The organism is Streptosporangium sp. NPDC049248, assembly GCF_040678965.1.
Taxonomy (GTDB): domain Bacteria; phylum Actinomycetota; class Actinomycetes; order Streptosporangiales; family Streptosporangiaceae; genus Streptosporangium; species Streptosporangium fukuiense.
The window spans coordinates 107,693-165,363 of record NZ_JBFAQY010000018.1 but is presented as its reverse complement, the minus strand read 5'-3'; the positions used below and the strand labels follow the sequence as shown (position 1 = coordinate 165,363).

The 57,671-nt window shown below is 68.8% G+C and carries 54 protein-coding genes and 1 tRNA gene (2 of these 55 running past the window's edge); 31 read left to right on the top strand and 24 right to left on the bottom strand.

What is annotated here, in order from left to right:
- Window positions 1–1,005, top strand: the 3' portion of a protein-coding gene (locus AB0K21_RS28910) for an MATE family efflux transporter (RefSeq protein ID WP_343970292.1). Its footprint begins 324 nt before the window's first position; the window shows 1,005 of its 1,329 coding nt (coding positions 325–1,329); its start codon lies beyond the left edge, outside the window; it ends in the stop codon at window positions 1,003–1,005.
- 172 nt (window positions 1,006–1,177) lie between these two features.
- A complete protein-coding gene (locus AB0K21_RS28905; protein ID WP_364154860.1) occupies window positions 1,178–2,725 on the top strand; it encodes an amino acid permease in 1,548 nt (515 codons plus the stop codon).
- A 69-nt stretch (window positions 2,726–2,794) separates the two neighbouring features.
- Here the strand turns inward: AB0K21_RS28905 and AB0K21_RS28900 are convergent, their stop codons facing one another.
- From AB0K21_RS28900 to rpsF, 7 genes are all read right to left on the bottom strand, one after another.
- On the bottom strand, window positions 2,795–3,538 hold the full coding sequence (locus tag AB0K21_RS28900) for an amino acid ABC transporter ATP-binding protein (RefSeq protein ID WP_343970298.1): 744 nt from the start codon (window positions 3,536–3,538) through the stop codon (window positions 2,795–2,797).
- A gap of 34 nt (window positions 3,539–3,572) precedes the next feature.
- A complete protein-coding gene (locus AB0K21_RS28895; RefSeq protein ID WP_343970301.1) occupies window positions 3,573–4,439 on the bottom strand; it encodes an amino acid ABC transporter permease in 867 nt (288 codons plus the stop codon).
- A gap of 61 nt (window positions 4,440–4,500) precedes the next feature.
- Window positions 4,501–5,382: an ABC transporter substrate-binding protein gene (locus tag AB0K21_RS28890; RefSeq protein WP_343970304.1), complete on the bottom strand. Its 882-nt coding sequence runs from the start codon at window positions 5,380–5,382 to the stop codon at window positions 4,501–4,503.
- A 228-nt stretch (window positions 5,383–5,610) separates the two neighbouring features.
- Entirely contained in the window at window positions 5,611–6,057 is a 447-nt protein-coding gene (rplI, locus tag AB0K21_RS28885; RefSeq protein WP_343970307.1) for a 50S ribosomal protein L9, read from the bottom strand.
- A 14-nt stretch (window positions 6,058–6,071) separates the two neighbouring features.
- The gene (gene rpsR, locus AB0K21_RS28880; protein WP_012895699.1) at window positions 6,072–6,308 is read right to left on the bottom strand and encodes a 30S ribosomal protein S18; all 237 of its coding nucleotides are present in this window, start codon (window positions 6,306–6,308) and stop codon (window positions 6,072–6,074) included.
- Window positions 6,309–6,391: 83 nt separating this feature from the next.
- Complete coding sequence (locus AB0K21_RS28875; RefSeq protein WP_343970322.1) at window positions 6,392–6,937, bottom strand: single-stranded DNA-binding protein; 546 nt, start codon at window positions 6,935–6,937, stop codon at window positions 6,392–6,394.
- A 77-nt stretch (window positions 6,938–7,014) separates the two neighbouring features.
- Complete coding sequence (gene rpsF, locus AB0K21_RS28870) at window positions 7,015–7,305, bottom strand: 30S ribosomal protein S6 (protein WP_030919721.1); 291 nt, start codon at window positions 7,303–7,305, stop codon at window positions 7,015–7,017.
- A gap of 257 nt (window positions 7,306–7,562) precedes the next feature.
- On the opposite strand from rpsF, the gene AB0K21_RS28865 reads away from it, so the two are divergent.
- Window positions 7,563–7,838: a hypothetical protein gene (locus AB0K21_RS28865; protein ID WP_364154855.1), complete on the top strand. Its 276-nt coding sequence runs from the start codon at window positions 7,563–7,565 to the stop codon at window positions 7,836–7,838.
- A 40-nt stretch (window positions 7,839–7,878) separates the two neighbouring features.
- On the opposite strand, the gene AB0K21_RS28860 is transcribed toward AB0K21_RS28865, so the two are convergent.
- On the bottom strand, window positions 7,879–8,061 hold the full coding sequence (locus tag AB0K21_RS28860; protein WP_030919717.1) for a hypothetical protein: 183 nt from the start codon (window positions 8,059–8,061) through the stop codon (window positions 7,879–7,881).
- Between the two features lie 94 nt (window positions 8,062–8,155).
- On the opposite strand from AB0K21_RS28860, the gene AB0K21_RS28855 reads away from it, so the two are divergent.
- Window positions 8,156–8,914 carry a deoxyribonuclease IV gene (locus AB0K21_RS28855; RefSeq protein WP_343970330.1) on the top strand — a complete coding sequence of 253 codons (759 nt, stop codon included), beginning with the start codon at window positions 8,156–8,158 and terminating at the stop codon, window positions 8,912–8,914.
- 83 nt (window positions 8,915–8,997) lie between these two features.
- Here the strand turns inward: AB0K21_RS28855 and AB0K21_RS28850 are convergent, their stop codons facing one another.
- From AB0K21_RS28850 to AB0K21_RS28840, 3 genes are read right to left on the bottom strand one after another with little or no spacing between them, the layout of a single operon-like run.
- Window positions 8,998–10,131, bottom strand: coding sequence for a hypothetical protein (locus AB0K21_RS28850; protein WP_364154852.1), 1,134 nt, complete (start codon window positions 10,129–10,131; stop codon window positions 8,998–9,000).
- 58 nt (window positions 10,132–10,189) lie between these two features.
- The gene (locus tag AB0K21_RS28845; protein ID WP_364154850.1) at window positions 10,190–11,497 is read right to left on the bottom strand and encodes a glycosyltransferase 87 family protein; all 1,308 of its coding nucleotides are present in this window, start codon (window positions 11,495–11,497) and stop codon (window positions 10,190–10,192) included.
- Window positions 11,497–14,160 (bottom strand): transglycosylase domain-containing protein, encoded by a 2,664-nt coding sequence (locus AB0K21_RS28840; RefSeq protein ID WP_364154848.1) that lies wholly within the window; start codon window positions 14,158–14,160, stop codon window positions 11,497–11,499. Before AB0K21_RS28840 ends, AB0K21_RS28845 begins: the two co-directional genes overlap by 1 nt.
- A 604-nt stretch (window positions 14,161–14,764) precedes the next feature.
- On the opposite strand from AB0K21_RS28840, the gene AB0K21_RS28835 reads away from it, so the two are divergent.
- Complete coding sequence (locus AB0K21_RS28835; protein ID WP_343970342.1) at window positions 14,765–15,433, top strand: PadR family transcriptional regulator; 669 nt, start codon at window positions 14,765–14,767, stop codon at window positions 15,431–15,433.
- A 29-nt stretch (window positions 15,434–15,462) separates the two neighbouring features.
- Window positions 15,463–16,542 (top strand): inositol-3-phosphate synthase, encoded by a 1,080-nt coding sequence (locus tag AB0K21_RS28830; RefSeq protein ID WP_343970345.1) that lies wholly within the window; start codon window positions 15,463–15,465, stop codon window positions 16,540–16,542.
- Window positions 16,543–16,631: 89 nt separating this feature from the next.
- Here AB0K21_RS28830 and idi read toward each other — a convergent pair whose 3' ends face one another.
- A complete protein-coding gene (gene idi, locus AB0K21_RS28825) occupies window positions 16,632–17,213 on the bottom strand; it encodes an isopentenyl-diphosphate Delta-isomerase (protein ID WP_364154845.1) in 582 nt (193 codons plus the stop codon).
- Window positions 17,214–17,349: 136 nt separating this feature from the next.
- Between idi and AB0K21_RS28820 the strand changes: the two genes are divergently transcribed.
- Complete coding sequence (locus AB0K21_RS28820; RefSeq protein WP_364154843.1) at window positions 17,350–18,648, top strand: MFS transporter; 1,299 nt, start codon at window positions 17,350–17,352, stop codon at window positions 18,646–18,648.
- On the opposite strand, the gene AB0K21_RS28815 is transcribed toward AB0K21_RS28820, so the two are convergent.
- Together AB0K21_RS28815 and AB0K21_RS28810 are read right to left on the bottom strand one after the other, a co-directional pair.
- Window positions 18,602–19,885 carry an adenosylmethionine--8-amino-7-oxononanoate transaminase gene (locus tag AB0K21_RS28815; protein ID WP_364154841.1) on the bottom strand — a complete coding sequence of 428 codons (1,284 nt, stop codon included), beginning with the start codon at window positions 19,883–19,885 and terminating at the stop codon, window positions 18,602–18,604. The genes AB0K21_RS28820 and AB0K21_RS28815 overlap by 47 nt on opposite strands.
- On the bottom strand, window positions 19,857–21,266 hold the full coding sequence (locus tag AB0K21_RS28810; protein WP_343970358.1) for a CCA tRNA nucleotidyltransferase: 1,410 nt from the start codon (window positions 21,264–21,266) through the stop codon (window positions 19,857–19,859). Before AB0K21_RS28810 ends, AB0K21_RS28815 begins: the two co-directional genes overlap by 29 nt.
- Before the next feature lie 160 nt (window positions 21,267–21,426).
- On the opposite strand from AB0K21_RS28810, the gene AB0K21_RS28805 reads away from it, so the two are divergent.
- From AB0K21_RS28805 to trxA, 8 genes are all read left to right on the top strand, one after another.
- Window positions 21,427–21,948: a YbaK/EbsC family protein gene (locus AB0K21_RS28805; RefSeq protein ID WP_343970361.1), complete on the top strand. Its 522-nt coding sequence runs from the start codon at window positions 21,427–21,429 to the stop codon at window positions 21,946–21,948.
- Between the two features lie 46 nt (window positions 21,949–21,994).
- Window positions 21,995–24,118: a DUF6049 family protein gene (locus tag AB0K21_RS28800; RefSeq protein ID WP_364154837.1), complete on the top strand. Its 2,124-nt coding sequence runs from the start codon at window positions 21,995–21,997 to the stop codon at window positions 24,116–24,118.
- A gap of 21 nt (window positions 24,119–24,139) precedes the next feature.
- Window positions 24,140–25,744: a murein biosynthesis integral membrane protein MurJ gene (murJ, locus tag AB0K21_RS28795; RefSeq protein ID WP_364154834.1), complete on the top strand. Its 1,605-nt coding sequence runs from the start codon at window positions 24,140–24,142 to the stop codon at window positions 25,742–25,744.
- A 195-nt stretch (window positions 25,745–25,939) separates the two neighbouring features.
- Window positions 25,940–27,454, top strand: a complete 1,515-nt coding sequence (locus tag AB0K21_RS28790) for a protein kinase family protein (protein WP_364154831.1) — start codon at window positions 25,940–25,942, stop codon at window positions 27,452–27,454.
- A 114-nt stretch (window positions 27,455–27,568) separates the two neighbouring features.
- Window positions 27,569–28,216: an RNA polymerase sigma factor SigM gene (gene sigM, locus AB0K21_RS28785; protein WP_326646214.1), complete on the top strand. Its 648-nt coding sequence runs from the start codon at window positions 27,569–27,571 to the stop codon at window positions 28,214–28,216.
- Window positions 28,206–29,126 (top strand): zf-HC2 domain-containing protein, encoded by a 921-nt coding sequence (locus AB0K21_RS28780; RefSeq protein WP_343970376.1) that lies wholly within the window; start codon window positions 28,206–28,208, stop codon window positions 29,124–29,126. The genes sigM and AB0K21_RS28780 overlap by 11 nt, the downstream gene beginning before the upstream one ends.
- 173 nt (window positions 29,127–29,299) lie before the next feature.
- Window positions 29,300–30,235 (top strand): thioredoxin-disulfide reductase, encoded by a 936-nt coding sequence (trxB, locus tag AB0K21_RS28775; RefSeq protein WP_343970379.1) that lies wholly within the window; start codon window positions 29,300–29,302, stop codon window positions 30,233–30,235.
- 64 nt (window positions 30,236–30,299) lie between these two features.
- On the top strand, window positions 30,300–30,623 hold the full coding sequence (trxA, locus tag AB0K21_RS28770) for a thioredoxin (RefSeq protein WP_343970382.1): 324 nt from the start codon (window positions 30,300–30,302) through the stop codon (window positions 30,621–30,623).
- Window positions 30,624–30,806: 183 nt separating this feature from the next.
- Here the strand turns inward: trxA and AB0K21_RS28765 are convergent, their stop codons facing one another.
- On the bottom strand, window positions 30,807–31,427 hold the full coding sequence (locus AB0K21_RS28765) for a GNAT family N-acetyltransferase (RefSeq protein WP_326646217.1): 621 nt from the start codon (window positions 31,425–31,427) through the stop codon (window positions 30,807–30,809).
- 298 nt (window positions 31,428–31,725) lie between these two features.
- Here AB0K21_RS28765 and AB0K21_RS28760 point away from each other — a divergent pair, with 298 nt between their 5' ends.
- From AB0K21_RS28760 to AB0K21_RS28750, 3 genes are all read left to right on the top strand, one after another.
- Window positions 31,726–32,958 (top strand): PLP-dependent aminotransferase family protein, encoded by a 1,233-nt coding sequence (locus AB0K21_RS28760; RefSeq protein ID WP_343970936.1) that lies wholly within the window; start codon window positions 31,726–31,728, stop codon window positions 32,956–32,958.
- 188 nt (window positions 32,959–33,146) lie between these two features.
- Window positions 33,147–34,100, top strand: a complete 954-nt coding sequence (locus AB0K21_RS28755) for a D-alanine--D-alanine ligase (RefSeq protein WP_343970392.1) — start codon at window positions 33,147–33,149, stop codon at window positions 34,098–34,100.
- Between the two features lie 229 nt (window positions 34,101–34,329).
- Window positions 34,330–35,388, top strand: a complete 1,059-nt coding sequence (locus tag AB0K21_RS28750) for an aminotransferase class I/II-fold pyridoxal phosphate-dependent enzyme (protein WP_364154824.1) — start codon at window positions 34,330–34,332, stop codon at window positions 35,386–35,388.
- A gap of 386 nt (window positions 35,389–35,774) precedes the next feature.
- Here the strand turns inward: AB0K21_RS28750 and AB0K21_RS28745 are convergent, their stop codons facing one another.
- The 8 genes from AB0K21_RS28745 to rpmH form a co-directional block, all read right to left on the bottom strand.
- Window positions 35,775–36,749: a ParB/RepB/Spo0J family partition protein gene (locus AB0K21_RS28745; RefSeq protein ID WP_343970398.1), complete on the bottom strand. Its 975-nt coding sequence runs from the start codon at window positions 36,747–36,749 to the stop codon at window positions 35,775–35,777.
- Window positions 36,750–36,820: 71 nt separating this feature from the next.
- Window positions 36,821–37,747: a ParA family protein gene (locus AB0K21_RS28740; RefSeq protein ID WP_364154820.1), complete on the bottom strand. Its 927-nt coding sequence runs from the start codon at window positions 37,745–37,747 to the stop codon at window positions 36,821–36,823.
- 196 nt (window positions 37,748–37,943) lie between these two features.
- Window positions 37,944–38,639, bottom strand: a complete 696-nt coding sequence (gene rsmG, locus AB0K21_RS28735; RefSeq protein WP_343970404.1) for a 16S rRNA (guanine(527)-N(7))-methyltransferase RsmG — start codon at window positions 38,637–38,639, stop codon at window positions 37,944–37,946.
- Between the two features lie 190 nt (window positions 38,640–38,829).
- Window positions 38,830–39,333, bottom strand: coding sequence for a R3H domain-containing nucleic acid-binding protein (locus AB0K21_RS28730; RefSeq protein ID WP_364154817.1), 504 nt, complete (start codon window positions 39,331–39,333; stop codon window positions 38,830–38,832).
- Between the two features lie 35 nt (window positions 39,334–39,368).
- Window positions 39,369–40,319: a membrane protein insertase YidC gene (gene yidC, locus AB0K21_RS28725; RefSeq protein WP_364154814.1), complete on the bottom strand. Its 951-nt coding sequence runs from the start codon at window positions 40,317–40,319 to the stop codon at window positions 39,369–39,371.
- 4 nt (window positions 40,320–40,323) lie between these two features.
- A complete protein-coding gene (yidD, locus tag AB0K21_RS28720) occupies window positions 40,324–40,599 on the bottom strand; it encodes a membrane protein insertion efficiency factor YidD (protein WP_343970413.1) in 276 nt (91 codons plus the stop codon).
- Window positions 40,596–41,018, bottom strand: coding sequence for a ribonuclease P protein component (gene rnpA, locus AB0K21_RS28715; protein WP_343970416.1), 423 nt, complete (start codon window positions 41,016–41,018; stop codon window positions 40,596–40,598). The genes yidD and rnpA overlap by 4 nt, the downstream gene beginning before the upstream one ends.
- A 61-nt stretch (window positions 41,019–41,079) precedes the next feature.
- A complete protein-coding gene (gene rpmH, locus AB0K21_RS28710; protein ID WP_010849920.1) occupies window positions 41,080–41,217 on the bottom strand; it encodes a 50S ribosomal protein L34 in 138 nt (45 codons plus the stop codon).
- A 531-nt stretch (window positions 41,218–41,748) separates the two neighbouring features.
- On the opposite strand from rpmH, the gene dnaA reads away from it, so the two are divergent.
- The 10 genes from dnaA to AB0K21_RS28660 all read left to right on the top strand — a co-directional run bounded on the left by dnaA (window position 41,749) and on the right by AB0K21_RS28660 (window position 54,637).
- Window positions 41,749–43,479, top strand: a complete 1,731-nt coding sequence (dnaA, locus tag AB0K21_RS28705; RefSeq protein WP_343970420.1) for a chromosomal replication initiator protein DnaA — start codon at window positions 41,749–41,751, stop codon at window positions 43,477–43,479.
- Between the two features lie 570 nt (window positions 43,480–44,049).
- Window positions 44,050–45,189: a DNA polymerase III subunit beta gene (dnaN, locus tag AB0K21_RS28700; protein WP_343970423.1), complete on the top strand. Its 1,140-nt coding sequence runs from the start codon at window positions 44,050–44,052 to the stop codon at window positions 45,187–45,189.
- An 8-nt stretch (window positions 45,190–45,197) separates the two neighbouring features.
- Window positions 45,198–45,944 (top strand): 3-keto-5-aminohexanoate cleavage protein, encoded by a 747-nt coding sequence (locus AB0K21_RS28695; protein WP_343970939.1) that lies wholly within the window; start codon window positions 45,198–45,200, stop codon window positions 45,942–45,944.
- Window positions 45,945–45,976: 32 nt separating this feature from the next.
- Complete coding sequence (gene gnd / locus AB0K21_RS28690) at window positions 45,977–46,921, top strand: phosphogluconate dehydrogenase (NAD(+)-dependent, decarboxylating) (protein ID WP_343970426.1); 945 nt, start codon at window positions 45,977–45,979, stop codon at window positions 46,919–46,921.
- A 192-nt stretch (window positions 46,922–47,113) separates the two neighbouring features.
- Window positions 47,114–48,289, top strand: coding sequence for a DNA replication/repair protein RecF (gene recF / locus AB0K21_RS28685; RefSeq protein WP_364154807.1), 1,176 nt, complete (start codon window positions 47,114–47,116; stop codon window positions 48,287–48,289).
- Entirely contained in the window at window positions 48,279–48,833 is a 555-nt protein-coding gene (locus AB0K21_RS28680; protein ID WP_343970432.1) for a DciA family protein, read from the top strand. The genes recF and AB0K21_RS28680 overlap by 11 nt, the downstream gene beginning before the upstream one ends.
- A gap of 299 nt (window positions 48,834–49,132) precedes the next feature.
- Window positions 49,133–51,076 (top strand): DNA topoisomerase (ATP-hydrolyzing) subunit B, encoded by a 1,944-nt coding sequence (gene gyrB / locus AB0K21_RS28675; protein WP_343970435.1) that lies wholly within the window; start codon window positions 49,133–49,135, stop codon window positions 51,074–51,076.
- A 31-nt stretch (window positions 51,077–51,107) separates the two neighbouring features.
- Complete coding sequence (gyrA, locus tag AB0K21_RS28670; RefSeq protein WP_364154802.1) at window positions 51,108–53,639, top strand: DNA gyrase subunit A; 2,532 nt, start codon at window positions 51,108–51,110, stop codon at window positions 53,637–53,639.
- A gap of 362 nt (window positions 53,640–54,001) precedes the next feature.
- Window positions 54,002–54,424, top strand: a complete 423-nt coding sequence (locus AB0K21_RS28665) for a DUF3566 domain-containing protein (protein WP_364154877.1) — start codon at window positions 54,002–54,004, stop codon at window positions 54,422–54,424.
- A gap of 139 nt (window positions 54,425–54,563) precedes the next feature.
- Window positions 54,564–54,637 (top strand) — tRNA-Ile (locus AB0K21_RS28660).
- Between the two features lie 121 nt (window positions 54,638–54,758).
- Here AB0K21_RS28660 and AB0K21_RS28655 read toward each other — a convergent pair.
- On the bottom strand, window positions 54,759–55,730 hold the full coding sequence (locus tag AB0K21_RS28655) for a WYL domain-containing protein (protein WP_364154799.1): 972 nt from the start codon (window positions 55,728–55,730) through the stop codon (window positions 54,759–54,761).
- 147 nt (window positions 55,731–55,877) lie between these two features.
- On the opposite strand from AB0K21_RS28655, the gene AB0K21_RS28650 reads away from it, so the two are divergent.
- From AB0K21_RS28650 to AB0K21_RS28640, 3 genes are all read left to right on the top strand, one after another.
- A complete protein-coding gene (locus AB0K21_RS28650; RefSeq protein WP_343970444.1) occupies window positions 55,878–56,300 on the top strand; it encodes a VOC family protein in 423 nt (140 codons plus the stop codon).
- A gap of 71 nt (window positions 56,301–56,371) precedes the next feature.
- A complete protein-coding gene (locus tag AB0K21_RS28645) occupies window positions 56,372–57,406 on the top strand; it encodes an aldo/keto reductase (RefSeq protein ID WP_364154796.1) in 1,035 nt (344 codons plus the stop codon).
- 5 nt (window positions 57,407–57,411) lie between these two features.
- A protein-coding gene (locus tag AB0K21_RS28640) for a winged helix DNA-binding domain-containing protein (protein ID WP_364154793.1) crosses the window boundary here: on the top strand, window positions 57,412–57,671 show its start. It continues 835 nt past the right edge of the window; 260 of the gene's 1,095 nt are visible here — the first part of the coding sequence; its start codon is at window positions 57,412–57,414; the stop codon falls past the right edge of the window.

The window sequence follows — 57,671 nt, the reverse complement described above, 5'->3', positions numbered from 1 at the left end:
GGATCGGCGATCATCGTGATCGTCTGGCCCCTGGCCCCCTGGCTGGTCCACCTGATCGGCGCCGAGGGAGAACTCGCCCGGCAGGCGGTGACCTACCTGCGGATCAGCCTGCTCGGCGTGCCCGCCATGCTGGTGGTGCTCGCGGGCACGGGTGTGCTGCGCGGCATGCAGGACGCCTCGACTCCGCTGCTGGTGTCGGTGGGATCCTTCGCGTTGAACGCGGTGCTCAACGTCGCGTTCGTCCTGGGACTGGGCTGGGGGATCGCCGGCTCGGCCTGGGGCACGGTGCTGGCCCAGTCTCTCGCCGCCGCCGTCTACCTCGTCCTGATCTTCGTCCGTTACCGTGCGCCGTTCCGCCCGGACCTGGCGGGCGTGCGGGCGGCGGGCTCGGCCGGGATCGCCCTGATCATCCGTACGGTGTGCCTGCAGGCGGTGCTGGCCGTCTCCGCCGCGGTGGCCACCCGGATGGGAACGGACCAGATCGAGGCGTACACCGTGGCCATCAGGATCTGGATCCTGATGGCGTTCGCCCTGGACGCGATCGCGATCGCCGGACAGGCGATCACCGGGCGTGCCCTGGGTGCCGGCGACGTGGCGGGAACTCGCGCGGCGACCTGGAGAATGGTGATCTGGGGAGTCGGCTCCGGCGTGCTGCTCGGCCTCGCCGTACTGGTGGCCAGGCCGTTCATCCCCGCTCTGTTCGACGCCGGCCCGGTGGTCGCCGCGGAGCTGCTCGGCCTGCTCTGGGTGGTGGCCGCCCTGCAGCCGATCGCCGGGGTGGTGTTCGTGCTGGACGGTGTGTTGATCGGTGCCGGGGACCGGCGCTACCTCGCCTGGGCGGGGGTGTGGACGACGATCGCCTACCTGCCCGCCGCGTTACTGGTGGACCTCTGGGGCGGTGGCCTGGTGGCACTCTGGCTGGCGTTCGGGCTGTGGATGGCCGCCCGGCTGATCACTCTTTCGACGCGTGCGTACGGCACGGCGTGGCTGGTGGTCGGCAGTTGATCGAGCGGGTAATCCGGGCGTGACACTGTGGTGTCCACGACGTGACCGGATAGCACTTGTCCCAGATAACTCCCCTGCGGCACTGTGAAGCAAGTCCGACAATAAGGGTATTTAGCCCACCACGATTGGCCAGGTCGTGCCCAAAGGTCCTCCCCCGTCGATCGTGCGCCGCATGCCTCCGAGCCATGCCACAGACCGGTGGACCGGTGCGCGCCACGGCCTGCCCATGGCCTATCGCAGAGCCGACCTGGTCGTCCTCGGTATCGGCGTCATGATCGGTGCGGGCATCTTCAGCCTCGCCGGCCGCCAGGCGGCTACCATGGCCGGGCCCGGCGTGATCCTCTCCTTCATGATCGCGGGGATCACCAGCCTGCTGGTGGCCTTCTGCGTCGCCGAACTGTCCTCCGCCATGCCTGCCTCGGGAAGCGCCTACACCTTCACCTACGTCATCTTCGGCGAGGTCTGGGCCTGGGTGGTGGGCTGGGCTCTGGTCATGGAACTCCTGCTGGCCGCGGCGACGGTGGCCCGCGCGTGGTCGCTCTACGCCGCCCAGATGCTCACCGACTTCGGGGTACGCCTTCCCGACGTGGTCGCGGGGATGGTCGGTCGGCACACTGGTTTCGATCTTTTCACGCTGTTCATCCTGGTGATCCTGACGATCGTGGTGGCCCTGGGCGCCCGCGTCGGACTGCGTGCCCTGTGGATCATCGTGATCGCCAAGCTGCTGGCCGTCGGCGCGGTCATCGTGGTCGGTGCCCTCCACTTCGACCGGCGCAACCTGGCGGCCATCCCGGTGCCACCGGTGCCCGCGGAGAAGGCCGAGGAGGCCCTGCACTCCCCGCTGCTCGGCATCGTCTTCGGCCAGACGGGCGCCTTCGGCTGGTTCGGCATCTTCGCGGCCTCTGCGGTCATCACCTTCGCCTACATCGGCTTCGACGTCGTGGCCACCGCCGCCGAGGAGGCCGAGGACGCCCCGCGTTCGATCCCGCAGGGCATCATCCGCGCGCTGGTGATCACCACGGTCATCTACATCGCGGTCGCGCTGGTGATGGTCGGGATGACCCCGTACGACAGGATCGACACCGACGCGCCGCTCGCCGACGCCTTTCGCGACGCCGGCGAGGGTTTCATGGTGCACGTCATCAACATCGGAGCGGTGCTCGGCCTCACCACGGTCGTCCTGGTGCTGCTCGTCGGTCTGACCCGCGTGCTGTTCTCCATGGCACGCGACGGGTTGATCCCCCGCTCGCTCTCCAAGATCAACCGTAGCTACCACAGTCCGACGAGGGCCACGCTGGTCATCGGATTCCTGGCGATCCTGCTGGCCGAGTTCGTGGACGTGTTCACGCTCGAACCGCTGGTCGTGATCGGTGCCCTGTTCGTGTTCATCTCCGTGGCCGGCGGAGTGATCAGGATGCGGCAGACGATGCCGAACCTGCCGAGGGGCTTTCGCACCCCGCTCTCTCCTGGTGTGCCGATCGCCTCGATCGCCGCCTGCCTGTGGCTCATGGTGAACCTCCAGCTCATCACCTGGGTGTACTTCATCATCTGGATGGCCTTCGGCGTGCTGGTCTACCTGGTGTACGGCAGGCGCAACAGCGTGCTCGCCGGGATGGCGCAGTCCGCCCCCGAGGCTCCCGCCCCCTCCGCGGGACCTCCCGGCCCTCCGGAAGGTCCCGGCGGTCCCGGCACCGGATCGCGCGGCAGGCACCGGCGCTGAGCGCTCTGCGAGCGCCTGGACCGCGGGGTCCCGTCCTTCGAAAATCCGGCCTCCCCGGGCCGGAGGACGTCAGAGACGCCGGGCGTCGATCACGCTCTGCACGAACTCCCTGGTACGGAGCTCGCGAGGATCGGTGAAGATCTGCTCGGGGGTGCCGCGCTCCAGGAGCACGCCACCGTCGAGGAAACAGACGGTATCGGCGATCTCGCGGCAGAAACCCATCTCATGTGTGGTCAGGACCATGGTCATACCGCCCTCCTTGAGCTCTCGGATGATCCCGAGCACCTCCTTGACCAGCGCCGGGTCCAGCGCCGAGGTGACCTCGTCCAGCAGCATCAGGCGAGGCTGGGTGGCCAGGGCCCTGATGATGGCGACGCGCTGCTGCTGGCCGCCGGAGAGCTGATCGGGATAGGCGCCCACCCTGTCCGCCAGGCCGAACCTGTCCAGCAGGTCACGGGCCTGTTGCTCGGCCTGCCTCCTGCCCACGCCGTGCGCCTTCCGCGGGGCCAGCGTGATGTTGTCCAGCACGGTCATGTGCGGGAACAGGTTGAAGGCCTGGAACACGATGCCCATACGCTTACGCACGTCGTTGAGATCGGCGCGGGCGTCGGTGATCTCCTCTCCGTCCAGGCGGATCGTGCCGTCGTCGGCGGTCTCCAGCAGGTTCACGCAGCGCAGCAGCGTGGACTTTCCCGACCCGGAGGCGCCGATCAGGCAGACCACCTCGTGCGGCTCGACCTCCAGGTCGATACCGCGCAGCACACTGTGGCCCCGGTAGTTCTTCCACAGGCCCTCGATGCTCAGCAGGCTCATGCCCCCTCCTTTCCACCGGTTGCCCGCTGCCCGCTCACTGGCTCCGCCGCCGCTGCGAGCGGGCCGCCAGATAGTCGGTGAAGCGGGCCATCGGAATGGTGAGCAGGATGAACAGCAGCGCCGCCACCAGGTAGGGGGTGTAGTTGAAGTTGCCGGCCACGTGGATCTGCGCCTGCCTCAGCGCCTCCAGCGGGCCGATCGTGGCGACGAGCGCGGTGTCCTTCTGCAGCGAGACGAAGTCGTTGAGCAGCGGCGGTACCACCCGGCGCACGGCCTGCGGCACCACCACGTGGCGCATGGTCTGGCCGTGACTCAGGCCGAGGGACCGGGCGGCGGCCCGCTGGCTGGGATGCACCGACTCGATACCCGCCCGGAAGACCTCCGCCACGTACGCTCCGTACGAGAGCGTGAGCGCGATGATGCCCAGCGTCGCGAGGTCCGTCGGGGTGCCCTGCAGGCCGAGCGCGGGCAGCCCGAAGCCGACGAGATAGATGATGAGGATCGTGGGCACGCCACGGAAGACGTCGGTGTAGATCACCGCCAGGGCGCGCAGCGGGAAGAAGACCGGCGCCGTGAGATTGCGGGCCAGCGCGACCAGCAGGCCCACGAGAAGGATCAGCGGCTCGGCGATCAGGAAGATCTTGATGTTGAGCAGGAACCCGCTCAGCACGTCCGGCAGCGCCTTGACGAACTGCTCCGGGTCGAAGAACGTCTCCCGCACCCGGGGCCAGCCGGGGGAGGCGGTGAAGAGCCAGAACAGCAGGACGATCACAATGATCGTCGAGACCGTCGCGACGGAGCCCGAGCGGAGAGACGACCTCCTGCGGAGCCGCTCCCGCTCAAGCTGCCGTTCGCTCTTCGTCCAGTCGTCGGAGAGCCGCAGGCTCTCGTCGTTCCTCATCGAGCGCCGCGGCGCGGACGGTACGCGCTCCGCGCCCACGGCGGTGACATGAACTCCGGGATCACTTCAGCTCCGGCGCACCCGCGGCGGAACCGAGCCACTCGGTTTCGATCTTCGCCAGCTCGCCGGAGGCGGTCAGCTTGTCGATCGCCTCGTTGACGCAGCTCACCAGCGGGCTGCCCTTCTCGAACACCGCGCCGAAGACCTCGGGAACACCGGAGGCGGTGCCGAACTGACCAACGATCTTGGAGTTCTCGACCTGGGCGGCGGTCACGTAGAACGCGGTGGGCAGGTCCACCACCACCGCGTCGACCTGCTTGTTCTTCAGCGCGTTGACGGCGTCGATCTGCTCGTTGTAGACGTTGAGCTCGGCCGAGGGCTGGATGACGTCCTTGACCGCCTGCAGCGAGGTGGTACCGACCTGCACGCCGATCTTGGCGTCCTTCAGGCCCGCCAGGTCCGTGGCGGCGGCGACCTTCGAGCCGTCCAGCGCGACCACCGCCTGCTTGACCGTGTAGTAGCCCTTGCTGAAGTCGACGACCTTGGCCCGGTCGGGGGTCACCGAGACCTGGTTGACGTCGAAGTCGAACTGCTTGGCACCCGGCGCGAACGCGGAGTCGAACTTCACGGTGGCCCAGGTGACGTCACCTTCGGCGAAGCCCATCTGACCCGCGACGGCGTAGGCGACGGCGCTCTCGAAGCCCTTGCCGTTGGCCGGGTCGTCGTCGTTGAACCACGGCTCGTAGGCGGGCTTGTCGGTGCCGATGGTGAGCTTGCCGGGGGTCTTCAGCGCGAGGCTCTCCTTGGCACAGGCGTTGGAGGCGGCTCCGGAGGCGCTCGGGGCCGCGGAGTTCGTCTGGGTCGTCGTTTCCGAGGCCGGCGCACAGGCCACCGCGGTCGCCGCGAGGGCACCGAGCGCGAGCAGCATCGAGGGACGGACCATGACAAGACCTCCAGGGGGAAACAACGATTTCCGAATTGTACGTATCAGCGATGACCTGGAGTAACACGGTCTCGATATGTGGGCTTCCGCTCGCGGACAAAGAGCTTTCCGCACGCCCCGCCGATATCCCGACGGGCGGTAGCCCGTGGAGAAACCCGCACCGCCGGTTGCGAAAGAACAAGGGCTCCTCCCCGCGAACGGGGAGGAGCCCTTGTCTCACTGGGCCTCTCAGGCCGCGACGACCTCGACATCGAGGGACGCGGAGACCTCCGGGTGCAGCTTGACGCTGACCCGGTGGGCGCCGAGGCTCTTGATCGCGGAGGCGATCTCGATGCGACGGCGGTCGAGCACGGGGCCACCGGCGGCCTTGACGGCCTCGGCGACGTCACCCGTGGTGATGGAGCCGAAGAGGCGACCGGACTCGCCGGCCTTCGTCTTCAGGACCACCTTCAGGGCCTGCAGCTGGCCGGCGACCTCCTTGGCGGTGCCAAGGTCGCGGATCTCGCGGGCGTCGCGAGCCTTCTTGATCGAGGAGATCTGCTTCTCGCCGCCGCGCGTCCAGAGGATCGCGAAACCGCGGGGAAGCAGGTAGTTGCGGCCGTAGCCGTCCTTGACCTCGACGATGTCGCCGGGGGCGCCGAGGCCGGTGACCTCACTGGTGAGAATGAGCTTCATCTGTCCGGACCTCCTTAGCGCGCGGTGCTCATGTACGGCAGGAGCGCCATCTCACGAGCGTTCTTGATAGCGGTCGCCACGTCACGCTGGTGCTGGGTGCAGTTGCCCGTCACCCGGCGGGCACGGATCTTGCCGCGGTCGGAGATGAACTTCCGAAGCAGCGCCGTGTCCTTGTAGTCGACGTAGGAGATCTTGTCGTGGCAGAACAGGCAAACCTTCTTCTTGGGCTTGCGCAGTGCCGGCTTGGCCATCGTGGTGCTCCTTTCAGAGCCCCGCCGTCAGGCGGGAATGGTCGCTGCGGATATGGACTGGGATCGCGGGATGACCGCTGTCCCTAGAAAGGCGGTTCGTCGCTGAAGTCGCCGCCGCCGAAGCCGCCGCCACCCTGCTGCTGGCCGCCGCCCCCGTAGTTGCCGCCGCCGCCGAAGCCGCCACCTTGCGGTGCGGCGGGCGTCGCGGAGGCCCACGGGTCGTTGGCCGGGCCGCCGCCGAAGCCACCGCCACCGCCCTGACGGGCGGTCTTGTTGACCTTGGCGGTCGCGTTTCGCAGGGAGGGGCCGACCTCGTCGACCTCAACCTCGTAGACCGTGCGCTTCTCGCCTTCCTTGGTCTCGTAAGACCTCTGGCGTAGCCGTCCCTGAACGATGACCCGCATGCCGCGCTGGAGGCTCTCGGCGGCGTTCTCCGCCGCCTGCCGCCACACGTTGCAGGTCAGGAACAGGCCTTCGCCGTCCTTCCACTCGTTGGTCGTCTTGTCGAGGAACCTCGGAGTGGATGCGATGCGGAACCGGGCCACCGCTTGCCCCGTGGGGGTGAAGCGCAGCTCCGGGTCGTCGACGAGGTTGCCGACGATGGTGATCGTGGTGTCGCCTGCTGCCATGGCTAGCGCTGCCCTTCCTGCGGCCTTGCTGGTTATCGGCTCAGAGTACGGCTGCCGCCCGACAAAATGCCGGGGGTTTAGTGCACGTCCGGGCGGAGAACCTTGGTGCGCAGGATTCCCTCGTTGAGGTTCATCTGCCGGTCGAGCTCCTTGACCGTGGCGGGCTCGGCGCTCAGGTCGATGACGGCGTAGATGCCCTCGGGCTTCTTCGCGATGTCGTAGGACAGCCTGCGGCGACCCCACACGTCGACCTTCTCCACGGTGCCGCCGTCGTTGCGGACGACCGTGAGGAACTGGTCGAGGGAAGGGGCGACCGTACGCTCATCGAGCGAGGGGTCAAGAATGACCATCACTTCGTAACGGCGCATGCTGACTTCAACCTCCTCTGGACTCTTGCGGTCACGACACCGTGCCGTGACAGGAGGACGCTGACGTACTTCACCTCGGGCGCCCATTTCGGCGCTCGGGGTGGAGGGTGGGCGATGACACACCCATTCGACGTAGCCGTGCCAGCCTACCAGTCCGTCAAGGGTTGGGCCGTCGCCTCGCCGGGCACGTCCTCTCGCAGGAGAAAGAGGAGGCGGTGAAGATGCCTCGTGCGTATGGACATGCCCGGAAGAGACCCTTGCGGTTCACGTTGAACACCGACGGGCGTCGTCACAGGATCGAGAACGTGCTGAGCGTCGTCACGATCGGCTGCGGGCTACTCGCCTTCGCCACCGGGCTGATCCCCTCCGCGCATGTCGTCGCGTCGTGGGCGGGGGTGCTGGGATTCTTCGGAGGTCTCTACTCGCAGTACGTCTCCGCGACGACGCCGGAACGCGCGCTGAACATCGTGGGCATCGTGGCCTCGTTCGTCGGTGTGGCCTTCGGCATCTATCACGGGGGTTTCCTCCCGTGAGGTTCCCGGTCAGACGAGGGCCACACCGGCGCGGGGACGGCTAACCGTTCAGGCGCAGGTCCACGCCGAGCAGGACGAGGAACCACAGGAAGACCGCCAGCAGAGCCTCGGCGACGTCCTTCAGGAGCGCGGGAGTGATGTAGTCGTACACCCAGGCGACGTACAGGCCGACCAGGATGTAGATGAGGCCGATAAGACTGATCCCTCTGCGATAGTAAGCCACGTGGACTCCTTGTGTTCGGCCCGTGGGGGTGAGTGGTAGGGCGCGCCCTGCGACTGCCCAGGGCCTCGCCGTTGAAACAGCTAGGCTCGGACACATGCCGCTTATCGGAGCTCATGTCGACCAGGACGACCCGCTGGCGCACGCCAGGGCGCGCGGCGCCGAGGTCGTGCAGTTCTTCCTCGGTGACCCGCAGGGCTGGAAGGGCCCGGTCATCGGCGAGAAGACCCTGGAGATCAAGGACTCGGACGTGGAGGTCTACGTCCACGCCCCCTATGTGATCAATGTGGCGACCGCCAACAACCGGGTCCGCATCCCCAGCCGCAAGCTGCTCGGCTCACATCTCGCCGCGGCGGCCGAGCTCGGCGCCAGGGGGCTGATCGTCCACGGCGGGCACGTGGGGGCCGGAGAGGATCCGCAGAAGGGCTTCGACAACTGGCGCAAGGTGTTCGAGCGCCTGGAGGAGCAGCGGATCCCCGTGCTCATCGAGAACACCGCGGGCGGCGGCAACGCGATGGCGCGCAAGCTTGACCGCATCGCCCGGCTCTGGGACTCGCTCGACGGCTTCGACGTGGGCTTCTGTCTCGACACCTGCCACGCCCACGCGGGCGGCGAGGACCTGGCGGACGTGGTCGAGCGGATCATGGCGATCACCGGCAGGATCGACCTGATCCACTGCAACGACTCTCGCGACGCCTTCGACTCCGGCGCCGACCGGCACGCGAGCCTCGGAGCGGGCCAGATCGACCCCGAACTCATCCTGAGCGTGTGCCGGAGCGCGAACGCGCCGATCGTGGTGGAGACGCCCTTCGACGGCCAGGCCGCCGACATCGCCTTTCTCAGATCGAAGCTCTAGCGCGAGACCTCGGGCGGAAGAGTCCGTCCACAGCCTGTGGATAACTTGGTGGGATTACTTTTCCCCGGAAACGGGTAAGGGATTCAGCCCACCCAGGCACCGTCGGCGAAGATCAGCACGTTGAGCGCCATCAGCGGGCCCACCACCAGGGCATAGACGATGATGATCCACCGCCGCCACGGCGCCTGCCCGCCGCTCGCCTTCGCGATCAGGATGAAGAGCGGCCACCACAGCAGCGCCGAGCGCGGAACCGACAGGTAGTAGGCGGAGCAGAGCAGGGCGCCCACCTGGAGCCCCACGTAAACGAACTCGCTCCACCTCCGCAGGTAGAGCAGGACCAGCACGAGCACGACACCGACGATCGCCCCCGCGATCTCGAACCGGAACGCCCAGGCGAACCGGCCCTCGCCCATGGCCGAGTTCCAGGTCGTGATCAGTGACTCCCAGGGCCACACCATGTGCCGACCCCAGCCGGCCTCCTGGGCGCTCTTCCAGGCCAGCCAGTCGCCGGTGCGGGAGTGCTGGTAGACGGAGTAGAGCACCAGCGGCACGAATGGGAGCAGCAGCCAACCGGCCTGCCGTGCGAGCTGACGTACGGGCCGCCGCCGGGCGAAGAACTCCACGATCAGCGCCAGAGCCAGGAACAGGCCGGTGATGCGCACGCAGGAGGCACCCGCCGCCAGGGCCGCGGCGAGCGGCCAGCACCCCCTGCGCGCCGCGAGCCAGGCGGGAACGGCGAAGGCCAGGAAGAGCGACTCGCTGTAACCGGCGAACAGGAACACCGCCATCGGCCAGAGCAGCAGCGCCAGCACCGCGCGCCGGCCGGTCCCCGCCGGCCCCTCGAACTCGGCCAGCCTGGCGAGCGCCGTCATCGCGACGGCGCCGGCCACGAAGGAGATCAGCAGCCCGGCGACCGTCCAGTCGCCGACCACGAGGTGCACCGCGCGGAGCGCCAGTGGCATCCCGGGGAAGAAGGCGGGCAGCCCGGCGTCGGGCTCGCTGCCGGGAGCGCCGTCGTAGCCGTGCTCGGCGATGGTGGCCAGGAGGCTGGCATCCCAGTGCTTCCAGCGCTCCAGGAACGGCGGCGGGACCGCGTCCCCCTCCATCATCGCCTGGGCGCCGACGACGACCAGGGCGACGACTCCCAGCCGGGAGGCCAGCCAGAGCAGCAGCCCTTCCTGCGCGGGGTCGCGCGGAGGGTCGCCAGGGTTAATCACAAAGTGTGATCTTTGCGGATCATCCCGACCGGCCGCCAGAGTCATCCCGTCCCCCGCGTCAGGAGAGCGCGAGCCGGAAACGGTCGGGTGCGCCGTCGAAGACGCCGCCCGCCTGGTCGTCGGTCCCGTCCTGGCGGATCACGTCCTTGTCGGGGAGCAGGATGTCCCGCACCACGAACGCCATCATGATCAGAATGGTGATCGCGCGGGCCCACACCGCGGTGAAGTAGGTGTCGCCGGCGATGCCCAGTGCCTCGTTGCCCGGCTGGATACCGACCAGATAGAGCCAGATCGCGAAGAAGTACCAGCACTCGGCGAGCTGCCAGAGCGCGATCGGCTTCCAGTGCGGCCTGGCCAGCACCGCGAAGGGGATCAGCCAGAGCACGTACTGCGGCGACCACACCTTGTTGGTCAGCATGAACGCGGCCAGGGTGAGGAAGCAGAGCTGCATCAGGCGCGGGCGGGTCCTGGCCGTCACGGTGAGCACGGCGATCGCCAGGCAGAACGCGGCGAGAGAGACGACGCCCAGCTGGTCGACGAGTTCGGCGTCACCGAGGATCGGCCACTGCTTCTGGTTGAAGAAGTACCAGAGCGACCCCCAGTCGGCCCCCCGCTCCTGGCTGAAGACGTAGAACCTCTTCCAGCCGTCGAAGGCGAACACCATGATCGGCACATTGACGACGAGCCAGGCTCCCACGACGCCGCCGAGCGTCTTGAGGAACGGCACCCACCTGCCGGTGCGCAGCGCCAGCAGGAACAGCGGGCCGAGGAACATCAGCGGGTAGAACTTGGTGGCGATCGCCAGGCCGAGCAGGATGCCCGCCAGCCACTGTTTCCGCTTCGACCAGGCCAGCAGCGCGCCCAGCGCGAGGGCGTTGGCCGCCAGGTCCCAGTTGATGTACGCGGTGAGGATCAGCCCGGGGACCAGGGCGTACCAGAGCGCGTCCCAGCGCCTGGCCGGACCGGCCAGCGCGGCCATCAGCAGCACGCCGATGACCAGGCAGATCGCCATGAGGATGACCGTGAGATCGTAGAACGCCGTCCCCTGGTCTGCCATGGGGGTGACGATCCGGCGGAAGAACTCCATGATCCCGCCGATGCCGACGGGGTACTCGACCGGGTAGTCGAAATAAGGGATCTTGCCCTCGTTGAGCTTCTCGTTCCACCACAGGGGATAGATGTCGGTGTAACAGAAGTTCGTGAACTGCAGGGTCCCGTCGTTCCACGCCCCGCCGACGCGGCACGGCCACTTCCAGAACCAGGCCAGGATCGCCCCCAGCCCCGCGAACAGGGCCAGGGGCAGGTACGGGATGGCCCGGGTGCCGAACTCCGGCAGCGAGCGCCGCGACGTCAGGAGGTTCTTCATCAGGGGCGTCGTCCGCTCGCGGCGGGTGTCGGCATGATCGCCGCGCCGGGGGCCCCGGGCGCCCCGGCCGCGCCGTTATCGGTGATCTCGCCGTTCGGCGGACCGTCGCCCGGGCCGCCGTCGCCGACGTCGCAGGAGCCGTCCCAGGGCAGACACTCGCGACCGTCGGGGTTGTCCGGCTCACCGCCGCCGTCTTCGGGCCAGCCGCCGCCGTTGTCGCCGCTGTCGGGGAACGGGTTGTCGTCCATGGTCGGCGTCGGGGAGGGCGTCGGCTTGGGCGTGGCCAGGTTGCTCTGCGAGCCGGTGTTGGCCCTCGGCGGGAACTGCTGGACCTCGTCCTTGGCGGTCACGGCCTGCATGTAGTCGTGCCAGATCTGGGTCGGGGTGCCACCACCGCCGATGAAGGAGGGCATGGGCTCCTCCTTCCAGAGGATCTTCGAATCATCGATCTTGCGGCTCGGCAGGCCGTACTTGTCGACCTTGAGCTTGCGCGTCCCCGCCCTGTTGTAGGGCACGTCCTTGGACATGCCGACCGCGGTGACGATCTGCGGGGTGAAACCGACGAACCAGGCGTCCTTGTAGCCGTTGTTCGTGCCGGTCTTGCCGGCCACCGGCCGCGAGCCGATGTTCGCGGTGGCGCCGGTGCCGCCCTTGACCACGGCCTGGAGCGCGACCGTCGCGTCGGCCGCGGACTCGGGGCTGATGACCTGCCGCACGGTGGCCTGCTCCGCGAGCACCGGAGAGCCGTCGATCTTGGTCACCTTGACGACGGTGTGCCAGTCGGCGTGCTTGCCCTCGTTGGCGAAGATCGAGTAGCCGGCGGCCTGCTCGACCGCGGTGACCGAGGCGCTGCCGATGGTGACCTGGAACTTCTGCTCGTCGACCGCGTAGTCGACCGCGTTCTTGCCGCCGTAGGAGGGGTTGTACTTGGCGGTCTCGCCGACCCCCGCCTCCTTGGCGATCCTCGCCACCTCGGGGAGCGTGACGACCTCACCCATCTGCACGAAGACCGTGTTGACCGAGCTGGCCATGGCCTTGATCATGTTGATCGCCCCGTACGCGGTGTTCCCCGAGTTGCTGATCGGGGTGGTGCCCGGCATCTTGATCGTGGCCATGCCGTCGACGTAGCTGTCGAGCGACCGGCCGCTCTCCAGCCAGGCCGCGAGCACGTAGGGCTTGAACGCCGAGGCCGCCTGCTTGGTGGAGTCGAAGGCGCGGTTGTTGAAGTCGTTGACGAAGTCGTCGCCGCTGTAGAAGGCGAGCACCCGGCCGTTCTTCGGATCCACCGAGGCGATGCTGGCGTGGATGGTCGGCTCCAGGCCGGCGGTACGGGCCTTCACCGCCTTCTGCGCCTCCTCCATCATCTTCTTGTCGAAGGTGGTGTAGACCTTGTACCCCTTGGTCTCCAGATCCTCCTGGGTGATGCCCCGCCCCTTGAGCTCCCGGAAGACGATGTTGAGCATGTAGCCCTTGATCCCCTTGAAGGTCTGCGAGACCTTGACCTTGGCGAACTTCAGATCCTCGAAGGAGCTTCCGGCGTACTTGCCGTACGCGGCGGGGTCGATCTCCGCCATGTTCCTCAGCGCGGCGCCGAAGCGCTCCTTGGTCGCGGCGTAGTTGCCGGCCTGCTCCTGGATGTCGAAGGCGTCCGGGTTCTGGATCCGGCCGGCCAGGTAGGCGCCCTCCTGCGGGGTCAGCTGACCGATGTTCTTGTTGAAGAAGGCCTTCGAGGCTGCCTGGATACCGTACGCGCCGCGGCCGAAGTAGATGATGTTGAGGTAGCGCTCAAGGATCTCGTCCTTCTCCAGCGTCTTGCTGATCTTGACGGCGACGAAGATCTCCTTGATCTTGCGCTGTACCGAGACCTCCTGACTGAGGCCGTCGTAGTAGCCGCGGGCCATCTGCTGGGTGATGGTCGAGGCGCCCTGGAGCTGTGCGCCGCTGACCGTGCTCCAGAGGGAACGGGCCATACCGGCCAGGTCGATGCCGCTGTCGGTGCGGAAGCTCTGGTTCTCCAGGGCGATCACCGCGTCCTGGACGTGCTTGGGAATCTGGCTGATCTTGACCGGGGTGCGCTTGACACCGAGGCGCGCGATCGGGGTCTTCTTGTCCCGGTAGTAGACCACGCTGCCCCGGTCGTCCACGCCGGCCTGCGCGGTCTCCGGGACCGGCGTGTTGGCGTAGGCCACCGCGATCATGCCGAAGACACCGGCGCTGAGGACCACGAAGCTGGCCATCACGATCTTCCAGTTGGGCAGGAAGCGCGTCCACCGCCTGGCCTTGGGCTCGTCCTCACCGTCGCCGTCGCCGGGACCGTACCCCCCGGGCCCCCCCGGGCCGCCCAGACCCTCCGGCCCCTGGCCTCCGGGACCGCCCGCGCCACGCCCGGCGCGGCGTCTGCGCACGCCGCCCTCACCGGCTCTCGAACCGGTTCCCGCCTGGGCGGCGAGCATCGCCTGGGTGTCCTCGAACGCGGCCTCGGCCCGGCGGCCTGTCGGGTCGGTGTCACGGCGACGGAGCTCACCGCCCCGCTGCTCGGGCTCGCGCGGGGGCATCCCGCCCGGAGCGCCCGCGTCCCGCCGGGGCTGGGCACCCGGGTGCTGGGGCGCGCCGCCGGCGTAGGGCATCCCGCCGGGCATCCCACCGGGCTGGGGCATCATCATGGTCCGGTTGTCGGCCCCCGCGCCCTGTGGCGGCCTACCTTGCTGCTGTTCCCAGCTCGCGCCGCCGGTTTGAGAGTTTTGTGAAGGGGGAACTGCACGGGGAGCGGCTCCTGGGCCTGAGCGACGGCGCCGCCCCTGACGAGCCGACCCGTCGGCGCCCTCCTGGCGCCCGTTCGGCTCCGGGTCATTGCTGTGGCTGTAACTCACGCGTCCTCGTTCGGTCATCGGGGTCTACGACGGCGTGCAGGCGGGCGAGACTACCTCCTGATCACCGGAGATCTCGCCGCCTTGGCTTACTGGTAGCCGGCCCATTCGGGTGGATCTCCGTTCCCGAGGACGAACGAGATCGTCAGCTGGTTTCGACAACAACCTTGGCAGACCTCTCCCACGTTGACGCGGGATTCCCCGTATTGGAAAGCGGTCCACGCCGTGCGGGGGCCGTGCCCCACCACCGCCTGTTGTGACCACATAGGCGCCAGACTACGGCTTTTTGTTGTTTGCTCCCAACCTCTTGGGAAAGTCGCTGATTGCAGGGTTATGTTGAATGGACGTATCCTGCAGATGTATCGGTTCGATACATCGGCGCGAGAGGTGGTGGTTTCCGGTGGCCGGCGGACGTGGCGGGGTGCTGGAGCTGGCCGTGCTCGGGTCGTTGCACGAGACCCCGCTCCATGGCTATGAGCTGCGCAAACGGCTCAACGCCCTGCTCGGCATGTTCCGGGCCTTCTCCTACGGCTCGCTCTATCCGTGCCTCCGCCAGTTGCTCACCGACGGACTGATCATCGAAGACGGCGACGCCGCCGCTGCCAACGCCGACAGCCCCATCGCGCTCCCCGGCCGCCGCTCGAAGATCGTCTATAGGCTGACCGCGGAGGGCAAGGAGCGCCTGCATGAGCTGCTCACCCAGGCCGGTCCTTCGGCCTGGGAGGACGAGAGCTTCGGCGTGCACTTCGCCTTCTTCAGGCACACCGAGGCGGAGGTGCGCCTGCGCATTCTCGAAGGCCGGCGCAGCCGGCTCGAGGAACGCCTGGACGGCGTGCGCACGGCACTGGCCCGCACCCGCGAGCGACTGGACAGCTACACCCTTGAACTCCAGCGTCACGGTCTGGAGTCGGTCGAACGCGAAGTGCGCTGGTTGAATGAGCTGATCGCCACCGAACGGCGAGCGTCGCCGCCGGACGAGGAGCGGCGATCCGCGCGGGAGGGAACGTCCCGGGCGTCCGAGCCCGGAGCGGATACGACGGGGCGGCCTGCCACCCCGGAAGACAACTGACCACCAAAGAACAAAGGGGAGCGAGTGCCATGGGTTCGGTGCGCGTAGCCATTGTCGGTGTAGGCAACTGCGCCACGTCGCTCGTACAGGGCGTGCACTACTACCGGGACGCCGACCCCGGTGCCCGGGTGCCGGGCCTGATGCACGTCAAGTTCGGCGACTACCACGTCGGCGACGTCGAGTTCGTCGCGGCGTTCGACGTCGACGCCAAGAAGGTCGGCCGCGACCTGTCCGAGGCGATCGTGGCCTCGGAGAACAACACGATCAAGATCTGCGACGTACCGCCGCTGGGCGTCACGGTGCAGCGCGGCCACACCTTCGACGGTCTGGGCGAGTACTACCGGGAGATGGTCGAGGAGTCGGACGAGGCCCCGGTCGACGTCGTCCAGATCCTCAAGGACAGCAAGGTCGACGTGCTCGTCTCCTACCTGCCGGTGGGCTCGGAGGAGGCCGACCGCTTCTACGCCCAGTGCGCCCTCGACGCGAAGGTCGCGTTCGTCAACGCGCTGCCGGTGTTCATCGCCTCCGACCCCACGTGGGCCCAGAAGTTCGTCGACGCCGGGGTCCCGATCGTCGGTGACGACATCAAGTCGCAGGTCGGGGCGACGATCACGCACCGCGTGATGGCCAAGCTGTTCGAGGACCGCGGTGTCGAGCTGCTCCGCACGTACCAGCTGAACTTCGGCGGCAACATGGACTTCATGAACATGCTGGAGCGCAAGCGCCTGCAGTCCAAGAAGATCTCCAAGACCCAGTCGGTCACCTCGCAGATCCCGCACGAGATGCGGAAGGCCGACGTGCACATCGGTCCCTCCGACCACGTGCCGTGGCTCGACGACCGCAAGTGGGCGTACGTGCGCCTGGAGGGCAGGTCCTTCGGCGACACCCCCCTCAACCTGGAGTACAAGCTGGAGGTCTGGGACTCCCCCAACTCGGCCGGCATCATCATCGACGCGGTCCGCGCCGCCAAGATCGCCCTTGACCGGGGCATCTCGGGGCCGATCCTGTCGGCCTCCTCGTACTTCATGAAGTCCCCGCCGGAGCAGTACTCCGACGACGAGGCGCGCGACTACGTGGAGAAGTTCATCCGCGGCGAGATCGAGCGCTGACCGATCGGTGCCCTCATACGGCGAGAGCCCTCGACCCGGGTGGACGGGTCGGGGGCTCTCGCCGTATGAGGATCGCCGGTGGGCCCGCGTCAGCGGGCGGCGGGTGGGAGGTCGGCGGGGTCGGCGGCCCGCCAGGCGAGCGGGTCCGCGCCGAGCTCGATCAGCTGGGGGACCTGCTCGCGGCACCACGGGGAGATCGCCAGGCGGTCGCCGAGCACCCCGTCGGTGAACTCCTTCCACGGCATCCAGCGCACGTCCTCGACCTCGTCGGGGTTGGGCACGGCCTCGGAGGCGGCGATCACCCGGTAGACCGGGCACAACTCCCGCTCGACGATGCCGCTGTCCATGACCGCGCGATAGGAGAAGCGCGGCAGAAGCAGGTCGACCTGGCCGGCCGCGAGGCCCAGCTCGTGGGAGAGCCTGCGGGTCACCGCCGCGGAGAGCGGCTCGCCCGGCAGGGGGTGGCCGCAACAGCTGTTGGTCCACACCCCCGGCCAAGTGATCTTGTGCAGTGCGCGTCGGGACAGCAGGATCTGCCCCTGCTCGTCGAACACGTAACTGGAGAAGGCCAGGTGGAGGGGGGTGTCGGGACCGTGCACCGTGGCCTTGGCCGCCGTGCCGATCGCGTTCCCCGCACTGTCGACGAGCACAACGTGTTCATCAGGTGTCACTCGACCGAGGGTACGTGATCATGTTGGTTCACCGCGCCCCACTTGACGATACGTAGGTAAAGGTCGGTAATGCTCACCCGTACATTCAGGGATGTTCCCGATGCCCATCGGGGGCGGTCCCCCATAGGCTGAGCGCGTGTCATTCATATCCGACCTACGCGTGGTCCTGGAAGGTCGGGACTTCCGGAGACTGTACGGGACCCGTCTCGTCTCGCAGTTCTCCGACGGGATCTTCCAGTTCGCCGTGGCCGGATTCGCGTTCTTCAGTCCGGAGAAGAGCACGAGCGCGGTGGGGATCGCCGCCGGCCTGGCCGTGTTGTTGCTGCCGTACTCGATCCTGGGGCCCTTCGTCGGGGTGTTCATCGACCGCTGGTCACGGCGGCAGATCCTGCTCGTCGCGCCGCTGATCCGCGGGGTGCTGCTGCTCGTGGCCGCGGCGCTGGTCGCCGCGGACGCCCCTGACGCGATCTTCTACACCGCCGCGCTCGGCGTGCTCGGGGTGAACCGGTTCTTCCTGGCCGCGCTGGGAGCCTCGCTCCCGCACGTCGTGCCGGCCGACCGGTTGATGGTCGCCAACGCGGTCACCCCGACCTCGGGAACCGTGCTCACCTTCGTGGGCATAGGCGCCGGCTACCTGCTGCGGGCGATCTTCGGCTCCGACCACCGGGGGACGGCGGTGCTGCTGGTCGTCTCCGGTCTCATCTTCGGGCTCAGCGCGCTCATCTCCAGGACCATGGACAGGCGGCTGCTCGGCCCCGCCTACGATCCCGACCGGCCGCAGGCCCGCGAGGCGGTGCGCCACGTGCTGAGCGGCCTGACCGACGGCGCACGGCACCTGGTACGCCACCGGGCCGCCGTCGCGGCGATGGGCGCGATGACCACCCACCGGTTCGTCTACGGCATGTGCACGGCGATGCTCGTGATGCTGTCGCGCTACTACTTCGCCGAGAACGCCGAGGACGCGCTGAACGCGGTCTCCGTCGTGGTCGCCACCTCCGGGCTGGGCTACTTCCTGGCCATCCTGGTCACCCCCTGGGCCACCGAGCGCTTCGGCATCGAGCGGTGGGTCCCGGCCATGCTGGTCACCGCGGGGGTGCTGACGTTCGCGCTCTGCGCGCCGTTCCAGCAGTGGGGGTTCGCGGCCGCGGGCCTCGTGCTCGGCGTCGCCGGGCAGAGCATCAAGATCTGCGCGGACACCGCGGTCCAGCGGGACGTCGAGGACGCCTATCTGGGCCGGGCCTTCTCCATCTACGACATGCTCTTCAACGGCGGCTACGTGCTGGCCGCCGCCCTGGCCGCGGCGCTGCTCCCGGCGGACGGCAAATCGACGCTCGTGCTGGTGGTCATCGCCGCCGGATACCTCGCGGGCGCGGTGGTGTACCGGGTCGTCACGCCGGCCCGAGTGATCGAGCCGCTGCCGTCATCGCCGTCGTGACCCTCTCCAGGTCGTCGTCGCCGATCGAGTAGGGCGGCATCGCGTAGAGCAGGCGGCCGAACGGGCGGAGCCAGACGCCGTGCCGCATGACGACGTCCTGGACGGCGGGGACGTCGACGGGCTCGTGGGTCTCGATCACCCCGATCGCGCCGAGGACCCGCACCTGACGCACGCCGGGTGCCGTCGCGGCCCCGGCCAGGCCCGCGAGGAGACCGGTCTCGATCCGGCGGACCTCCTCACGCCACGGGCGTTCCTCCAGGAGATCCAGGGAGGCGTTCGCCACCGCCGCGGCCAGCGGGTTGCCCATGAAGGTCGGCCCGTGCATCAGCACCCCGACACCCCGGGCCACCCGCTCGGTGCACAGCGTCGCGGCCAGCGACAGGTAGCCGCCGGTCAGCGCCTTGCCCAGGCACATGATGTCGGGCCTGATCCCGGCGTGGTCACAGCCGAACAGCTCTCCGGTCCTGCCGAATCCGGTGGCGATCTCGTCGGCGATCAGCAGGACGCCGTGCTCGTCGGCCAGTTCGCGGAGCAGGCGCAGGTAGGCCGGGTGGTAGAAGTGCATGCCGCCCGCCCCCTGGACCACCGGTTCCACGATGATCGCGGCCAGTTCGTGGGCGTGCCCGGCGAGAAGATCCGCCAGCCGGGCCGCGTAGTCCTCGTCGTACTCGCGCGGCGGCCGGTCGGCGAACACGTGTTCGGGCAGCACGCCGGAGAAGAGGTGGTGCATACCGTTGACCGGGTCGCAGACCGACATCGCCCCGAAGGTGTCGCCGTGGTAGCCGCCCCTGACCGTGAGCAGCCGGCCCCTGCCGGTGAACTGGAACGCCATTTTGATCGCCACCTCGACGGCGACCGACCCCGAGTCGGCGAGGAACACCTTCGGCAGGCCGGTCATGGCGGCGAGCCTGCGGGCCAGCCGCACGGCGGGCTCGTGGGTGAGCCCGCCGAACATGACGTGCGCCATGTCCTCCAGCTGCTCCCGCAGCGCCCGGTTGAGCTCGGGGTGGTTGTAGCCGTGGATGGCCGCCCACCACGACGACATGCCGTCGACGAGCTCGCGCCCGTCGGCGAGCGTCAGCCGCACGCCCTCCGCGCGGGAGACCACGTGTGGCGCCACCGGCTGGGGCACGGCCGCGTAGGGATGCCACACGTGCTCCCGGTCGAGTGCGGCGACATCGCCGGGGCCCTCGGGGCCCGCGGCCCGGTCAGGAGTGCCGCTCAGGGGCCACCTCATTCGCCCGCGCCCACTCGCGGAGGGCGTCCGCGGCGGCCTCCTTGCCGAGAACCCCCTGGTCCAGGCGCATGTCCAGCAGGAACTTGTAGGCGCGGCCCACGACCGGGCCCGGCGGGACACCGAGTATCTCCTGGATCTCGTTGCCGTCGAGCTCGGGACGGATCTTGCCGAGCTCCTCCTCCTCGGCCAGCCTGGTGATCCGCTCCTCCAGCTGGTCGTAGGTCCGCGACAGGGCCTGGGCCTTGCGACGGTTGCGGGTGGTGCAGTCGGCGCGGGTCAGCTTGTGCAGGCGTTCGAGCAGGTGCCCGGCGTCACGGACGTAACGGCGCACCGCAGAGTCGGTCCACTCGCCCGTGCCGTACCCGTGAAAGCGCAGATGCAGCTCCACCAGGCGGGAGACGTCGGCCACCACGTCCTTGGGGAACTTCAGCTCCGTCATCCGCTTCCTGGCGAGCTGCGCGCCGACCACCTCGTGGTGGTGGAAGGAGACCCGGCCGCCGGGCTCGTGGCGGCGGGTCTTCGGCTTGCCCACGTCGTGCAGGATCGCGGCCCAGCGCAGGATCCGGTCGGGGCCGTTCTCCTCCAGGTCGATCGCCTGCTCAAGCACGATCAGCGAGTGCTCGTAGACGTCCTTGTGCCGGTGGTGCTCGTCGATCTCCAGGCGGAGCCTGGGCAGCTCGGGCAGCACGTGGGCGGCGAGCCCCGAGTCGACGAGGATCTTCAGCCCCTCGCGGGGGTGACCGCCGCCGATGAGCTTGTCCAGCTCGTCGCGGATGCGCTCGGCGGAGACGATGTCGATCCGGTCGGCCATCGCGTCCATCGCGGCGAGCGCCGCCTCATCGACGGTGAAACCGAGCTGGCTGGCGAACCTGGCCGCGCGCAGCATCCGCAGCGGGTCGTCGCCGAAGGAGCGCTCGGGGGGGCCGGGGGTGCGCAGCAGCCTGGCGTGCAGGTCGTCGAGGCCGCCGTAGGGGTCGACGAACTCGCGGGACGGCAGGCGCAGCGCCATCGCGTTGATCGCGAAGTCACGCCGGGCCAGGTCGCCCTCCAGCGTCTCGCCGTAGGCGACGTCGGGCTTGCGCGACTTGGGGTCGTACGACTCGCTGCGGTAGGTGGTGATCTCCAGCAGCCACCCGTCCTTGCGGACGCCGACGGTGCCGAAGTCGATGCCGATCGTCCAGACGGAGTCGGCCCAGTCACGGACGAGCTCCAGGACCGTCTCGGGCCTCGCGTCCGTGGTCAGGTCGAGATCGTTGCCGATCCTGCCCAGGAAGACATCGCGTACGGAGCCGCCGACAAGGGCTATCTGGTAACCCTTGGCGGCGAACAGCTCGCCAAGCTCGTCCGCCACAGGAGCGATCTTCCGGAACAGCTCGCTCATGCCGTGGCGCTGGCTCTGGGTCAGATTTGAAAGGGACAAGCCGGGTAGGTCCTTCGGTTACGGAACATGTTCCCCTGCGGGGATACACCTGAAGCGATCACCAGGTTACGGTCAGTCAGGAGAACCTCGGGGGCCGTGCGTCGAGGCAAGGAGCACACACATGAAGGATGCGCTCGCGATCCACCGCTGGCTCCTCGCACACCAGGTCCATCATGAGATCGTACGCCTTCCGCGCGCGATGACATGCTCGGACGAACTGCCCGAGGTGCTTTCCGCGAGCCCCGCCGTCTGCCTGGCGGTCACGGTCTTCGAGGTCACGACGCGAATCGCCCGCGAACCCGTGGCGGTCGTCACCTCCGTCGGCTCTCCTCCGCGCCCCGGCCTGATCGGCGGCATCCTGGGCGCGCGGCGGGTCCGGCCGGCCTCGGCCTTCACCGTCAACTCCGCCACCGACTACGCCTCGGGGCTGGTCTGCCCGCTGCTGCTGCCCGCCACCTTGACCGTGCTGGTGGACGAGCGACTCACCGACATCGCCACACCCGTCTACGTGCCCACCGGGGAGCGTCACACGGCACTCCTGATCCGTGCGGACCACCTGCTCACACTGGTTTCAGGCAGGGCCGTCGACCTGACTCGCCAGGGTTCCCGGAAGGAGGCGGCGACCTTTCCCCTCGCCGGTTAGGCCATACCATTACGGGCGTGCGCCGTACTCGACCCCTGGCCGGCACGTGATCCGCAAGGTCACGCTGCTCGCCCTGCTCGCCACCACGCTGCTCCTGCCCGCGGCCGTGGTCGTTTCCGGTACGGCGAACGCGCAGACGACCGCGGCGAGCCGGCTGAGTCTCCAGATCATGATGGAGGCCATCGGCCCCGACGTCCCCCGTGAGCCGACCACCGAGGTCAAGGTCTCCGGATCACTGGTCAACTCGGGCACCGAGACCATGAGCGGGCTGCGCATCCAGATGCGCTACTCGCCCCAGCCGTTCGCCCAGCGTGGCGACATCGAGGCGTACCAGTCGGGGCAGAGCCTCCAGCCGAGCGCCTGGCGCGACCAGCGCTACGTCCAGACCTCGATCGCGCCCTCGGGGAAGACGCCGTGGGAGTTCGTCTTCACCCCGCAACTGCTGGGCTTCTCCCGCTTCGGCGTCTATCCGATCATGATCGAGGTGCTCGACGCCTTCAACCAGCAGGTCGCCACCCTGCGGACCCTGGTGACCTACATGCCCAGGGAGACCAGGGTGGTCCGTACCCGGCTCGCCATGGTGCTGCCCATCGTCGACCAGCCGCGCCGGAGCGGTGACGGCGTCTTCGCGGACGAGGGGCTGCCCGCGGCCATGGCCCCCGGCAAGCGCCTCGGCGACCTGCTCAAGATCGCCCAGGACACCTCCTCGGCCAAGGGCCTCACCTGGGTGGTCGACCCCGCCCTGCTCGACGACGCGCGGGCCATGGGCGGGCCGCACGCGGTCAGGTCCAAGAACCGCACCCAGCAGCGTCCCGCGACGCCCGCGGCCGCCCAGTGGCTGAGCGACTTCCGCGAGGCCGTCGCGGACCACCCGGTGATGGCCACCCCGTACGGCGACCCCGACGTGGCGGCCCTCGCCCACAACGGCGTCGACAACGCCGCCGCGACCGGTATCAACGCGGCCAGGATCATCGGCAGGGAGACCCTCGGCCGCGATGTGATCACCAACGTGAACTGGCCGCTGGGCGGCCTGATCGACTACGACGGGCTGGACCTGCTGGCCACCGGCGGCGTCGACACCGTGCTGCTGAACGTGCTGAACCTGCCGCCGGCGGCGCCCCCGGTCACCACCCCCGACGCCTCGGCGACCCTGGAGAGCGTGAACGGCCCGGTCACCGCCCTGGTCGCCGACGCGAGGCTGAGCGAGACCGTCGGCGCGGACACCTCCGCCCCCGGCTCGGCGCTGATGAACCGCCAGCGGTTCATCGCGGAGACGGCGATGATCAGCGCGGAGCCGGTCAACACGGCCAGGACCGTGATCGCCGTTCCGCACCGCCGCTGGGACCCCGACCCCAAGTACGTGACCAACCTGATCGAGACCGCCACCGGCCTGCCCTGGCTGCTGCCCGTCGGTCTCGACGCGGTCAAGCGCGGCAAGGGTGCCCCGACACCGCGGGCCGACCTGACCTACACCGACCAGAACCGGCGGGCGGAGCTCCCCAAGCAGTACCTGACGGGCGTCAAGAAGGTCGGCGCCCGCGCCGACCTGACCGCCGCGATCACCACCGCCCAGGATCTCGACGTCTTCGACCTGGCGCTGCTCCGTCTGACCTCCTCGGCCTGGCGCGGCAGGACCGCCGCCGCGGCACCGTACGTCCAGCAGGTCGCGGAGGCGATCGACAGCCGGATCGCCATGGTCTCCATCACCGGTAGCGAGCAGTCGCGCCTGCGCACCCTGGCCGGCAGCAACGGCGATGTGCCGATCAGCGTGCGCAACGAGCTGAGCGGTGAGGCCAGCCGGGTCGCGGTCCGCCTCAGGGTCACCTCCGACCAGCCCAAGCTGTTGAAGATCGAGCCGTACGTGGACCAGCTGATGATCCTCGGCGGCCAGAGCCAGACCATCCGGATCCCGATGACCTCGACCGCCAGCGGCCAGACCACGGTGACGGTGCAGCTCACCACCGACGACGGCCGCAAGTACGGCAAGCCGGTCGAGCTGACCGTGCGGACCACCGGGTACACCGGGGTCGCCCTGGTGATCGTGGGGGCGGCCCTCGTGGTGATGCTGGCCGCCGTCGTCCTGCGCGTGCTGCGCCGGCGGGGAGGTCGCCGCCCGGCGGCCGCTCCCCCGTCGGAACGCGATCGCGAGCCGGCCGGCACCGAGTCCTGACACCCAGCGGAGGAATGGCGCATGAGCAGGGTTCTGCGTGCGAGCGCGATCATGGCAGCGGGGACGATGGTCTCCCGCGTCACCGGCTTCGTCCGGACGGCGGTGCTCGCCGCGGCCATCGGGACCTTCGCCCTGGGCGACGCCTACAACGTGGCCTACACGATCCCGTTCACCCTGTTCGACCTGCTCATCGGCGGGGTCCTGAGCAGCGTCGTGGTCCCGATGATCATCCGGCGGCAGCAGGCCGACCCCGATGGCGGCCGGGCCTACGAGCAACGGCTGATGACGATCGGGTTCGTCGCGCTGACCCTGCTGGCGGTGGTCGCGGTGGCACTGGCCGGGCCACTGATCAGCCTCTACAGCACCGACTGGGGCCCCAGGCAGACCGAGGTGGCGGTCCGGCTGGCCCAGTTCATCCTCCCGCAGATCGCCTTCTTCGGGGTCGGCGCGATCGCCGGCGCGATTCTCAACACCCGGGACAGGTTCGCCGCGCCGATGTGGGCGCCGGTGCTGAACAACATCGTGATGATCGGCGTCGCGGTCGTCTACTACGTGAAACTGGGCGGGGCGGGCACCGACGTCGACACGATCAGTGACGCCGACCTGGCGCTGCTCGGGCTCGGCACCACCGCGGGCATCGTGGCACAGTGCGTGGTGCTGGTCATCGCGCTGCACCGGGTCGGCTTCCGCTTCCGGCCCAGGTTCGACCTGCGCAACGCCGGGCTCGGCGAGATGGGCAGGACCGCGGTCTGGACCTTCGCCTACGTGGGGATCAGCCAGCTGGGCTTCCTGGTCACCACCAAGCTGGCGACCGGCGCGGGCGAGCGTGCGCCCGGCGCGGGAAACGCCGCCTACGCCTACGCCTACCAGCTCTTCCAGCTCCCCTACGGGATCATCGCGGTCTCGGTGATCACCGCGATGCTGCCCCGGATGAGCAGGGGCGTGGCCGAGGGAAGACTGGAGACGGTCAGGGCGGAGTTCTCCTCAGGGGTGCGGCTGATCTCGGTGCTCCTCGTGCCCGCCGGGTTGCTGCTGATGGTGCTCGGCCCCGCGGTGACCGTACTGATCTTCTCCTGGGGCAACATGACCGTCGACTCGGCGGTCTACATCGGCAACGTGCTGCAGGTCTTCGGACTGTCGCTGGTCCCGTTCTCGATCTTCCAGCTCCTGCTGCGGGTCTTCTACTCCTTCGGCGACACCCGGACCCCGGCCTTCCTCGCCCTCGGCAACGTGACGGTGAACGCCACGCTCAGCGTCATCGCCTACTTCACCCTGCCGGCGCAGTACATCGTGATGGGCCTGGCCTTCGCGTTCACCGTCGCCTACGTGGTGGGCAGCGCGGTCGCCTGGGTGCTGGCCTCGCGCAGGGTGGAGGGCCTGGGAGGGCGCAAGGTGGCCGCCGGGCTGTCCCGGATGTACCTGGCCTCGCTCCCGGCGGCGGCGCTCGCGCTCGGCGTGCTCTGGATCACGCAGGAGCTCACCGGGCTGGACGCGCTGAGTGCCGCCATCATGCTGGCGGCGGGCGGCGGACTCGGTATGGTTCTTTACTTGGCGATCGCCCACCGGATGCGCATCCCCGAAGTGAGCTCGATCGTTGGAATGGTGGCAGGACGGGTAGGCCGGTAAGCCAAAGGCTTGTCTCAAACGTCTGACAAGGCGAACACGGGCGGAACCGGCGCGGGACTACCATGGTGCGACACGTGTGGTGACATGCGGCTAATGGAAGCAGGAGGGCGTGGGCGGATCCACCCGGCATCATGTGATGTGTCTTGATGTGCCGACCTGGCGTGGTGCTGTCGTGTTCTCAGTTTCGGAGTCCACATGAGTTCTCCCACCGTCGAGCCCGGCACCAAGCTGGCCGAGCGCTTCCGGCTCGAAGACCGTGTCTACGAGTCGGGCGGTGCCACGCTGTGGAAGGCCATCGACGAGGTGCTCGCCCGGCCCGTCGCCGTCCACACCTTCGACCCCGACTTCCCTCGCCTGAACGAGGTCGTCACGGCGGCCCGGGTGGCCAGCCGGCTGACCGACCCCCGTCTCACCCAGGTCTTCGACGCGACCGAGGACGACGGCCACTCCTACGTGGTCAGCGAGTGGGTGAGCGGTGAGACCTTCGGCGACATGATCGCGGGCGGCCCGCTCGACCCCGAACGGGCCGCCGCGATGGTCGCCGAGGCCGCCGAGGCACTGGCCCACGCGCACGAGGCGAACCTCTCCCACCTCTGCCTGACCCCCGAGCACCTGGTCTGGACGGCGGGCAGCACCGTCAAGCTGCTCGGCCTGGGGGTCGACGCCGTCCTGAACGACGTGACGAGCGACGACGGGGCCCGCGAGGACGCCGAGGGCCTCGGCCGCCTGCTGTACGCCGGGCTGACCGGCCACTGGCCGGGTGAGGAGCACGACAGCGGCGGCCTGCCGGTCGCGCCCATGGACGACGGGCACTTCTGCACGCCGCGCCAGGTCACCGCGGGCGTTCCCGGCTACCTCGACACCATCGTCTGCCGGGCGATGCTGCCGGAGACCAGGCGCGGGGCCGACCCGCTGACCACGCCCGCCGAGCTCGCCGAGGCCCTGGCCTCGGTGTCGCGGCCCAGCCCGCTGCCGATGCCGACGCCGATGCCCATGACGGTGCTCCCGGTGGCCTCCTCACGCTCCGAGGGCATCGACACCGCGGCGCCCCAGCACCACACGCCCCCACCCCAGCACCAGCCCCGTCCGATGCCCCGCCAGGCGGGTGGCGGGATGCTCAACAAGGTCGCCATGACCGTCGTCGTGCTGCTGGTGATGGTGGCCGTCGGCCTGGGGGCCTGGACGCTCGGCCGCAGCATCGGCAACGCCGGCACCCCGGTCACCGGCGAGCAGATCGCCACTCCCACGCCGACCGTGGCCGTCGCCACCCGCGAGGTGAAGGCCTCTTCGGTCACCGGCTTCGACCCGCTGGGCGACCAGGAGGAGGGCAGCAGGTGGGCCTCGGCCGCGGTCGACGGCAAGGAGTCCACCGACTGGCACTCCGAGACGTACGACTCCGCCGACTTCGGGCGGCTCAAGAACGGTGTCGGCCTGCTGCTGGACATGGGGGAGAGCATCCCGGTCAAGCAGGTCTCGATCGACTTCGGCGGCACCTCGGGCGGCGCCGCGGAGCTCAGGATCGGTGACTCGGCCGACCTCGACGCCCTGACCGCGGTCGAGAAGTTCAACGGGCTCTCCGGCAAGAAGACGTACTCTGCGGAGAACCCGCCGAAGGGCCGCTACGTGCTCGTCTGGTTCACCAAGCTGCCCAGCTACCAGGGCAAGTTCCGCGGCCAGATACAGGAGATAAAGGTCCTCACGATCAAGTGACACCGGTGCGATTTGATCTGTTTTACGCGGCTTATTGCAGATCATCGGAGAATCCGTGGCACCATCTATCCCGTAGTGGTGTTCTCCCCGGACCGGTATAGCAGGACTCTCCTTGTGAATTCCCCACCCGAGACCCCGCCAGCGGCGGACCAGCAGACGGCGAAGGCCCCCGTGTCCGACGCCGACCTGCTCACCCGGCACATCGCCGGGGATCCGCACGCCTTCAGTGAGATAGTCAAGCGACATCGAGACCGCATGTGGGCGGTCGCCCTGCGCACGCTGGGCGACCCCGACGAGGCGGCCGACGCTGTTCAGGACGCCTTCGTCTCGGCCTACCGCAAGGCCGGGAGTTTCCGCGGCGAGGCGGCGGTGACCACATGGCTGCACCGCATCGTGGTCAACGCCTGCCTCGACCGCATGCGCAGGAAATCGGTACGCCCGGTGGCCGACGACGAACTCGTCGAGGCCGCGGAGCGTGACACCCCGGTGCTCGACCAGACGGCCGAGCGCGAGGTTTCCATGGAGGTCTCCGCGGCCCTGAAGCTGCTGCCCTCCGACCAGCGCGCCGCGCTGGTGCTCGTGGACATGATGGGCTACTCGATCGAGGACGCGGCCCAGGTGCTGGAGGTGCCGAGCGGCACGGTGAAGAGCCGATGCGCGCGTGGCCGGGCGAAACTCGCCCCGATTCTTTCCCATTTGCGGAACCGATCAGACCTGTCTCGCGTCTCATCCGCGAAGGGAGCACAACTTCGTGACGGGTGATACGCACTACGACCTGGAGATCTTGGCCGAACTGGCCGAGGGACTCCTCGACGCCGCCACGGCCGTGCAGGTACGCGAACATCTCGCGATCTGCGATCCCTGTGGCGAAAGTCTCGCCGACCTCGCAGCGGTCCGTGAGATGCTCGCGGCGACGCCCACACCGGCGATGCCGATGGGAGTCGCGCTGAGAATCGACCGCGCGCTGGCCGCCGAGGCCGAGAGCTTCCGTGGAGGTGGAGTGGGGCTGGTGGAAGCACCGGCCTGGGACGACATAATGCGTGACGCGCCGTGGGAGACGGGATCTCCCGCAGAACCGGCGCCGTGGGAGAGGGCGCCTCTTCCCGAGCAGGAGCCTGAGCCGGCCGTGCGGCTGGGGGTCGTCGGCGACGACGGCACCGTGATCCCGGTGAGTCCAGCGGGTCCGGCCAGACGTCACGGTGTGACCCGGCGGGCGACCCGGCGGCGCCGGTGGGCGATGCCCGCCGCGGCGGCGGGCGCCGCGGCCGCGGTGATCGGTGCGACCGTGCTGGCGACCGGAACGCTCACCGCGTCCGGCCCGGCCCCGAGTCCTCTCGTCGCCCAGCCCGCGCCGAGTGACACGGTCCAGTACGCGCTGACCGACAGCAACTGGAACTACACCGACGCCGAGCTCCGCGGCTCGCTGCTCAACTACATCGGCCCCGCGACCATCGTCGGCACGACTGACAAGTCCGGGATCGACAAGTGTGTCCGGCAGATCTCGGCGGAGATCGGCAAGTCACCCTTCGCCGTGGACCAGGGGTTCTACAACGGGCAGGAGGCCAACATCCTGCTCTTCTGGCAGAACCAGGCCAAGAACACCGTGCGTGTCCACGTCGTGGGCCCGCAGTGCGACAACGTGCGCAAGCCCGGCCTCGCACGCTGGAAGTGATCGGGGGGACCCGCGGGTAGGGTCCTCGCCCTTTCCGGGAAGGCCCGGCACGGATTCGTTCCGTGCCGGGCCTTCCCGTTTCACCTGCGAATCCGTCGGTGCGCCCGGCGGGAATCAGCTGCGCCTAGGATCTGTTGACGCCGGTGGCATCGACAGAGGGAGAGGCACGAGCAGTGATGGACGTCCGGAATGTGATCATCATCGGATCGGGTCCCGCCGGTTACACATCCGCTGTGTACTCCGCGCGTGCCGACCTCAACCCGCTGGTCTTCGAGGGGTCCGTCACCGCCGGTGGCGCCCTGATGAACACCACCGAGGTTGAGAACTTCCCGGGCTTCCCCGACGGCATCATGGGCCCCGACCTGATGGACGGGCTGCGCAAGCAGGCCGAGCGGTTCGGTGCCGAACTGGTCGCCGACGACGTGGTGGAGGTCGACCTGACCGCCAGCCCCAAGGTCGTCAGGACCGCCACCGACACCTTCTACGCCAGGTCCGTCATCCTGGCCACCGGCTCCGGCTACCGCGAGCTGGGCGTGCCCAACGAGAAGCGCCTGTCCGGACACGGTGTGTCCTGGTGCGCCACCTGTGACGGCTTCTTCTTCCGCGGCCAGGACATCGTGGTCGTGGGCGGCGGCGACACCGCCATGGAGGAGGCCACCTTCCTCACCCGGTTCGCCTCCTCGGTGACCGTCGTGCACCGCCGCGACGAACTGCGCGCCAGCAAGATCATGCAGGACCGCGCGTTCGCGAACGAGAAGATCCGCTTCGTCTGGGACAGCGAGGTCGTCGACGTGCTGGGCGAGAACAAGGTGAGCGGGGTGCGCCTGCGCAACCTCAAGACCGGTGAGGAGTCCGAGCTGGCGGCCACCGGCCTGTTCATCGCGATCGGGCACGACCCCCGCACCGAGCTCGTCAAGGGCCAGGTGGAGCTCGACGACGAGGGCTACATCAAGGTCGACGCCCCCTCGACCCGCACCAACCTCGACGGCGTCTTCGCCGCCGGCGACGTCGTCGACCACACCTACCGGCAGGCGATCACCGCCGCGGGCACCGGCTGCGCCGCCTCGCTCGACTCCGAGCGCTGGCTGGCCGAGCACGCCGGCGTGTGACGCCGGTCCGCGAGACCGACATCAGGCATCAGCCACCCATCAGGCACAGAGGGAGAGCAGGACATTGGGGACCATCAAGCACGTGACCGACGCCAGCTTCGAGGCCGACGTCCTCAAGAGCGACAAGCCCGTGATCGTCGACTTCTGGGCCGAGTGGTGCGGCCCGTGCCGGCAGGTGGCGCCGATCCTGGAGGAGATCGCCGGCGAGCAGGCCGAGAGGCTCACCATCGTCAAGCTGAATGTCGACGAGAATCCGGCAACGGCCACAAACTATGGCGTACTCCAGATTCCCACCCTGAACGTCTATAAGAACGGAGAGGTTGTGAAGCAGATCATCGGTGCCAAGCCGAAGGCCATGCTGCTTCGCGAGCTCGAGGGCATCATCTAGGCCCCCTGCGGCCGGCCGCTCCCCACGGCGCCCGCCGTATCACCCGCTTCCGAGCGGCACACCCACCCACAGAAAGCCCCCCGCCTCACCGCGGGGGGCTTTCACCTGCGCCGGACGTGCCGGACCTCGACCTCCGGATCGCGGGGGACGCCCAAGGTGGCGCCGTACGGGCTCCAGAAGGTCTCAGACGGGCCGCAGGGCCCTCTCCGGACTCATGCTCCCAAGAAGCCTCTCCAGTGCCACCTCGACGTCCTCACGCCACGAGACGGCGTTCTTGAGCTCCAGGCGGAGGCGGGGGAAGCGCAGGTGCGGACGGACCGTCTTGAAACCCACGGAGAGCAGGTAGTCGGCGGGCATCAGACAGGCGCCCGGCTGCTCCCACTTCAGGTCGCCGAACGCCTCGATCGCCCGCACCCCGCGCCGGGTCAGGTCCTTGGCCACGCCCTGGACCAGCATCCGCCCCAGGCCGCCCCCGGAGAACTCGGGGATGATGTGCGCGGTCATCAGCAGCACCGCGTCCGCGCTGACCGGCGAGGTCGGGAAGGCCACCGAGCGCGGCACGTAGTGCGGCGGCGCGTAGAGCACGAAACCGGCGGCCACCCCGTCCACATAGACGATCTTGCCGCAGCTTCCCCACTCCAGCAGCGTGGAGGAGATCCACGCCTCCTTCTCCAGCCCCGGATCACCGGCCTTCACCGCCCGATCCGCGTTGACGGGATCGAGCTCCCAGAAGACGCACCGGCGGCAGCGGCGCGGCAGGTCGTCGAGATTGTCGAGGGTGACGTTTGCCAGCCGACGCGACACCTGTTGGCCCCAATCCTGGCGAGACGAGTGCAAGCCATGGCGAAAAACGCGCGAAAACGGCGTCTCCAGCTGGCATCGTAGCTCAGTGCGGGTCTTGGTTTCAGGAGGTCCCGTCCCCACACGCAGACGACTACGACCTCTGACGTAACCTGGTTTCTCTAATATGAGCGCTTTATGCGCCACACAATTTAGGAGGTGGACCGTGCCCCAGGATAAAGATCACGGTCAGGCCGTCGCTCCGACCCAGGGATCGCGCATCGACGCCTATGTCGACCGGTACGCGGCACGAGCAACCGGGATGGTCGCCTCCGAGATTCGAGCTCTTTTCTCCGTCGCGTCGAGGCCCGAGGTGGTCTCGCTCGCCGGCGGAATGCCGTACGTCACCGCCCTGCCCCTGGACGTGGTGGGGGAACTGGTCGCCGACCTGGTCGCCAGGCGCGGTCCCGTCGCGCTCCAGTACGGCTCCGGCCAGGGCGACCCGCACCTGCGCGAGCAGATCTGCGACGTCATGCGGATGGAGGGGATCGAGGCAGTCGCCGACGACGTCGTGGTGACCGTCGGCTCCCAGCAGGCACTCGACCTGATCACCCGGATCTTCATCGACCCGGGTGACGTCGTGCTCGCCGAGGGCCCCTCCTACGTCGGAGCCCTGGGCACGTTCTCCGCGTACCAGGCCAAGGTCATCCACGTCGCGATGGACAGCGAGGGAATCGTCCCCGAGTCGCTGGCCCAGACCATCTACGCCCTGAACAGCGCGGGCAATCGGATCAAGTTCCTCTACACGATCCCCACTTTCCAGAACCCCGCCGGAGTGACGCTCAACGCCGTGCGCAGGCAGCAGGTCCTGGAGATCTGCCAGCGTGCCGACGTGCTGATCGTCGAGGACAACCCGTACGGCATGCTCGGCTTCGACGGCGAGCCCATGCGGACGCTCCGCGCCGACAACGCCGAAGGCGTGGTCTATCTCGGCTCGTTCTCCAAGACCCTGGCCCCCGGCTTCCGGGTCGGCTGGGCGCTCGCCCCGCACGCCGTCCGCGAGAAGCTGGTGCTGGCGATGGAGTCCGCGGTCCTGTCGCACTCCTCCTTCACCCAGCTGGCCGTCGGTCAGTACCTCGCCACTCAGCCCTGGCGCGAGCAGATCAAGACGTTCATAGAGCTCTACCGCGAGCGCCGCGACACCATGCTCGCCTCACTGGAGGCCCTGATGCCCGCCGGCGTCACCTGGACCCGCCCCGCGGGCGGGTTCTTCGTCTGGGCCACCCTCCCCGAGGGGCTCGACTCCAAGGCGCTGCTGCCCCGCGCGGTCGCCGAACGGGTGGCCTTCGTGCCGGGCACCGGTTTCTTCGCCGACGGCGGCGGCGCGCGGAACATGCGGCTCTCCTACTGCTATCCGGAGCCCGACCGCATCCGCGAGGGCGTCCGCCGCCTGGCCGGGGTGATCGAACAGGAACTTCGTGTCCGCGACACGTTCGGAACCGGCTCGTCCCCGGACCGCATCGGGGTCGACACCCCTGGCCCCGATCTCGCGTGACCACGCCGCACGGTAGGTGTCCCGCGGCAACGGGACACCTACCGGCATGATCTCCTCCCGCCCGGTACCGTACGGTGACTTCCTGTGCCGGTGCGCGGCGATAGATCCGGTCCGCCGGGAAGGCCGGGCCATGCGCGGCGAGAGCGACAGAACAGGCTCGGAGCGGGCCTTGACGAGAGGTATGTCGGATGAGTGACCTGGGCCATGTGCTCGTCCTGGCGGGCGGACTCTCCTACGAGCGGGAGGTCTCACTGCGTTCGGGGCGACGGGTGAGTGAGGTGCTGCGCGGGGCGGGCATCTCCGTGGAGACCCGCGACACCGACGCGTCACTGGTTCCCTCCGTGCTCGCGGACCCGCCGGACGCGGTCTTCGTCACCCTTCACGGCGGGGCAGGCGAGGACGGCGCCATCCGCACGGTGCTCGAACTCCTCTCCGTCCCGTACGTCGGGGCCGGCCCCGACGCCTGCCGGGTCGCCTACGACAAGCCCACCGCCAAGACCGTCGTCCGCTCCTTCGGTCTGCGCACCCCCGAATCGGTGACGCTGCCCAAGGAGACCTTTCACGACCTCGGCGCCTCCGCGGTGCTGGCCCGGATCGTGGAGCGCCTCGGCCTGCCCCTGTTCGTCAAGCCGTCCCGAGGTGGCTCCGCACTCGGTGCGTCGATGGTCCGCAGCGCGGAGGAACTTCCCGCCGCCATGGTCGGCTGCTTCGCCTACGGCGACACCGCACTGATCGAACGTTGCATCGACGGCGTCGAGGTCGCCGTCTCCGTGGTCGACCTCGGTAACGGGCCGGTGGCCCTGCCCCCCGTGGAGATCGTCCCCGACGAGGGCATGTACGACTACGCGGCCCGCTACACCGCCGGGCACACCGAGTTCTTCGCCCCTGCCCGCCTCTCGCCCGAGGTCTCCGCGGCCTGCACCGAGATGGCCGTGACCGCGCACACCGCCCTCGGCCTCCGGGACATCTCCCGCACCGACCTGATCGTCGACGCGGACGGCCTGCCGCACTTCCTCGAAGTCAACGTCGCCCCCGGCATGACCGAGACCTCCTCCCTCCCCATGGCCGTGGAGGCCGCCGGCGACGACCTCGGCACCCTCTGCCGGATCCTCCTCGAACAGGCCGCCGCCCGCGGCGCCTGACCCCGCCCGCCTTCCTGGGAATGCTCGAAGCGCGCGACGGGGACCCCGGTGGGGGCCGGGAGCGCGACCCCGACGGGAACACCGGCGGTCCGGTCATCAGCCGATCGAGGCCCGCGGGAGGCACGACGGTTCGGTGGAGGGCCGCCGAGAGCCCCGAGGCCGGCGGGAAGCCGGCCGGGGTGGACCAGGGGCGTAACGGTGAGCGGACCGTCCCCCCTACGCTGGCCGTGTGCTGACCTCCACCCCATTTCCCAAGAGCTTCGCCAGTGACAACCACGCGGGCGTACACCCCGCGGTCCTCGCCGCCGTCCTCGAAGCGAACACCGGAGACGCTCCCGCCTACGGCGAGGACGTCTGGACCGCCGCGATGGAAGACGCCTTCAGTGCCGAGTTCGGCCCCCAGGCGACCGTCTATCCGATGTTCAACGGCACCGGAGCCAACGTCGTGGGACTAGGGCTCGCGCTGCGGCCGTACGACGCGGTGATCTGTCCGGTCACCGCCCACATCAACACCAACGAGTGCGGCGCGGCCGAACGCGTGCTCGGTGTCAAGCTGGTCACCATCCCCACCGATGACGGCAAAATCTTCGTGGACGACATCCGGGGTCTGCTGTCGGTGCTGGGGGATGCGCACCACTCCCAGCCCAGGGTCATCTCCATCTCCCAGGTGACCGAGTGCGGCACCTGCTACACCGCCGACGAGGTCGCCGAGCTCGCGGAGTTCGCGCACGCGCGGGGCCTCTTCCTGCACATGGACGGCGCCCGGCTGGCCAACGCGGCGGCCGAACTCGGCTGCTCGCTCCGCTCCCTCACCACGGACGCGGGCGTGGACCTGCTCAGCTTCGGCGGCACCAAGAACGGCGCCATGGGCGCCGAGGCGCTCGTGGTCCTCCGCCCCGAACTGGACGCCCCGACGCCGTTCCTACGCAAGCAGGGAATGCAGCTCGCCTCCAAGATGCGCTTCGTCTCCGCCCAGCTGACCGCGCTCCTCACCGATGACCTCTGGCGCGAGAACGCCGCCCACGCGAACGCCATGGCCCACCGCCTGGCCGAGGGCATCGCCGACCTCCCGGGCGTCTCCCTGCGTTACCCGGTGCAGTCCAACGCGGTCTTTCCCGCCCTCCCGGAAAAGGTCATCGCGGAGTTGCAGCAGCGCTACCTCTTCCATCTCTGGGACGCGGCCGAGAACGTGGTCCGCTGGGTGACCGCCTTTGACACCAGTCCCGAGCATGTCGATACCTTCGTCGCCGACATCCGGCTCGCCGTCCAGGGGACGGCCGGCTCCTGAGTGACGGCTGTTTCACGTGAAACGGTCGTCCCCTGCGGGTACCCCTGCTCGTCCGCCTCGGCCGACGCTCGATGTTTCACGTGAAACGGCACCGTCTCCGTCGCGGCGACAGAGGGCCGCGCCGGCATCAAGGCCGGGGGCTCGGCAGCCTTGCGGCCCTGAGGGCGCGCGTGCGCGTGCGGCGAGGGAGGGCTTCACTCGACCGTCGCGGTGGCGTACGACGGCCAAGGGAGGGCGACCGGGGACACGAGAACGGCCTCCCTGTTTCACGTGAAACAGGGAGGCCGTTCTCGTCGGAAATCCTCCGGGAGAGGGGCGCCGGGGCCGGGATTCACCGGCTCACAACGAGGCGCCATTGACCTCGCCCTCACGGGCCCTGCCGGAAATCACCCTTCCTGCACCTGCAGCGATCCCGGGGCCATCGTGCTGATGATGCGCTCCAGGTCGTCGATGGTCGCGAACTCCACCACGATGCGGCCCTTACGGCGGCCGAAGTCGACCTTCACTCGGGTCTCGAAACGATCGGAGAGACGGTCTGCCAGCTGCCGGAGGACGGGCTCCTCGGTGGGCTTCGCCCGAGGGGTTCGCGGAGCCGGTGCCGGAGCCGCCCTGGTGTCGCCCACGGCGACGATCTCCTCGACCGCGCGGACCGACAGCAGCTCGGCAACGATCCGGCGGGCGAGATGCTCCTGGGCGGCGGGGTCGTCCAGGCGAAGCAGCGCCCGCGCGTGACCCGCGCTGATCGTGCCGGCCGCGACACTGAGCTGCACGCCGGGCGGCAACTTCAGCAGACGGAGCGTGTTGGTCACGTGCGAGCGGGAGCGGCCGATACGGGTGGCGAGCTGCTCGTGGGTCGCACCGAAGTCGTCGAGCAGCTGCTGATAGGCCGCCGCCTCCTCCAGGGCGTTGAGCTGCTCGCGCTGGAGGTTCTCGATGAGCGCGTCAAGCAGGAGCTTGTCCTCTTGGGTGCTCCGTACGATCGCGGGGATCTCGGAGAGGCCGGCGAGCTTGGAAGCACGCCAGCGGCGCTCACCCATGACCAGCTCGTAGCGCCCCTCGCCGGTCGCACGCACCACGACCGGCTGGAGCAGGCCGACCTCGCCGATCGAGGCGGCCAACTCCTTCAGTGCCTCCTCATCGAAGACGTCGCGGGGCTGGCGCGGATTGGGCACGATGTCGTCGACGGGGATCTCAAGGAAGTAGGCACCCGCGACCGGCTTGGGGCCGGACTGCTCCGGCACCGTCGGCTCCGGGGCGACCATCGTCACGGTCATCGACACGGGTGTCTCGGCGACGACGGCCGGGCCCGTCGGGATGAGGGCCCCCAGTCCCCTGCCCAGCCCTCTCGGCTGCTTACTCACTGCCCCTCCCGAGGCTCAAGATGTCGCCCTCACTGGCATGTCCGCGGCCACGGCCACGGGATTCGCGGTACTCATACGGCCACACCGCGATAAGCGATCTCACGAGCGGCGTCCATATAGGCCATCGCTCCGCTGGAGCCCGGATCGTACGTCATGACCGACTGACCGTAGCTCGGGGCCTCGGAGACGCGCACGCTCCGGGGGATCAACGTGCTCAACACCGTCGCGCCGAAGTGGGAGCGGACCTCGTCGGCCACCTGGGAGGCCAGGCGGGTGCGTCCGTCGTACATCGTCATGAGGATGGTGGAGAGGTCAAGCGTGGGGTTCAGATGGGCGCGGACCAGATCCACGTTCCTCAACAGCTGCCCAAGACCTTCCAGCGCGTAGTACTCGCACTGGATGGGGATCAGCAACTCGTTGGCGGCCATCAGCGCGTTGACGGTGAGCAGGCCGAGCGAGGGAGGGCAGTCAATGAGGATGTAGTCGAACTCAACGGCGTCGTACGCGGTCAGCGCGCGCTGCAGACGAGCCTCACGGGCGACCATCGAGACCAACTCGATCTCGGCACCGGCCAGGTCGATCGTGGCGGGAGCACAGTAGAGGCCCGGCATGTCCGGGACCTCCTTCACCACCTCCGCGAGCGGCATGTCCTCCACGAGCACCTTGTACATGTCCGGTACGTCGCCACGGTGCTCGACTGCCAGGGCCGTCGAGGCGTTGCCCTGTGGATCGAGGTCGACCACGAGCACCCGCTGGCCATGCATGGACAGCGCGGCCGCCAGGTTGACCGACGTGGTGGTCTTACCGACGCCGCCCTTCTGGTTGGCGACGGTGAAGATCCGGGTTTTGGGAGGGCGGGGCCAATCTCCATCTCGGACCCCGGTGGAACCTCCAGGAGCGGCGGCGGTCTTCCGGGTCGATGTTTCACGTGAAACCACTGAGCTGAGTGCCTCTCGTACCAGCGGCGAGTCGCCGGGATTAAGGGGGGTCTGGGTCACGGTCGTCGTCCTTTCAACCGGCCTGACTACGGCACCGGGAGCCGGTGCCGGCCAACCCAGACCGGAAAGGCGTCCATGTGGCAAAGCGGCCGGATTCTCGGGCCAGCCGAGACCGCTCGTCGCGCTGGCAATCGCACCTGTACGGTCGTCCACTGGCCTCGTACTCGCTTTGCTCGGTTTGTCTACTGGCCTCGCGCTACCTGCCTCGCGAGGCGCGATCCTTCCGGCGAGCGGTCTTCCGCGCTCCTTCTGGAGCTCGACCGGCGACCACCCGGATGAGAGTTGTGGGCGGCTCGACCTTACCGTGCCCGACCGAGGTGAGCTCAGCGGTTTGAACCCCACTCGACCGCAATTGCCGTTCGGCGTCCGCCAATTCCTCCGCCGCGCGCTCGCCCTTCATGGCCAGCAGCTCGCCCCCCTCACGCAGGAGGGGAAGCGACCATTTCAGCAGGCGGTCGAGCGGTGCCACCGCTCGGGCGGAGGCGACGTCGAACTCCCGCCTGCCCGCGAACTCCTCCGCCCGGCCGCGCAACACCTCGACGTTGCCGAGCTTCAGCGACTCCACGCACTCCTCCAGGAAGACCGTCCGGCGAAGGAGCGGCTCCAGGAGGGTGACGGTGATGTCCGGTCGTACGATCGCCAGGACCAGGCCCGGCAGTCCGGCACCGGAACCGATGTCGACCAGGCGTGCGCCCGCGGGCACGGCCTCGGCGACCACCGCGCAGTTGAGCAGGTGGCGGTCCCAGATGCGCGGCACCTCTCGCGGACCGAGCAGCCCGCGCACCACCCCGGGGCCGGCCAGCAGTTCCGCGAACGCCTCCGCCCTGGCCCAGGCGTCACCGGCGAACACCTCGTGCGCGACCACGGGCGGCTCAGGGATCTGGTCACTCACTCGACGCTCACTCTTCCCTCGGAAATGTCGGGGTCAGGCCGGTCTTAAGGCTAACGGCCCGCCTCGACGACACCGCACGGCGCGGGCCCCAAACTCGTATGCCACCGCCGACATCGTACGGAACAGGCCACGAAAAAGGCCGCCGCCCCTGGAAGAACCAGGGGCGGCGGCCTCTGCCCATCCGCCGTCGTCAGGCGGGGAGGACCACCACGAAACGGCGGGGCTCCTCGCCCTCGGACTCGCTCCGCAGGCCCGCCGCCGCGACGGCGTCATGCACGATCTTCCGCTCGAACGGGGTCATCGGCTGCAGCGACTTGGGCTCGCCATCCCGCTTGACGTCCGCAGCGATCTTGGTGCCGAGCTCGCTCAGCTCGCTTCGGCGGCGGTCGCGGTAGCCACCGATGTCGAGCATCAGGCGCGACCGCTCACCCGTCTGGCGGTGGACCGCGAGGCGTGTCAATTCCTGGATGGCCTCCAGCACCTCGCCGTTGGGGCCGACCAGATCACCACCCTTGATATCGACCACCGACACCACGGCGCGATCACCTTCGACATCCATGTCGATGTCGCCGTCGATGTCGGCGATGTCAAGCAGACCCTCGACGTAATCCGCCGCGATCTCGCCTTCCTGCTCCAGGGCGGCGAGATCGGGAGCCGCCTTCACGGGCTCCCTCTCGGCCTCGGCCTCGGTCACGTCCGGCCACTCCTTCGTGCTGTCGGGATGAGACGTCAGGACTTCTTGCTACCGGTCCGCTTGCTGCGGGGCTGGCGGGTGGGCTGCTGGCGGATTACCTTCGGCTCCGGCGCGGCCGGCGCCTCGGGCTCGGGGGCGGTCTTCTTGACCTTGCTCAGCAGGCTCGGCTTGGGCTCGGGGGTCGTGACGTTGCCCTTCGCGTCGACCACCGGGGAGGGATTGCGGCTGTAGAACCAGTGCTGCTGGCCGAGGGTCCAGAGGTTCGTGGTGACCCAGTAGAGGATCAGGCCCAAGGGGAAGTTCAGCGAGAAGATGGCGAACAGCGGCGAGATGTACATCAGGATCTTCTGCTGCTGCGCCATCGGGTTGTCCGGCATCTGGGCCATCGAGCGGGTCACGCTCTGCCGGACGGTGAGGAAGGTGGTCAGCGAGCTGATCGCCACGAAGACGGCGAGAACGACCTTGGTGATGATGGGGTCGGCGTTCAGCGCGATGATGTCGTTCGCACTGGTGAAGAAGGTCGCCGGGATCGGCGCGCCGAAGATGTGGGCCGCCCTGGCGCTGTCCATCAGCTGCTGGGTCATGCCGAACTTGGGCACCGGGCTGTTGGCCATGGCCTGGAGCACGGTGAACATCGAGATGAAGATCGGGAACTGCGCCAGGATCGGCAGGCAGCCACCCAGCGGGTTGGCGCCCTGCCCCTGGTACAGCGCCATGACCTCCTGGTTCATCCGCTGCTTGTCGTTCTTGTAGCGTTTGCGGATCTCCTGGACCTTTGGCGCCAGTTCCTGCATCTTCTTCGAAGAGCGCATCTGCTTGAGGAAGAGCGGGAAAATCAACAGCCGCATCAGCACGGTGAGCGTGATGATGGTCAGCGCCCAGTTGAGCCCGCTGTTCCTCGGGATGAAGGTGCTGTAGCCCTCGTGAATCCAGGTGATCACTTGGGCGACGGCCGTGTAAAGCCAGTTCAGCCAGGACAGCTCCACCGAGCTAGCTCCCTTGCGTTTCGTCGGACCGGCCCGGGGGAACCGGGTCAAAGCCTCCGGGATGGAATGGGTGGCAACGCCCGATTCTCCGGATCGTCAACCATGTGCCGCGTAGCGCGCCGTGAACGGCCACGGCTTCGAGGCCGTAGGCACTGCACGAGGGGTGGAAACGGCAACGGGGACCCAGCAAAGGACTCACGAAGGCCCGGTAGAACCGGATCGGAGCCATCAGGATCCTGGCAGCCGGAGAAATCCCGGCGATCTGCTGCGCCGTCATCATCGCCCATCCATGCGAGCCCCCGGGGGCTCTAGCCGCCTGAGTAAACGATCCAGCGCGACGTCGAGTTCGGCGGCAATGCGCTCGCTTCGCGCGGACGCGGCCGGTGGATTGGCGCGTACAACAAGCAGGCTACCTCGCGGAAGCCGGTCGAGACGGTTTCGCATGAGGTGTCGCAACTGACGTTTGACCCGATTTCTGATGACCGCGCCTCCTACGGCGCGACTCACCACGAATCCGACCAGGGGAGGATCGTCAGTGTCCGCGCGCATGCCAAAGTGCGCGACCAGGGTGGGGCGGCCTGCTCGGCTTCCCCTTCTGATCGCGCCGGCGAAATCGTCGCCCCGGCGCATGCGGGACCCGGACGGCAACACGAGAGACCTTCGTGACCCTGGGCAGGTACGCCTGTCGCCCGTCGGCATCGCTGCCGACGGGCGACGGGCTCTGCTGCCTTGGCCCGGCGGACCGGGCGCAACGGATGCGTCAGGCGGAGAGCTCGGCGCGGCCCTTGCGACGGCGAGCGGCAAGGATGGCACGGCCGGCGCGGGTGCGCATGCGGAGCCGGAAGCCGTGGGTCTTCGCACGACGGCGGTTGTTCGGCTGGAAAGTACGCTTGCTCACGAGTGGGCTCCAGGCTCAAGACGCATCCCCAGCACATGGGGACGCTCGACAGTGGCTGGCCTGCCGGATGCGGGGCATGCGAAATAGCCGCCGCGTGGCAAGCCGACCGTCGTACGTTACGGGGCAGGCGCGTCCCAGGTCAAACCGGAGAACATCCTGGAGCACGCGAACACAGGTTATCCACCTTTCCACAGGCACGTTTTCCACTGGCGCCCCGCCGTCCACAGGATGTGCACTCTGTCCCCCCGTACTGCCACTAGGCTGTGGACAACGTCTTGTACACAGCTGTGGACAGGGCTACCCTCGGCCCTTCCAAACCCTCTCTCCACTGCGAGGACGCGTCGGACCGCGGGTAACAGACTGTGCACAGCCTGTGGATTCGATGTGGATATCGAACGGTGCCCACGAAGGTGCCACGGGACGCCCGGCGTGTGGACAACGGCGAGATCCGGTGCTTCCGGCGGCCATCGATGTGGATAAACAGATCGCGGTAGGCCGGCGGGGCCGCGTCGGGAGGAGGGGGGCAGAGCCATGGACGGAACGGACCTCAGCGCGGTCTGGGCGAGGGCGCTGGAGAACTCCCTGAACGAGAACGTCCCGTCTCAGCAGCGGGTCTGGCTCAACATGACCCGGCCCTTCGGCCTCATGAACGACACGGTGGTGCTCGCCGCGCCCACGGATTTCGCCAGAGATGTTCTGGAGAACAAGCTTCGTCCGCTTATCAGCCACGCGCTCTCCCAGGAGTTCGGCCGCCCGATGCGGGTGGCCGTCATGGTCGACCCCAGCGCGGCGGGCCCCGAACCCGGACTCGCCTCCCGCCAGGACCCTTATCCCCAGGCGCAACCGCAGGGTTATGCACAGGCCGGCGGGGCCCAGCAGGGTTATGCACAACCGGCCAATCCCCAGCACCACGGGGTTTCGGTGCCCCACCCCCCCTACCAGGGGGGCAACCCGGCCGCCCAGCCGTCCACCGAATATCCACAGGCCCAGCCGTTCTCCTACCCCTACCAGCAGGGTGAGGAATCCTCCCAGCCGTACCGCCCCGCGGAGCCGTCCCAGGCTCCCGCGCCGGGGGAATCGAGCCCCGGATACAACCGCGGCGGCTATACCGCGCCCTCGCCGCGTCCCGAGCCCGACTCCTTCGACCGCGGCGCGCCCGCGGTGCCCGGCGGGGGCGGCGTACAGAACAGGTGGGACAGCCGCGGGAGCCGGACGCAGGGCGAGCCCGCCCGGCTGAACCCGAAGTACACCTTCGAGACCTTCGTCATCGGCTCCAGCAACCGGTTCGCCCACGCGGCCGCGGTCGCGGTGGCCGAGGCGCCGGCCAAGGCGTACAACCCGCTGTTCATCTACGGCGACTCGGGCCTGGGCAAGACCCACCTGCTGCACGCGATCGGCCACTACGCACAGAGCCTGTACGACGGCGCGCGGGTGCGGTACGTGAGCTCCGAGGAGTTCACCAACGACTTCATCAACTCCATCCGCGACCACAAGGCCGACAACTTCCGGGGCCGCTACCGGGCGGTGGACATCCTGCTGGTGGACGACATCCAGTTCCTGGAGGGCAAGGAGCAGACGCAGGAGGAGTTCTTCCACACCTTCAACACCCTGCACAACTCCAACAAACAGATCGTCATCTCCAGCGACCGGGCGCCGAAACAGCTGGTAACGCTGGAGGACCGGCTCCGCAACCGGTTCGAGTGGGGTCTGATCACCGACGTCCAGCCGCCCGAGCTGGAGACCCGCATCGCGATCCTGCGCAAGAAGGCGATCCAGGAGGGCCTGGCCGCACCGCCCGAGGTGCTGGAGTACATCGCCAGCCGCATCTCCACCAACATCCGCGAGCTGGAGGGCGCCCTGATAAGGGTGACCGCGTTCGCCAGCCTCAACCGGCAGTCGGTCGATCTGCAGCTCACCGAGGTCGTGCTCAAGGACCTGATCACCGAGGACGCCGGGTCGGAGATAACGGTCGCCACGATCATGGCCTCCACCGCCGCCTACTTCGGCCTGTCGATCGACGACCTGTGCGGCGGGTCGCGCTCGCGCGTGCTGGTCACCGCCCGGCAGATCGCCATGTACCTGTGCCGGGAGCTGACCGACATGTCGCTGCCGAAGATCGGTCAGCAGTTCGGCGGCCGCGACCACACCACGGTCATGCACGCCGACCGGAAGATCCGCTCCCTGATGGCCGAACGCCGCTCGATCTACAACCAGGTCAACGAACTCACCACCAGGATCAAGCAGCAGTCGCGCAATGGCTGAGGTTTTTCACCCCGTGATGCACAGGCTGTGGAAAACCTTGTGGATCAACGATTCGCGGGGGCGGGAAAGGCTCCGGGACGTTCACTCATGATCATCAGCAAACGGGCCGGTCCGAACCCTGTTCGGGACTGTGGACAACTCTGGGGAGAAGTTGGGGACAACCTGTGGGTAACCCGTGGACAACCTGGGGACGCCCTGTGAAGAGAGTTTTCCACAAGGACAAACCGACCTCATACCCGGTGGATAACCTGGGGAAACCTCGTGGATAACCGGTGGACAGAGCGCACCGAATCTGGGGACGGCCTGTGGGTACTCCGCGGTTCTCCCCAGCCCCAAGAGTTGTCCACAGCGGGCGCCCACAGCCCCGGTGGATGAAAAAACCGCACTTGACCTGCGGAAACGATGGCTTTCCACAGTATCCACACCCCCTAATACGATGGCCACTTGTATCTCTACTAGGAAACCCAAGAGCCATAAGAGGGGTTCCGGGAGAGCGCAGGCTCGAGACAGTGAACACTTGAACCCCAGGCACCGAGCGGACGGCGCTCGATACACAGGAGGCAGATCCACGTGATGTTCCGGGTCGACCGAGACGTGCTCGCTGAGGCGGTCGCATGGACGGCGCGCAGCCTGCCGGCGCGTCCCTCCGTGCCGGTGCTGGCCGGCATGCGTCTCGAGGTCACTGAGGACGGGCAACTCAAGCTCTCCGGCTTCGACTACGAGGTCTCCGCCGAGGTGACCCTCGAACTGCAGACGGGAGAGGCGGGCGTGGTGCTCGTCTCGGGCAGGCTGCTCGCCGAGATCACCAGGGCGCTCCCCGCGCAGCCCGTGGACTTCGTGGTGGAGGGCGCCAAGGCGGTCGTCACCTGTGGCAGCGCCCGGTTCACCCTCCTGACCATGCCTGTGGAGGACTATCCCTCGCTGCCGACCATGCCACCGGCCGCCGGCCGGGTCGGCAGCGACGTGTTCGCCTCCGCCGTCAGCCAGGTCGCCGTGGCCGCGGGCAAGGACGACACCCTGCCGATGCTCACCGGCGTACGCGTGGAGATCGAGGGGGACACGGTCACCCTCGCGGCGACCGACCGTTACCGCCTCGCCGTGCGGGAGCTGAAGTGGCAGCCGGACCAGCCCGACTTCTCGGCGATCGCGATGATCCCGGGCAGGACCCTCGCGGACACGGCCAAGGCCCTGGGGGGTACCGGCGCCGAGGTCGAGATCGCGATGAGCTCCGCGGGAGGCACCGGTGAGGGCATGATCGGCTTCTCCAGCGCGGGGCGCCGCACCACCACCCGGCTGCTCGACCCCGAGTTCCCCAAGTACCGCTCGCTGCTGCCCACCGAGTTCTCGGCCCGCGCGCAGCTGCCGACGGCGGCCTTCGTCGAGGCCGTCAAGCGGGTGGCCCTGGTCGCCGAGCGCAACACGCCGGTACGGCTCGCCTTCCGCGGTGACGAGGTCGTCCTGGAGGCGGGCAGCGGCGACGAGGCGCAGGCCGTCGAGGTGCTCCCCGTCGAGTTCGAGGGCGAGGACATCAACATCGCCTTCAACCACCAGTTCCTGCTGGAGGGCCTCGGCGCGATCGACTCCGACGTGGCCCGCCTGCAGATGACCACGTCCACCAAGCCGGCCATCCTCACCGGCGGCAAGCCTGTGGACGACGGAGAGGTTCCCGACTACCGCTACCTGATCATGCCCATCCGGCTCTCCAGTTGACGACGGGAGTGCCCCGTTCAGGCACACCGTGGCTCAAGGCGTGCCTGAACGGTGCCAGGAGGCCCGGCGACCACCCGGCCCTCCCCCTGACACCTCTGGAGCTCGCTGAGGCGGCCCGTGAGGCCCGTGAGGCGGGTGCGGGCGCTGTTCACATGCATCCGCGTGACGAGGGGGGCAGCGAGTCGCTCAGCGCCGTCCACATCGGGGCGGCGGTGCGCGCGGTGCGCGAGACGTGCCCGGGGCTCCCGGTGGGGGTGAGCACGGGGCTGTGGATGACCGGCGGGGATGTGGACGCGCGGCGCGAGGCCGTCCGCGGCTGGACCGCGCTCGCCCCCGGAGACCTGCCGGACTTCGCGTCCGTGAACCTGTCCGAACCCGGCTTCCGGGACCTGTGGCATGATCTGCGGCGGCTCGGGGTGGACGTGGAGGCCGGGGTCTGGTCCGTGGACGACGCCGACGCGCTCGCCGCGAGCGGACTGGAGTGCGCCCGGGTGCTCGTGGAGATCCTCGGCGGCCCCGCGGACACGGCCGTCCTCCGGGCGCACGCGGTCCTGGACCGCCTCGCCGGGCTCGGCGTACCGGGATCGCGGCTGCTCCACGGGGAGGAGGAGCCGACCTGGATTCTCCTGGACCTCGCGGGGCAGTTGGGACTGGCCACGCGCATCGGCCTGGAGGACGTCCTCCACGGTCCCACGGGTGATCCGGTAGGCGGGAACCCCGAGCTGGTGAGGCTTGCGCGGGCGCGTCTGACGTAGGTGAACGATGAAACCCTGAAGGGAGTGCTCGTATGCAGATCGGCATGGTCGGGCTGGGCAAGATGGGCGGCAGGATGGCTGAGCGCCTGCGCCGCGGCGGCCACGAGGTCGTCGGTTACGACCGCGATCCCGAGGTCAGCGACGTCTCCAGCCTGGAGGAGCTCGTGGAGCGGCTCCGGACGCCGCGAACGGTGTGGGTCATGGTGCCCTCGGGGGAACCGACCCGGGCGACGATCGAGGCGCTCGGCGAGGTGCTGGCCCCCGGCGACCTCCTCATCGACGGCGGCAACTCGCACTACGCCGACGACCAGAAGCACGGCGCCGCTCTCGCCGCGAAGGGCATCGGGTTCGTCGACTGCGGCGTGAGCGGTGGAGTCTGGGGGCTGGAGAACGGCTACGCGCTCATGGTCGGCGGCGACGGGGCCGACGTCGAGCGGGCGATGCCGATCTTCGAGACCCTCAAGCCCGAGAGCGAGGACGGCTTCGTCCACGCGGGCAGGATCGGTGCCGGTCACTTCGCCAAGATGGTCCACAACGGCATCGAGTACGGCATGATGCAGGCCTTCGCCGAGGGCTGGGAGCTGCTGGAGGCCTCCGACATCGTGACCGACGTGCCCGGCGCCTTCAAGAGCTGGCGGCAGGGCACCGTCATCCGCTCCTGGCTGCTCGACCTGATGGTCCGCGCGCTTGAGGAGGACCCCGCCCTGGAGCGGCTCGAGGGCTACGCGCAGGACTCCGGCGAGGGCCGCTGGACGGTCCAGGCGGCCGTCGACCTCGCGGTCCCGCTGCCGGTCATCACCGCCGCCCTGTATGCCAGGTTCGCCTCCCGCCAGGACGACTCACCGGCCATGAAGGTCGTCGCGGCCCTGCGCAACCAGTTCGGCGGCCACGCGGTCACCTCCAAGGCGGGCTCGGCGGCCAAGGGGGCCGACTCCCCCGGCGCCGACGTCGTCCCCCCGGTCGAGGCGGCCGGCTAGCACGGCGTTCCCCGTCCAAAAGCGCGGATCCGCCACGGCTCCCGGCTCGGGAAGGCCGCCCCGGCAACCTCGGCCGCACGTTCGCGACCTCCGTCGGGAACGGAGCGCCGGTTCCTCGGGCGCAGGGCTTTTTCCACGGGGCGCGAGCCGTGCGGGCCACGACGGCGGACGGGGCCGACTAATCTTCCTGGGGTGCATGTCGCCCATCTCTCCCTGACCGACTTCCGGTCCTACGAAACCGTCGATCTCGGCATGGAACCGGGGGTCACGGCCTTCGTCGGGCCCAACGGCATGGGAAAGACCAACCTGGTCGAGGCGCTGGGTTACGTGGCGACGCAGGCCAGCCACCGGGTCGCAGGCGACGGGCCGCTGGTCCGGCAGGGCGCGGCGCGGGCGATCGTACGCTCGGTGGTGGTCCGCGACGACCGGCGCGCGCTGATCGAGCTGGAGATCAATCCAGGCAGGGCCAACAGGGCCAGGCTGAACCGCTCGCCCGTCTCCCGCACCCGCGATGTCGTCGGTCTGCTGCGCACCGTCCTGTTCGCTCCCGAGGATCTCTCCATGGTCAAGGGCGACCCCTCCGAGCGGCGCCGGTTCCTCGACGACCTCCTGGTGGCCAGGGCGCCCAGGTTCGCGGGGGTGCGCGCCGACTACGACAGGGTGCTCAAGCAGCGCGGCGCCCTGCTGCGCACGGCCGCGCAGGCCCGGCGGGGGCGCGGCCGGAGCACCCGGCGGGCCGAGAGCGACGCGGCGTTCGCCGAGGCCGGGGCGGGAGACCCGCTGAGCACCCTCGATGTCTGGGACGCCCATCTGGCCACGCACGGTGCCGAGCTGCTCGCGGCCAGGCTGGAGCTGGTCGAGACGCTGCGCCCCCTGGTCGCCGCCTCGTACGCCTCGCTCGCGCCCGACTCCGCCCCCGCGAGGCTGGAGTACCGCGGCACCCTGCCGGTGGACGCGGGCACCGACCGCGCCGAGCTCGTGAAGCGGCTGCGGGCCGGCCTGCTGGAGGTTCGCGCCGCCGAGCTCGAACGTGGCGTCACCCTCGTCGGCCCGCACCGCGACGACCTGTTCCTCGGGCTGGGGGAGCTGCCCGCGCGCGGCTACGCCAGCCACGGCGAGTCGTGGTCGTACGCGCTGGCGCTCAGGCTGGCCGCCTACGACCTGCTCAGGGCCGACGGCGGCGACCCGGTCCTGATCCTGGACGACGTCTTCGCCGAGCTGGACAACAGGCGTCGGCGCCGCCTGGCCGAGATGGTCGCCCCCGCCGAGCAGGTGCTGATCACCGCCGCGGTCCCCGACGACGTGCCGAAGGAGCTGGCCGGCGGCCGGTTCGACGTGACAGAGGGGGGTGTGGCCCGTGCCCGATGACGCAGAGCCTGGATCGAACGGTGACGGGGCGGACGCCACGGTCCCCGGGTCGGCGAGGAGCGCGGCCGCCAAAGGGGCGGCGATGGCCAGGGAGAAACTGGCCCAGGCCAAGTCGGACGCCGCCAGGCGAGGGCAGCTCCCCCGCAGGGAGCCGCGCCGCCGGGCGTCCGGGCCGCGCAGGGACGCGGGTGATCCCCAGCTCTTCGGCAGGGCCATCGCCGACCTGCTCGCCGATCGGGGCTGGCAGCAGCCCGCCGCGATCGGCGGGGTCTTCGGCCGCTGGCACGAGATCGTCGGCCCGGACATGGCGGCCCACACCAGGCCGGAGACCTTCGCGGAGGGCGAGGTCGTGGTCGTCGCCGACTCCACCGCCTGGGCCACCCAGGTGCGTCTGCTGGCAAGGACCCTGGTAAGAAGGTTGAATGAGGAGCTAGGGGACGGAACGGTGCAACGGGTCAAGGTCCGTGGACCGCAGAACGGTCCCCGCTCCAGCGGCGGTCTGCGGGTCACCGGAAGCCGCGGTCCGGGCGACACGTACGGCTGACTCGGCGCTCAGAAACGGATCAGCAGCCTTTCTGGCGCGACGAACCCCGCCCCCGTAGGGGGATGTTCAAGACGATGATCGTCACGCGACAGGCCATTCCAGGGGCCGTCAATGCCACATGATGTGCTCTGAGCCGCTAGAATGAAATCGAATTCCGGACACGTCCGTTTGCGTGTCACCCCCGGCGCGTGTGCCGGTTCCCCTGGGTGGACGCATCGGGGCATTCACGACGGTGACGGGCACGGCGGGGCTACACGTTTGTCTCCCTGCCGCGTGTCCGCGGCAGGAGGATTTCGCACTTGTCCTACGACGCTAGCTCAATCACTGTTCTCGAAGGACTTGAGGCGGTCCGTAAGCGTCCCGGTATGTACATCGGCTCCACCGGCGAGCGCGGTCTCCATCACCTCGTCTACGAGGTCGTCGACAACTCCGTCGACGAGGCCCTGGCCGGGCATGCCGACCGGATCGAGGTCACCCTGCTCGCCGACAACGGCGTGCGGGTCGTCGACAACGGCCGAGGTATCCCGGTCGGCAACGTTCCCGGCGAGAACCGTCCCGCGGTCGAGGTCGTGCTGACCGTGCTGCACGCGGGCGGCAAGTTCGACGACAAGTCGTACGCGGTCTCCGGAGGACTGCACGGCGTGGGCGTCTCCGTCGTCAACGCGCTGTCCAGCAGGCTCGAGGTGGAGATCCGCACCGACGGCCACCACTGGCGGCAGACCTACGTCGACACCCGGCCCACCACCTCCCTGATCAAGGGCGAGGAGACCGACGAGACCGGCACCTCGATCACCTTCTGGGCCGACGGGACCATCTTCGAGACCACGACCTGGCACTTCGAGACTCTCGCGCGCCGCTTTCAGGAGATGGCCTTCCTCAACAAGGGCCTGACGATCTCCATCAGGGACGAGCGCCCCGACTTCATCGAGGACGACCCCAAAGAGGTCACCTATCACTACGAGGGCGGTCTGTCCGACTTCGTCAAGCACCTCAACTCCAAGAAGGAACCCACCCACGTATCGGTGATCGACTTCGAGGAGCAGGGGGACGGCATCGCGGTCGAGATCGCGATGCAGTGGAACAACTCGTACAGCGAGTCGGTCTACACCTTCGCCAACACGATCAACACCGCGGAGGGCGGCACTCACGAGGAGGGCTTCCGCGCGGCGCTGACGTCCATCGTCAACCGCTACGCGCGCGAGCAGAAGTTCCTCAAGGAGGGCAAGGACGACAACCTCGCGGGTGAGGACATCCGCGAAGGTCTCACCGCGATCATCTCGGTGAAGCTGGCCGACCCGCAGTTCGAGGGCCAGACCAAGACCAAGCTGGGCAACACCGAGGCCAAGTCGTTCGTCCAGAAGGCCTGCAACGACCACCTGCGCGACTGGTTCGAGCGCAACCCCGGCGAGGCCAAGGACATCATCACGAAGTCCCTGCAGGCCTCCCGCGCCCGCCTCGCGGCCCGTCAGGCCCGTGACCTGACCCGGCGCAAGTCGCTGCTGGAGTCGGGCTCCGGCCTGCCGGGCAAGCTGGCCGACTGCCAGTGGAGCGATCCGGAGAAGTGCGAGCTGTACATCGTCGAGGGTGACTCGGCGGGAGGTTCCGCCAAGGGCGGCCGTGACTCGAAGTTCCAGGCGATCCTGCCGATCCGCGGCAAGATCCTCAACGTCGAGAAGGCCAGGATCGACAAGGTCCTCCAGAACCAGGAGGTCCAGGCGCTGATCACCGCCATGGGCACCGGGGTGCACGACGAGTTCGACATCACCAAGCTCCGCTACCACAAGCTCATCCTGATGGCGGACGCCGACGTCGACGGCCAGCACATCACGACCCTGCTGCTGACCCTGCTGTTCCGCTTCATGCGGCCGCTGATCGAGGCGGGGCACGTCTACCTGTCCCAGCCGCCGCTCTACAAGATCAAGTGGGACAGGAAGGGCGAGGACGCCTCCTACGCCTACTCCGACCGGGAGCGCGACGCGGTCATCCAGGCCGGCATCGACGCGGGCAAGCCCGATCCCCGGCCCCGTGACAACGTGCAGCGCTTCAAGGGGTTGGGCGAGATGAACGCCGCCCAGCTCTGGGACACGACCATGAATCCCGACACCCGCCTGCTCCTGCAGGTCACCCTCGACGACGCGGCCCAGGCCGACGAGCTGTTCAGCGTGCTGATGGGTGAGGACGTCGAGGCGCGCCGCTCCTTCATCATCAGGAACGCCCGGGATGTCCGTTTCCTTGACGTGTAGCGGTAGCCGTACCAGAAAAGGATCTTGACCTGTGACGGAAGTCAACACTCCGCCCGGCCCTCCGGTAGACCGCGTAGAGCCGGTCGACATCCAGTCCGAGATGCAGCGCAGCTACATGGACTACGCGATGTCGGTCATCGTCTCGCGCGCCCTGCCGGACGTCCGCGACGGCATGAAGCCGGTGCACCGCCGGGTGCTGTACGCCATGTACGACGGCGGTTACCGGCCCGACCGCGGCTACTTCAAGTGCTCCCGCGTCGTCGGCGACGTCATGGGCTCCTACCACCCGCACGGCGACGCGTCGATCTACGCCACCGTGGTGCGGATGGCCCAGCACTGGTCGCTGCGCTACACGCTGGTCGACGGGCAGGGCAACTTCGGCTCGCCGGGCAACGACCCGCCCGCGGCGATGCGCTACACCGAGTGCAAGCTCGCGCCCATCGCCATGGAGATGCTGCGTGACATCGACAAGGACACCGTCGATCTCATCCCCAACTACGACGGGCGCTCCCAGGAGCCGACGGTCCTGCCCTCGCGCTTCCCCAACCTGTTGGTCAACGGGGCGGCGGGCATCGCGGTCGGCATGGCCACCAACATCCCGCCGCACAACCTGCGGGAGGTGGCCGCGGGCATCGTCTGGTCCCTGCAGAACCCCGAGGCGACGGACGAGGAGCTCCTCGAAGCACTGATCGCCCGGGTCAAGGGCCCGGACTTCCCCACCGGCGCGCTGATCGTCGGCCGGCGCGGCATCGACGACACGTACCGGACCGGCCGTGGTTCGATCACCATGCGGGCGGTCGTCGAGGTCGAGGAGGACGCCAAGGGCCGCCAGTGCCTGGTCGTCACCGAGCTGCCCTACCAGGTCAACCCGGACAACCTCGCGCTGACCATCGCCGAGTCGGTGAAGGAGGGCCGGATCACCGGCATCGCCGACGTTCGCGACGAGAGCTCCTCGCGCGTCGGCCAGCGCCTGGTGATCGTGCTCAAGCGCGACGCGGTCGCCAAGGTCGTGCTGAACAACCTCTACAAGCACACCCAGCTGCAGACCACCTTCGGCGCCAACATGCTGGCCCTGGTCGACGGCGTGCCGCGCACGCTCAGGATCGACCAGTTCGTCCGCCACTACGTGGCCCACCAGATCGAGGTCGTGGTCCGCCGGACCCGCTACCTGCTGCGCAAGGCCGAGGAGCGGGCGCACATCCTGCGCGCGCTGCTCAAGGCCCTCGACCGGATGGACGAGGTCATCGCCCTGATCCGGCAGTCGCCCTCGGCGTCGGCGGCGCAGGGCGGCCTGATGACGCTCCTGGAGATCGACGAGATCCAGGCGCAGGCCATCCTCGACATGCAGCTGCGCAAGCTGGCCGCTCTGGAGCGCCAGCAGATCACCGACGAGTACGACGCGCTGATGGCGCAGATCAACGAGTACCAGGCGATCCTCGCCTCGCCCGAGCGGCAGCGCACGATCGTCCAGGACGAGCTCTCCGAGCTCACCGCGCGGTACGGCGACGAGCGCAGGACCGAGATCATCGCCTACGAGGGCGACATGTCCATCGAGGACCTCCTCGCCGAGGAGGACATGGTCGTCACGATCACCCGCGGCGGCTACGCCAAGCGAACCAACACAGATCTTTACCGGGCGCAGAAGCGCGGCGGTAAGGGTGTGCGGGGCGCGCAGCTGCGTCAGGACGACATCGTCGACCACTTCTTCGTCACCACGACGCACCACTGGCTGCTGTTCTTCACGAACAAGGGCCGCGTCTACCGGGTCAAGGCGTACGAGCTCCCCGACTCCGGCCGCGACGCGCGCGGGCAGCACCTGGCGAACCTGCTGGCCATGCAGCCGGACGAGGTGGTCATGGAGGTCCTGGACCTGCGTGACTACGATGTCGCCCCCTACCTCGTGCTGGCCACCCGCAGTGGCCTGGTGAAGAAGACGCGCCTGTCCGAGTACGACTCGCCGCGCACGGGTGGCCTCATCGCGATCAACCTGCGCGAAGATGACGAGGTGATCGCAGCCAGGCTCGTGTCGGAGGAGGACGACCTCCTGCTCGTCTCCCGCGGTGCCCAGTCCATCCGCTTCACGGCCTCCGACGAGGCCATGCGCCCGATGGGCAGGGCGACCAGCGGTGTGATCGGCATGCGCTTCCTCGAGGGCGACGAGCTCCTGGCGATGAACCGGATCGCCGACGGCGACAACGTGCTCATCGCCACCGAGGGCGGATACGCCAAGCGCACCCCTGTGGATCAGTACCCGATCCAGGGAAGGGGCGGAAAGGGCGTCCTGACCGCCAAGATCGTTAGCGCCCGTGGCAAGCTGGTTGGCGCGGTCATGGTCAGGCCCGAGGACGAGGTTTTCGCGATCACGTCCGCCGGAGGGGTTATCCGGACGAGCGCCGGGGAGATCAAGCAGTCGGGCCGCCAGACGATGGGGGTTCGACTGATGAATCTCGCAGAGGGGGACAGCGTCGTGGCTCTGGCCCGCAACGCGGAGTCGTTGGAGACCGAGGAAAACGCCGAGGTGCCGGTGGAGACCGAGGGGAACGGGGAAGGGGATAACCCGTGAGTTCTCAGGGCGAGCCGGGCTCGCGCCCCGCCTCCTCGTCGACACGCGACCAGGTGACGGAGAAAATGGACAAGACCGCCGAGGCGGCCTCGTCACCGGTTAACGGTAGCGCGCCCGCGCCGGAAACCGATGAATCGGTAGCCGACGACCCCAAGGGCAGGAAAAAAGTGACGACCACAGAGGACGGCAAGCAGGCCGAGACCACGGTGCGGATCCGTCCAGGATCCCCACCTCCATCCGCGCCGCCGTTACAGTCACCCTCATCGCCTCCGCCTCCGCCTCCGTCGGGAGGGCAGCAGAACCGCCCGCCGGCGAGTCAGCAGCCATGGTCGCCCGGAAGCCTGTCGTCGCCCCAGCCGCCACTGGACGCGTCCGGCAGGAAGCCCTCGGACATTCCCGCTCCCAGGTCGCCCCGCAAGGCGCACCTGGTGCTGCGCAGGGTCGAGCCGTGGTCGGCCATGAAGTTCAGCTTCGTGGTGTCACTCGTCTGCTTCGTGGTGCTGTTCATCGCGGTCGCGGTGCTCTACATGGTGCTGTCAGGGCTTGGGGTGTTCGACAACATCATCCAGACGGTCAACCAGCTGACGACCGCCGACGGCAAGGCCACCAGTGGCGTCGACGTCGCCTCCTGGTTCGAGCCGGTCCGCATCCTGGGCTACACCGCCCTGATCGGCGCGGTGAACGTCGTGCTGATCACCGCGCTCTCCACCCTCGGCGCGGTGATCTACAACGTCGCATCCGACCTGGTCGGGGGCGTGGAGGTCACCTTCAGCGAGGCCGAATAGCCGATCTTGAGCCATGTCTCCGTTCTTCCTCGGTCGGGGACATGGCGCAAGCAGGTGCCGGAACAGGGTAAGCTTTTCCCAGTTCGAACGGACGGGTTCGCCTCCGCGAAGCGGGTGCGGGGCCGTTCGTGCGCGCTGAGGGGCTATAGCTCAGACGGTTAGAGCGCTTCCCTGATAAGGAAGAGGTCCCAGGTTCAAGTCCTGGTAGCCCCACTCAACTCAGAGGCCATTTCCCGTTGAGGGAAGTGGCTTTTTGATCTTTCGAGTGAGTGACCACGTTCCCTTGGTCTCCTCCTCGTCGTAGGGCTGCGCCGACAGTCGTTGTCCGGAAACGTCATGCTCTGGCGAAGCGGCGGGCCAGGCGGGCGAAGGCGTCCTTGAGCTCGGCCGGGCCGACGACCTCGATGTCGGCGTCGAACCCGCCGATGGCGGAGGCCAGACCGGTCCACGACCATGACCCCAGGACGAGCCGGCAGCGGTCGGGGCCGAGTTCCTCGACGACCCCTTCGCGGGTGTAGCGGGACACGGCGGCGGCGGGCAGGTCGAGGATCACCTCGCCGCGGCACGGCCAGTCGGTGGAGGAGCCGTCGGAGCCCCGGAATCTGGCGGTCACAAAGGCGGCTACCGTGCCCCCGGGCAGTTCGCGCGGTGTGAAGCGGGGCCCGGTGGGAATGCGCGGGGTGATCCGGTCTACGCGGAAGGTGCGCCAGTTCTCGCGGTCGAGATCCCAGGCGACGAGGTACCAGCGCCCGCCCCGGGTGACGAGGTGATGGGGCTGTGCCCGGCGCGGCGGGGCGGGCGCGCCGCCGTCGTCCGTTCCTGACGCGTAGTCGAAGCGCAGCTCCTCGCGGGCGTGGACGGCGGCGCTGAGCGCCATGAGCACGCCGCTGTCGATCTGCGGGTCCGGCCGGAGCTCCGGCCGCTCGACGGCGGTGACCTGGAGGGTGTCGATGCGGTGGCGCAGCCGTGTGGGCATGACCTGGCAGATGGTGTGCAGGGCGCGCGCCGCGCCCTGCTCGATGTCGGCGCCGCTGGCGGTGGCGAGCTGCAGGGCGATGGCCAGGGCGACGGCCTGCTCGTCATCGAACAGCAACGGGGGCAGCTCCGTGCCGGCGTCGAGCCGGTACCCGCCGTCGGGCCCCTTGAAGGCCGTGATGGGGTAGCCGAGCTCGCGCAGGCGGTCCACGTCACGGCGTACGGTGCGGGAGCTGACGTCCAGCCGCTCGGCCAGCAGCGCTCCCGGCCAGTCCCGGCGGGTCTGGAGCAGCGAGAGCAGCGCCAGCAGCCGCGCTGAGGTTTTCGGCATGTCATCCATCTTGCCGCAAGAAGAGGACACACCCTGGCCACTTTCCCTGCGACTGTTGTCCCCGGCCGAGCAAGTCCGCGGCCGGTGGTCCAGGCCGGGCTCGCCTGAGGGCGTCCGGAGACAATGAGCAGAGATCAGAGGTCGAGCATGTCCGTCAAGTCCGTGGCGCATTTGAACTTCCGGGGCGACGCCCGCGCGGCGCTGGAGTTCTACCAGTCCGTGTTCGGCGGCGACGTCGCCGTCGTCACGTACAAGGATGCGGGAAACGTGCAGGACCCCGCCGAGGCGGATCAGGTGATGTGGGGGCAGGTGGCCGCCGGCAACGGCTTCCACGTCATGGCGTACGACGTGCCCTCGCAGTTGCCGTGGGACCGGGGCGAGAACTCGTTCTTCCTCTCCGTGCGCGGCGAGAGCACGGAGGAGATCACCGAGTACTGGCAGAAGCTGTCCGCCGGGGCGACCGTCGTGCAGCCGCTGGGGCCCGCGCAGTGGGCTCCGCTGTACGGGATGCTCAAGGACCGCTTCGGCGTCGTCTGGGTCCTGGACGTGGTGAGCCCGTACAACGGCTGATCACGGGGGCGGGGGCCGTTCCCCCGCCTTCACCGGCCTTCTGTCGATCGAAGCGAAGGGAACACCCCAGAATGAGGATGCGGCCCCTGGGCCGGACCGGGATACAGGTCAGCCCCTACTGCCTGGGCACCATGATGTTCGGCCGGGTCGGCAATCCCGACCACGACGACTGCGTACGCATCATCCACCGGGCCATGGACGCGGGGATCAATGTCATCGACACCGCCGACGTCTATTCCTACAGCGAGACCGAGGAGATCGTCGGCAAGGCGCTGAAGGGCCGCCGCGACGACATCGTCGTGGCCACCAAGGTGAGCGGCCCGATGGGCGACGATCCCAACCGCGCCGGCAACTCCCGGCGCTGGATCATCACCGAGGTTGAGCACTCGCTGCGCCGCCTCCGGACCGACCACATCGACCTCTACCAGATCCACCATCCCGACCCGCGGACCGACATCGAGGAGACCCTGTCCGCGCTCACCGACCTGATGAGCAGCGGCAAGGTACGCGCCATCGGGACCTCCAACTTCCCCGCCACCGACATCGTCGAGGCCCAGTGGGTCGCCGAACGGCGCGGCCTGGCCCGCTTCCGCACCGAACAGCCGCCGTACTCGCTCGTCAACCGCGGCGTCGAGCGCGAGGTGCTGCCCGTGTGCGAGCGCTACGGCCTCGGCACCCTCGTGTGGGGCCCGCTCGGGATGGGACTGCTCACCGGCCGCTACCGTAAGGGCGGCACGGCGCGGGTCCCCGAGCGACGGATGGCCTGGGTGCCCAGGCACATGTCCGACGAGCGTACGCTCGACACCGTCGAACGGCTGGCTCTGCTGGCCGAGGAGGCCGCGATCCCCTTGACCCACATGGCGATGGCGTTCACGGTCACCCATCCGGGGGTCACCTCGGCGATCATCGGGCCGCGCACCCTGGAACAGCTCGACGACCTGCTGGCCGGTGCCGGCACCGTCCTCGGCGATGACCTCCTCGACCGGATCGACGAGATCGTGCCCCCGGGCGGCGACATCGGCCCGCTCGACGTCTCCTACGACCCGCTGGCCGTCACGCGGGCGGCTCTGCGCCGGCGGGCGGCCGACGGGCGTGCCGCGGCGTGACCCCGATGACCGTTCTGGACACCCGGGCGCTCAACCGTGCGACGCTGGCCCGGCAGCTGCTGCTCGATCGCGCCGACGTGCCGGTGCTCGACGCCGTCGCGCACCTGTGCGGCATGCAGGCGCAGGAGCCGCAGGAGCCGTTCGTCGGGCTCTGGTCGCGGCTGCGCGCGTTCGACCCTGCGGTGCTGTCGGAGCTGCTGACCGGGCATGGGGTGGTGCGGACCCACCTCATGCGTCGCACCGTCCACCTGCTGACCGCCGAGGA

Excerpts from the sequence above, each read along its gene's own strand:
- rplI (WP_343970307.1), bottom strand. The coding sequence starts at position 6,057 with ATGAAGCTCATTCTCACCAGTGAGGTCACCGGCCTCGGCGCCCCCGGC.
- AB0K21_RS28810 (WP_343970358.1), bottom strand. The coding sequence starts at position 21,266 with ATGAGCGAGCTGTTCCGGAAGATCGCTCCTGTGGCGGACGAGCTTGGC.
- dnaA (WP_343970420.1), top strand. The coding sequence starts at position 41,749 with ATGGACGGAACGGACCTCAGCGCGGTCTGGGCGAGGGCGCTGGAGAAC.
- AB0K21_RS28895 (WP_343970301.1), bottom strand. The coding sequence starts at position 4,439 with ATGAGGAACGACGAGAGCCTGCGGCTCTCCGACGACTGGACGAAGAGC.
- AB0K21_RS28900 (WP_343970298.1), bottom strand. The coding sequence starts at position 3,538 with ATGAGCCTGCTGAGCATCGAGGGCCTGTGGAAGAACTACCGGGGCCAC.
- AB0K21_RS28840 (WP_364154848.1), bottom strand. The coding sequence starts at position 14,160 with ATGATGATGCCCCAGCCCGGTGGGATGCCCGGCGGGATGCCCTACGCC.
- AB0K21_RS28790 (WP_364154831.1), top strand. The coding sequence starts at position 25,940 with ATGAGTTCTCCCACCGTCGAGCCCGGCACCAAGCTGGCCGAGCGCTTC.
- AB0K21_RS28905 (WP_364154860.1), top strand. The coding sequence starts at position 1,178 with ATGCCTCCGAGCCATGCCACAGACCGGTGGACCGGTGCGCGCCACGGC.
- yidD (WP_343970413.1), bottom strand. The coding sequence starts at position 40,599 with ATGATGACGGCGCAGCAGATCGCCGGGATTTCTCCGGCTGCCAGGATC.
- AB0K21_RS28650 (WP_343970444.1), top strand. The coding sequence starts at position 55,878 with ATGTCCGTCAAGTCCGTGGCGCATTTGAACTTCCGGGGCGACGCCCGC.
- AB0K21_RS28755 (WP_343970392.1), top strand. The coding sequence starts at position 33,147 with ATGAGTGACCTGGGCCATGTGCTCGTCCTGGCGGGCGGACTCTCCTAC.
- rpsF (WP_030919721.1), bottom strand. The coding sequence starts at position 7,305 with ATGCGCCGTTACGAAGTGATGGTCATTCTTGACCCCTCGCTCGATGAG.
- rpsR (WP_012895699.1), bottom strand. The coding sequence starts at position 6,308 with ATGGCCAAGCCGGCACTGCGCAAGCCCAAGAAGAAGGTTTGCCTGTTC.
- AB0K21_RS28655 (WP_364154799.1), bottom strand. The coding sequence starts at position 55,730 with ATGCCGAAAACCTCAGCGCGGCTGCTGGCGCTGCTCTCGCTGCTCCAG.
- AB0K21_RS28875 (WP_343970322.1), bottom strand. The coding sequence starts at position 6,937 with ATGGCAGCAGGCGACACCACGATCACCATCGTCGGCAACCTCGTCGAC.
- AB0K21_RS28830 (WP_343970345.1), top strand. The coding sequence starts at position 15,463 with ATGGGTTCGGTGCGCGTAGCCATTGTCGGTGTAGGCAACTGCGCCACG.
- AB0K21_RS28855 (WP_343970330.1), top strand. The coding sequence starts at position 8,156 with ATGCCGCTTATCGGAGCTCATGTCGACCAGGACGACCCGCTGGCGCAC.
- AB0K21_RS28890 (WP_343970304.1), bottom strand. The coding sequence starts at position 5,382 with ATGGTCCGTCCCTCGATGCTGCTCGCGCTCGGTGCCCTCGCGGCGACC.
- AB0K21_RS28645 (WP_364154796.1), top strand. The coding sequence starts at position 56,372 with ATGAGGATGCGGCCCCTGGGCCGGACCGGGATACAGGTCAGCCCCTAC.
- gnd (WP_343970426.1), top strand. The coding sequence starts at position 45,977 with ATGCAGATCGGCATGGTCGGGCTGGGCAAGATGGGCGGCAGGATGGCT.
- AB0K21_RS28845 (WP_364154850.1), bottom strand. The coding sequence starts at position 11,497 with ATGAAGAACCTCCTGACGTCGCGGCGCTCGCTGCCGGAGTTCGGCACC.
- AB0K21_RS28760 (WP_343970936.1), top strand. The coding sequence starts at position 31,726 with ATGGTCGCCTCCGAGATTCGAGCTCTTTTCTCCGTCGCGTCGAGGCCC.
- murJ (WP_364154834.1), top strand. The coding sequence starts at position 24,140 with ATGAGCAGGGTTCTGCGTGCGAGCGCGATCATGGCAGCGGGGACGATG.
- rnpA (WP_343970416.1), bottom strand. The coding sequence starts at position 41,018 with ATGCCGACGGGCGACAGGCGTACCTGCCCAGGGTCACGAAGGTCTCTC.
- AB0K21_RS28805 (WP_343970361.1), top strand. The coding sequence starts at position 21,427 with ATGAAGGATGCGCTCGCGATCCACCGCTGGCTCCTCGCACACCAGGTC.
- AB0K21_RS28815 (WP_364154841.1), bottom strand. The coding sequence starts at position 19,885 with ATGAGGTGGCCCCTGAGCGGCACTCCTGACCGGGCCGCGGGCCCCGAG.